This window comes from Streptomyces sp. PU-14G (assembly GCF_041028275.1).
Lineage (GTDB): Bacteria > Actinomycetota > Actinomycetes > Streptomycetales > Streptomycetaceae > Streptomyces.
On record NZ_JASKYT010000003.1, the window covers coordinates 1 to 57,671 of the forward strand.

38 protein-coding genes and 2 pseudogenes (1 of these 40 running past the window's edge) are annotated in these 57,671 nt (G+C 70.8%); 11 read left to right on the forward strand and 29 right to left on the reverse strand.

Features of this window, described 5'->3' with window-relative positions; translation table 11 throughout:
• Positions 1–100: 100 nt before the first annotated feature.
• Entirely contained in the window at positions 101–1,039 is a 939-nt protein-coding gene (locus tag AB8Z75_RS00735) for a sucrase ferredoxin (RefSeq protein ID WP_369199377.1), read from the forward strand.
• A 263-nt stretch (positions 1,040–1,302) separates the two neighbouring features.
• The gene (locus AB8Z75_RS00740; RefSeq protein WP_369199378.1) at positions 1,303–2,937 is read left to right on the forward strand and encodes an ATP-binding protein; all 1,635 of its coding nucleotides are present in this window, start codon (positions 1,303–1,305) and stop codon (positions 2,935–2,937) included.
• Here AB8Z75_RS00740 and AB8Z75_RS00745 read toward each other — a convergent pair.
• The 3 genes from AB8Z75_RS00745 to AB8Z75_RS00755 form a co-directional block, all read right to left on the reverse strand.
• Entirely contained in the window at positions 2,915–4,582 is a 1,668-nt protein-coding gene (locus AB8Z75_RS00745; RefSeq protein WP_369199344.1) for a cation acetate symporter, read from the reverse strand. The two genes, AB8Z75_RS00740 and AB8Z75_RS00745, sit on opposite strands and share 23 nt — an antisense overlap.
• Positions 4,579–5,043: a DUF485 domain-containing protein gene (locus AB8Z75_RS00750; RefSeq protein ID WP_369199345.1), complete on the reverse strand. Its 465-nt coding sequence runs from the start codon at positions 5,041–5,043 to the stop codon at positions 4,579–4,581. The genes AB8Z75_RS00745 and AB8Z75_RS00750 overlap by 4 nt, the downstream gene beginning before the upstream one ends.
• A 375-nt stretch (positions 5,044–5,418) precedes the next feature.
• Positions 5,419–7,542 (reverse strand): type IIA DNA topoisomerase subunit B, encoded by a 2,124-nt coding sequence (locus AB8Z75_RS00755; RefSeq protein ID WP_369199346.1) that lies wholly within the window; start codon positions 7,540–7,542, stop codon positions 5,419–5,421.
• Positions 7,543–8,052: 510 nt separating this feature from the next.
• On the opposite strand from AB8Z75_RS00755, the gene AB8Z75_RS00760 reads away from it, so the two are divergent.
• Positions 8,053–8,283: a hypothetical protein gene (locus AB8Z75_RS00760; protein ID WP_114019423.1), complete on the forward strand. Its 231-nt coding sequence runs from the start codon at positions 8,053–8,055 to the stop codon at positions 8,281–8,283.
• 461 nt (positions 8,284–8,744) lie between these two features.
• Here AB8Z75_RS00760 and AB8Z75_RS00765 read toward each other — a convergent pair whose 3' ends face one another.
• From AB8Z75_RS00765 to AB8Z75_RS00790, 6 genes and pseudogenes are all read right to left on the reverse strand, one after another.
• Positions 8,745–9,578 (reverse strand): serine protease, encoded by an 834-nt coding sequence (locus AB8Z75_RS00765; protein ID WP_369199379.1) that lies wholly within the window; start codon positions 9,576–9,578, stop codon positions 8,745–8,747.
• Positions 9,579–10,067: 489 nt separating this feature from the next.
• Positions 10,068–11,696, reverse strand: a complete 1,629-nt coding sequence (locus tag AB8Z75_RS00770; RefSeq protein ID WP_369199347.1) for an RNA polymerase sigma factor — start codon at positions 11,694–11,696, stop codon at positions 10,068–10,070.
• A gap of 1,498 nt (positions 11,697–13,194) precedes the next feature.
• Positions 13,195–14,301 (reverse strand): FadR/GntR family transcriptional regulator, encoded by a 1,107-nt coding sequence (locus AB8Z75_RS00775; RefSeq protein ID WP_369199348.1) that lies wholly within the window; start codon positions 14,299–14,301, stop codon positions 13,195–13,197.
• Positions 14,302–16,558: 2,257 nt separating this feature from the next.
• Positions 16,559–17,449: pseudogene (locus tag AB8Z75_RS00780) on the reverse strand (ATP-binding cassette domain-containing protein); the annotation flags it as partial.
• Positions 17,450–17,573: 124 nt separating this feature from the next.
• The gene (locus AB8Z75_RS00785) at positions 17,574–18,329 is read right to left on the reverse strand and encodes an NUDIX domain-containing protein (RefSeq protein WP_369199380.1); all 756 of its coding nucleotides are present in this window, start codon (positions 18,327–18,329) and stop codon (positions 17,574–17,576) included.
• Between the two features lie 105 nt (positions 18,330–18,434).
• Positions 18,435–19,640 carry a DUF4192 domain-containing protein gene (locus AB8Z75_RS00790; RefSeq protein ID WP_369199349.1) on the reverse strand — a complete coding sequence of 402 codons (1,206 nt, stop codon included), beginning with the start codon at positions 19,638–19,640 and terminating at the stop codon, positions 18,435–18,437.
• Positions 19,641–19,779: 139 nt separating this feature from the next.
• On the opposite strand from AB8Z75_RS00790, the gene AB8Z75_RS00795 reads away from it, so the two are divergent.
• Complete coding sequence (locus AB8Z75_RS00795) at positions 19,780–21,969, forward strand: DEAD/DEAH box helicase (protein ID WP_369199350.1); 2,190 nt, start codon at positions 19,780–19,782, stop codon at positions 21,967–21,969.
• A 256-nt stretch (positions 21,970–22,225) separates the two neighbouring features.
• Positions 22,226–22,747: pseudogene (locus AB8Z75_RS00800) on the forward strand (hypothetical protein); the annotation flags it as partial.
• 157 nt (positions 22,748–22,904) lie between these two features.
• Here AB8Z75_RS00800 and AB8Z75_RS00805 read toward each other — a convergent pair.
• The 7 genes from AB8Z75_RS00805 to nrdR form a co-directional block, all read right to left on the reverse strand.
• Positions 22,905–23,528, reverse strand: coding sequence for a hypothetical protein (locus AB8Z75_RS00805; RefSeq protein WP_369199351.1), 624 nt, complete (start codon positions 23,526–23,528; stop codon positions 22,905–22,907).
• A gap of 109 nt (positions 23,529–23,637) precedes the next feature.
• The gene (locus AB8Z75_RS00810; RefSeq protein WP_369199352.1) at positions 23,638–24,315 is read right to left on the reverse strand and encodes a ribonuclease HII; all 678 of its coding nucleotides are present in this window, start codon (positions 24,313–24,315) and stop codon (positions 23,638–23,640) included.
• Positions 24,316–24,482: 167 nt separating this feature from the next.
• On the reverse strand, positions 24,483–25,607 hold the full coding sequence (locus AB8Z75_RS00815) for an ADP-ribosylglycohydrolase family protein (protein WP_369199353.1): 1,125 nt from the start codon (positions 25,605–25,607) through the stop codon (positions 24,483–24,485).
• Positions 25,608–25,619: 12 nt separating this feature from the next.
• Positions 25,620–26,279 (reverse strand): histidine phosphatase family protein, encoded by a 660-nt coding sequence (locus AB8Z75_RS00820; RefSeq protein ID WP_369199354.1) that lies wholly within the window; start codon positions 26,277–26,279, stop codon positions 25,620–25,622.
• A gap of 54 nt (positions 26,280–26,333) precedes the next feature.
• Positions 26,334–26,942 (reverse strand): YdbC family protein, encoded by a 609-nt coding sequence (locus tag AB8Z75_RS00825; RefSeq protein WP_369199355.1) that lies wholly within the window; start codon positions 26,940–26,942, stop codon positions 26,334–26,336.
• 260 nt (positions 26,943–27,202) lie between these two features.
• Positions 27,203–30,109 (reverse strand): vitamin B12-dependent ribonucleotide reductase, encoded by a 2,907-nt coding sequence (locus tag AB8Z75_RS00830; protein WP_369199356.1) that lies wholly within the window; start codon positions 30,107–30,109, stop codon positions 27,203–27,205.
• 190 nt (positions 30,110–30,299) lie between these two features.
• Positions 30,300–30,932, reverse strand: a complete 633-nt coding sequence (gene nrdR, locus AB8Z75_RS00835; RefSeq protein WP_369199357.1) for a transcriptional regulator NrdR — start codon at positions 30,930–30,932, stop codon at positions 30,300–30,302.
• Positions 30,933–31,793: 861 nt separating this feature from the next.
• Between nrdR and lexA the strand changes: the two genes are divergently transcribed.
• On the forward strand, positions 31,794–32,591 hold the full coding sequence (gene lexA, locus AB8Z75_RS00840; protein WP_114019438.1) for a transcriptional repressor LexA: 798 nt from the start codon (positions 31,794–31,796) through the stop codon (positions 32,589–32,591).
• Between the two features lie 393 nt (positions 32,592–32,984).
• Here lexA and AB8Z75_RS00845 read toward each other — a convergent pair whose 3' ends face one another.
• The 4 genes from AB8Z75_RS00845 to AB8Z75_RS00860 all read right to left on the reverse strand — a co-directional run bounded on the left by AB8Z75_RS00845 (position 32,985) and on the right by AB8Z75_RS00860 (position 40,361).
• Positions 32,985–34,967, reverse strand: coding sequence for an ATP-dependent DNA helicase (locus AB8Z75_RS00845; RefSeq protein WP_369199358.1), 1,983 nt, complete (start codon positions 34,965–34,967; stop codon positions 32,985–32,987).
• A 202-nt stretch (positions 34,968–35,169) separates the two neighbouring features.
• Positions 35,170–36,936 (reverse strand): IucA/IucC family siderophore biosynthesis protein, encoded by a 1,767-nt coding sequence (locus tag AB8Z75_RS00850; protein ID WP_369199381.1) that lies wholly within the window; start codon positions 36,934–36,936, stop codon positions 35,170–35,172.
• 307 nt (positions 36,937–37,243) lie between these two features.
• Complete coding sequence (locus tag AB8Z75_RS00855) at positions 37,244–37,921, reverse strand: GNAT family N-acetyltransferase (protein WP_369199382.1); 678 nt, start codon at positions 37,919–37,921, stop codon at positions 37,244–37,246.
• Positions 37,922–38,291: 370 nt separating this feature from the next.
• The gene (locus AB8Z75_RS00860; RefSeq protein ID WP_369199383.1) at positions 38,292–40,361 is read right to left on the reverse strand and encodes an IucA/IucC family protein; all 2,070 of its coding nucleotides are present in this window, start codon (positions 40,359–40,361) and stop codon (positions 38,292–38,294) included.
• A 591-nt stretch (positions 40,362–40,952) separates the two neighbouring features.
• On the opposite strand from AB8Z75_RS00860, the gene AB8Z75_RS00865 reads away from it, so the two are divergent.
• Both AB8Z75_RS00865 and AB8Z75_RS00870 read left to right on the forward strand, forming a co-directional pair.
• The gene (locus tag AB8Z75_RS00865) at positions 40,953–42,176 is read left to right on the forward strand and encodes a serine protease (RefSeq protein WP_369199359.1); all 1,224 of its coding nucleotides are present in this window, start codon (positions 40,953–40,955) and stop codon (positions 42,174–42,176) included.
• Between the two features lie 155 nt (positions 42,177–42,331).
• Entirely contained in the window at positions 42,332–43,546 is a 1,215-nt protein-coding gene (locus tag AB8Z75_RS00870) for a serine protease (protein WP_369199360.1), read from the forward strand.
• Between the two features lie 163 nt (positions 43,547–43,709).
• Here AB8Z75_RS00870 and hflX read toward each other — a convergent pair whose 3' ends face one another.
• The 6 genes from hflX to miaA all read right to left on the reverse strand — a co-directional run bounded on the left by hflX (position 43,710) and on the right by miaA (position 53,062).
• The gene (hflX, locus tag AB8Z75_RS00875) at positions 43,710–45,209 is read right to left on the reverse strand and encodes a GTPase HflX (protein WP_369199361.1); all 1,500 of its coding nucleotides are present in this window, start codon (positions 45,207–45,209) and stop codon (positions 43,710–43,712) included.
• Between the two features lie 286 nt (positions 45,210–45,495).
• Positions 45,496–47,094 (reverse strand): M1 family metallopeptidase, encoded by a 1,599-nt coding sequence (locus AB8Z75_RS00880; RefSeq protein ID WP_369199362.1) that lies wholly within the window; start codon positions 47,092–47,094, stop codon positions 45,496–45,498.
• Between the two features lie 257 nt (positions 47,095–47,351).
• Positions 47,352–50,006, reverse strand: coding sequence for a bifunctional (p)ppGpp synthetase/guanosine-3',5'-bis(diphosphate) 3'-pyrophosphohydrolase (locus AB8Z75_RS00885; RefSeq protein WP_369199363.1), 2,655 nt, complete (start codon positions 50,004–50,006; stop codon positions 47,352–47,354).
• Between the two features lie 169 nt (positions 50,007–50,175).
• A complete protein-coding gene (dapF, locus tag AB8Z75_RS00890; RefSeq protein WP_369199364.1) occupies positions 50,176–51,084 on the reverse strand; it encodes a diaminopimelate epimerase in 909 nt (302 codons plus the stop codon).
• 304 nt (positions 51,085–51,388) lie between these two features.
• Entirely contained in the window at positions 51,389–52,006 is a 618-nt protein-coding gene (locus AB8Z75_RS00895) for a hypothetical protein (RefSeq protein ID WP_369199384.1), read from the reverse strand.
• Between the two features lie 108 nt (positions 52,007–52,114).
• Positions 52,115–53,062 carry a tRNA (adenosine(37)-N6)-dimethylallyltransferase MiaA gene (gene miaA / locus AB8Z75_RS00900; RefSeq protein WP_369199365.1) on the reverse strand — a complete coding sequence of 316 codons (948 nt, stop codon included), beginning with the start codon at positions 53,060–53,062 and terminating at the stop codon, positions 52,115–52,117.
• 232 nt (positions 53,063–53,294) lie between these two features.
• Between miaA and AB8Z75_RS00905 the strand changes: the two genes are divergently transcribed.
• Both AB8Z75_RS00905 and AB8Z75_RS00910 read left to right on the forward strand, forming a co-directional pair.
• Positions 53,295–53,702 (forward strand): hypothetical protein, encoded by a 408-nt coding sequence (locus AB8Z75_RS00905; protein ID WP_369199366.1) that lies wholly within the window; start codon positions 53,295–53,297, stop codon positions 53,700–53,702.
• 45 nt (positions 53,703–53,747) lie between these two features.
• Positions 53,748–54,095, forward strand: a complete 348-nt coding sequence (locus tag AB8Z75_RS00910) for an antitoxin (protein ID WP_369199367.1) — start codon at positions 53,748–53,750, stop codon at positions 54,093–54,095.
• Between the two features lie 188 nt (positions 54,096–54,283).
• Here AB8Z75_RS00910 and AB8Z75_RS00915 read toward each other — a convergent pair whose 3' ends face one another.
• The 3 genes from AB8Z75_RS00915 to AB8Z75_RS00925 form a co-directional block, all read right to left on the reverse strand.
• Positions 54,284–54,991, reverse strand: coding sequence for a class III extradiol dioxygenase subunit B-like domain-containing protein (locus AB8Z75_RS00915; protein WP_369199368.1), 708 nt, complete (start codon positions 54,989–54,991; stop codon positions 54,284–54,286).
• 217 nt (positions 54,992–55,208) lie between these two features.
• Entirely contained in the window at positions 55,209–56,771 is a 1,563-nt protein-coding gene (gene miaB, locus AB8Z75_RS00920) for a tRNA (N6-isopentenyl adenosine(37)-C2)-methylthiotransferase MiaB (protein ID WP_369199369.1), read from the reverse strand.
• Positions 56,772–56,866: 95 nt separating this feature from the next.
• Complete coding sequence (locus AB8Z75_RS00925) at positions 56,867–57,409, reverse strand: ATP-binding protein (protein ID WP_369199370.1); 543 nt, start codon at positions 57,407–57,409, stop codon at positions 56,867–56,869.
• 200 nt (positions 57,410–57,609) lie between these two features.
• Here AB8Z75_RS00925 and AB8Z75_RS00930 point away from each other — a divergent pair, with 200 nt between their 5' ends.
• Positions 57,610–57,671, forward strand: the start of a protein-coding gene (locus AB8Z75_RS00930) for a TAXI family TRAP transporter solute-binding subunit (RefSeq protein ID WP_369199371.1). It continues 973 nt past the right edge of the window; only the first 62 of its 1,035 coding nucleotides appear in the window; it begins with the start codon at positions 57,610–57,612; its stop codon lies beyond the right edge, outside the window.

Genomic DNA, 57,671 nt, shown 5'->3' on the forward strand with positions numbered 1-57,671 from the left:
CGGGGTGGGCGACGGCAGGATGGGCCGCGGCGGGATGGGCCGCGGCGGGATGGGCGGCGGTGCCGCGCGGGACGGGGAAGGGCAGGTTAGGGTCGCCTGTGTGAGCACGTGTGCGACGGCCTCCCGGGCCCTGGCCGAACCCCTGACGGGAACAGCGGCCACAGCCCGCACCTGGCTGCTGGTGGAACAACCGGGGCCCTGGGGCAGGAAGGCACTGACGCAGAGCCGCCTCGATCCGGGACTCGGCCAGGCGCTCGACGCCGCGGCGAGCGCCCATGGTGCCCGTGTCGCCCTGATCCGGCGCCCAGGACGGCACGCGGACCACTCCCCCCCGGCCGGCCACCGGGTCTTCCTGGCCCGCACCGTGCCCGGCGCGTCCTGGGTGCTCACGGCACGGCTGTCCGGCGACGGTGGCCTGGAGGCGCTGCGCGCTGTGGACTTCGCCGCCTTCGACGGTCCGGCACCCCCTGCGAGCGGCGCCGCTTCGGGGCCGTGTTGGGAGCCGTACGAAGGCAGCCCTCTCGCACTCGTGTGCACCAACGGCAAACGGGACCGCTGCTGCGCTCTGCTCGGCAGGCCTCTGGCAGCCGAGCTCGCGGCAACCGGCAGTGCGAACGTCTGGGAGATCACCCACCTCGGCGGCCACCGGTTCGCTCCGACACTCCTGGTGCTCCCGCACGGTTACGCGTACGGGCGTCTGGACGCCGCGGGCGTCAAGAGCGTGCTCGACGCGGTGCGTGACGGGCAGGTTTCCCTGGAGGGCTGCCGGGGCCGCTCGGCCTGGGACCGGCCGGGGCAGGCGGCCGATCTCGCCGTACGGGAGCTGACCGGCGAGCTGCGGGCGGACGCGGTGTCCGTCCTCGCGGTGCGGCCTGATCCGGACGGTCAGCGCCGGATCGTGACGGTAGCCCACGCGGATGGCCGGCGCTGGCGGGTGGTCCTCCGGGAGCGCGCCCAGGGCCCCGCCGTTCCGGCGAGCTGCGGGGCGGAGCCCGCCGACCCGGTGCGCCTGGACGTCGAGGCGCTCGAAGAGATGTGAAGACGCGTGTTCCGTCCCCTCTCCCGCCGCGAGGTCGCCCCGTGTCCCTCCCCGGCACGCCGCCCCACAGCCGTCCCGGCACGTCGTCCGGTAGTCCTCCCGGTACGTCGCCCGCGAGCCGTCCCGGCACGTCGTCCAGTCGTGGCATGCCCACCTCCCGGTCAGTCGGCCGCCGCTCGGCGCGGCGCCCGCCCGGCGGGCGACGGCGCCTCCGGGTCGGCCTGCCCGGGTGGCCGCGGCGCGTGTCGTCCCAGGTGCTGCTCATGCAACTGGCGGTCGTCACGGGGGTGACCGCCCTGGCGACGGGGCTGTTCCTCGCGCCGTTCAGCGCGCAGCTCGACGACCAGGCGTCCCGGCGCGCGCTGGCCATCGCCCAGGCGACCGCGGCCGAGCCGAAGCTGCCCGAACTGCTGACCGAGGGCCGCGGCCCCTCCCGCGACGGCCCCGTCCAGCGGCTGGCGGAGAGGGTGCGCCGCGCCACCGGAGCCAGTTACATCGTGGTGATGGACACCCGGGGCATCCGCTGGTCGCACGCGGAGCCGGCCCGGATCGGCGCACACGTGTCCACCGACCCCGGGCCGGCGCTCGCCGGCCGCGAGGTGCACCACATCGACGAGGGAACACTGGGCAGATCGGCCCGCGGGAAGGTGCCACTGCGCGACAGTGCGGGGCGGGTCGTCGGAGCGGTCTCGGTGGGGATCGCCTACGACAGCGTGCGCGACCGCTTCCTCCGCGCCGTACCCGGTCTGCTCGCCTACGCGGGCGGCGCGCTCGGGGTCGGCGCACTGGCCGCGCTCCTCCTGTTCCGACGGCTGCAAAAACGCACCCACGATCTCGCGTTCTCGGACATCAGCGCGCTGCTGGCCGAGCGGGAAGCGATCCTGCACGGCATTCGCGAGGGCGTCGTGGCCCTGGACGGCGCGGGCAGGATCCGGCTCGTCAACGACGAGGCACAGCGCCTGCTGGGCCTGGCGCCCCACCACATCGGTCTGTCCCCGCACCAGGCGCTGGGCGCCGGGCGTACGGCCAAGCTGCTGGCGGGCGAGGTGCCGGGAGCCGACCTGCTGACCGTCAGCGGTGGAAGGGTGCTGGTCGCCAACCGGATGCCCACGAACGACGGCGGCGCGGTGGCCACCCTGCGCGACCGGACGGAACTGGAGCTGCTCGGCCGGGAACTCGACGGCTCGCAGGGACTGATCGACGCCCTGCGCGCCCAAGACCACGAACACGCCAACCGCCTGCACATCCTGCTCGGGCTGCTCCAGCTGGACATGGTGGAGGACGCGGTCGCGTATCTGAGCGAAACCGTCGGGGTGCACCGGGCGACGGCCGAGGAGATATCCGGACACGTGCGCGATCCGATGCTCGCCGCGCTGCTGGTCGGCAAGGCCACGGTGGCGGCGGAACGCGGGGTCGCCCTGCGTATCGCGGCCGGCACGCTGCTGCCCGACCGCCTGGTGGATCCCCCGGAACTGGCGACGGTGCTGGGCAACCTGGTGGACAACGCCCTCGACGCGGTGGCCGGCACGCCCGACGGAGAGGTGGAGGTGGCCCTCGCCACGACCGCGGGGCCGCGCGGGACCGGGGTCGAACTGCGGGTGAGCGACAACGGTCCAGGCATCCCCGCCCGGCACCGCGAGAGAGTGTTCACCGAGGGCTGGTCCACCAAGGAGCCGCCCGCGCACGGCCGACGCGGGCTCGGTCTCGCCCTGGTGCGGCGGCTGGCGGAGCGGCACGGCGGCACCGCCCGGATCGGCGAGAGCACGGAAGGCGGCGCGGAGTTCACCGTGACCCTGCCGGAAGCGCTGCACCCAGCAGTCCCTCGGAGCGGGCCCCCGCACGGGGCAGGAGAGCCACCGGAGGGGCGCGAGGGCGTCAGACCGCGCCCGCGCCCGTGAGGAAACGGACCTCCGTCTCGGCGTACCGCCCCTCGTCGAGACGCTCGCGGGAACGCAGCGTGCCGAGCCAGCCGCACAGGAAGCCGAACGGAACCGAGATGATTCCGGGGTTCTCCAGCGGGAAGTACGCGAGGTCCAGACCGGGGAAGAGGGCGTGTGGGGCGCCGGAGACGACGGGCGAGAGCACCACGAGCACCATCGAGGACAGCAGGCCCCCGTACACCGCCCACACGGCCCCGCGGGTGGTGAAACGGCGCCAGAACACCGCGTACAGCAGTACCGGAAGGTGCGCCGAGGCAGCCACGGCGAAGGCGAGGCCCACCAGGAACGCCACGTTCAGCTCCCGCGCCGGCAGGCTCAGCCCGACGGCCAGCACTCCGATGGCAACCGCCGCGCGCCGGGCCACCGCCACCTCGCTCCGGCCACCCGCCGGCCCCTGGCCGCGGGCCCGCCGGTCTGCTGCCTCATGGAGTGCCTGTCGCGAGCCCGCCTTCCCCGGCCGTCTCCGCCTGGCCGACGACTCGTACAGGTCGTGGGCCACGGCCGCCGAAGCGGCGAGCGTGACTCCCGCGACCACCGCCAGGATGGTGGCGAAGGCGACGGCGGCGACCAGTGCGAACAGGACGGTTCCACCGGTGGAGCCCGCCCCGCCGCCCAGTTCGAGGGACAACAGGGGGACCGCCGTGTTCCCGGCGGGGCCGGAGTGGCGGACAGCCTCCGTGCCGACCAAAGCCGCCGCACCGGCGCCGAGGACGAGGGCCATCAGGTAGAAGCCGCCGATCAGAACGGTCGACCACACGACCGACCGGCGAGCGGCCCGCGCCGTGGGCACTGTGGAGAAGCGCGCCAGGATGTGCGGCAGTCCGGCCGTGCCCAAGACGAGCGCCAGCCCGAGGCTGACCACATCGAGCCTGGCGGCCCACCCGCTGCTCCCGTACTGCAGGCCGGGGGCCAGGAAGTCGGCGCCGTGGCCGCTGTGTTCGGCGGCACTCGTCAGCAGGTGCGACAGGTCACCGCCGAAGCGCAGCAGCACCAGCACGCTGAGGGCGAGCGCGCCTCCCACCAGCAGCACGGCTTTGAGGATCTGGATCCAGGTGGTCGCCCGCATCCCGCCCCACGTGACGTAGCAGACCATCAGGCCGCCGACCCCCAGCACCGTCCAGGTGTACGCCGCTCCGCCGGGGTCGTCGAGCAGCAGCGCGACCACACTGCCCGCACCGACCATCTGCGCCACGAGGTAGAGCACGGAGACCGTCACCGACGAAGCGCCCAGAGCGATGCGCACCGGCCGTTCCCGCAGGCGCGCGGCGAGAACGTCGGCGAGGGTGAAACGGCCGCAGTTGCGCACAGGTTCGGCGACGAAGAACAGCACGACGAGCCATGCCGCCAGGAAACCCACGCAGTACAGCATGCCGTCGTAGCCGTAGAGCGCGACTAGTCCGGAGATGCCGAGGAAGGAGGCCGCCGACATGTGGTCCCCGGCGATGGCGAAACCATTCTCCACCGGGGAGAAGAGCCGGCCCCCGGCGAAGAACTCCTCCGACGAGCCACGGCGCCCGCTGCCTGCCCGGCGCGTGATGACCAGCGTCGCCACGACGACGGCGCCGAACAGCGCCAGGATCAGCGACTGGCCCTCGCCGCTCACCTGGCACCCTCCCGTGCGACCGCGCGCACGCCTCGGACCATGTCCTGGGTTTTCCAGCGCAGTTCGAAGGCGAGCCGGTCTCTGCGCAGCCGGGCATGGCGCGCGTACAGCCAGGTGAGCAGAAACGTCGAGGCGAACTGCGCGAGCCCGGCGACCATCGCGACGTTGAGTACACCCGCCACCGGTCTGGCCATCAGACCGGGCGCGGAGACGGCGAGGACCACATAGGTCAGGTACCACACCAGGAACGCCGCACCGGCCGGCCACACGAAACGCCGGTATCGGCCGCGCACTTCGTGGAACGCCGCGCCGCGCTGGACCGTCAGGTACACCTCGCGCGTGCCCGGCCGCACCGGTCCACTGCGGTCCCTCGGGGGCGGGACAGCGCCCGGAGTGGGAGGACAACCGGGCCGGGGGCCGCCCGTGGAGAGGGAGTCGTACCAGGGATCGTCGATGCGCATGCCGTCAGAATGAGCGCACCACTGGGCTGCTGTTCGGCCCAAACCGGCTCGTTCACCTCTTCAGGTGAACGAGCCGCGGAGCCGGCCACGAGCCGCGGAGCCGGCCGGGAGACCCGCACGCGCACGGCGAGACCGGCCCACGAGCGGTACATGGACGACGAGGCCGTCCCCTGGCATCGGGCGCGAACGGCGAGAGCAGTCCGTGGCGTCGGACGCGAACGGGGAGACCGGCCCACGAGCGGTACGTGGACGACGAGGCCGCCCCCTGGCATCGGGCGCGAACGGGGAGACCGGCCCACGGAGCCCCACGCCAACGGCCAGGCCGGCCCCTGGCGTCGGACGCGCCCCCAGCCGTAGCAGGCCGGGCTCTCCGGCTCAGATGTCGATGCGGGAGCGGTCCAGCGTGGCGGCGGAGGAGCTGATGAACTCCCGGCGGGGAGCCACCTCGCTGCCCATCAGCAGGGAGAACGCCTCCTCGGCCGCCTCCAGGTCGCTGATGTTGATGCGGCGCAGCGTGCGGTGCCGCGGGTCCATCGTCGTCTCCGCCAGCTGGTCTGCGTCCATCTCGCCCAGCCCCTTGTAACGCTGGATGGACTCCTTGTAGCGGGTCCCCTTGCGTTCGAGCTCCAGCAGCGTCTGCCGCAACTCGTTGTCCGAGTAGGTGTACAGGAACTTGTCCTGGCCCTTCTTCGGGTTGATCAGCTCGATCCGGTGCAGCGGCGGCACCGCGGAGAAGACCCGGCCCTCCTCGACCATCGGCCGCATGTAGCGCTGGAAGAGCGTGAGCAGCAGACAGCGGATGTGGGCGCCGTCCACATCGGCGTCGGCGAGGAAGATGACCTTGCCGTACCGGGCCTGGTCGATGTCGAAGGACCGCCCTGACCCGGCTCCTATGACCTGGATGATCGCGCCGCACTCGGCGTTCTTGAGCATGTCGGAGACGGACGACTTCTGCACGTTGAGGATCTTGCCGCGGATCGGCAGCAACGCCTGGAACTCCGAGTTGCGGGCCACCTTCGCGGTGCCGAGCGCCGAGTCGCCTTCGACGATGAACAACTCGGTGCGGTCGATGTCGTCGGCACGGCAGTCGGCCAGCTTGGCGGGCAGCGTCGAGGACTCCAGCGCGGTCTTGCGACGCTGCGCCTCCTTGTGCTGCCGCGCGGCGATCCGCGTGCGGGCCGCGGCGACGACCTTCTCCAGCACGGAGCGGGCCTGCGCCTTCGCGTCGCGCTTGGAAGAGGTCAGGAAGGCCTTCAGCTCCTTGGCCACCACCTGCCCGACGATGCGTGAGGCCGCGGAGGTCCCCAGCACCTCCTTGGTCTGCCCTTCGAACTGCGGCTCGGACAGCCGGACGGTCACCACCGCGGTGAGCCCCTCGGTGGCGTCGTCCTTGACGACGTCGTCGTCGGCGACCTTCAGCAGCCTGTTCGTGCGCAGCGCCTCGTTGACCGTCTTGGTGACGGCGCGCTCGAAGCCGGCGACGTGGGTGCCGCCCTTGGGCGTCGCGATGATGTTCACGAACGACCTGACGGTCGTGTCGTACCCGGCCCCCCAGCGCAGCGCGACATCCACGCCGAGCTCCCGCTGAACCTCCGTGGGGATCATGTGCCCGCGGTCGTCGAGAACCGGCACGGTCTCCTTGAACGTTCCCTGCCCCTGCAACCTCAGCACGTCACAGACCGGCTTGTCGGGGGCGAGGTACTCGCAGAACTCGCTGATGCCGCCGTCGTAGTGGAACGTCTCCTCCGAGGCGTCCTCACCGTCCAGGCCCCGCTCGTCCCGTACGACAAGTGTCAGCCCCGGCACCAGGAACGCGGTCTGGCGGGCACGCGCGTACAGCGTGTCCAGGGAGAGCCTGGCGTCCTTGAGGAAGATCTGCCGGTCGGACCAGTAGCGGACCCGGGTCCCCGTACGCGTCTTGGGGATCTTCTTGCCCTTGAGTACCCCGCTGGAGGGATCGAAGGGCGCCTCGGGGCCTGACTCGGTGAAGATGCCGGGCACACCACGGCGGAAACTGATGGTGTTGGTCCGGCCGTGCAGGTCGACCTCGACGTCCAGGCGCGAGGAGAGCGCGTTCACCACCGAAGCGCCGACGCCGTGCAGACCACCGGAGGCCGCATAGGAGCCGCCACCGAACTTGCCGCCGGCGTGCAGCTTGGTCATCACGACCTCGACACCGGAGAGCCCCGTCTTCGGCTCGATGTCGACTGGGATGCCCCGCCCGTTGTCGGTGACCTCGACCGAACCGTCCTCGTGGAGCGTGACCTCGATCCGGTCGCAGTAGCCCCCCAGGGCTTCGTCAACGGAGTTGTCGATGATTTCCCACAGGCAGTGCATCAGGCCGCGACTGTCGGTCGAGCCGATGTACATGCCAGGCCGCTTGCGGACGGCCTCCAAGCCCTCCAGGACGAGCAGATGCCGCGCGGTGTAATTGGAACCGCCCTCACGGTCTGCCCCGGTCAGCAGTGCGGTGGACGGCACGGACATGTCGGCGGTCACGCGGTTCGCTCCTCGCTGAATTCTGCTTGAGACGGCTGGGTTGCCGCGTCAGAGGGTACCGAGGCCCAGGACGGCGCGTGATGCACGACCCAGGACAGGGATAAGGAGAACCGCCATGCTAGCTCACATTCGATATCCTGTTCGATAACCCGCCTGGGTGACTCACACATCACGTTCCCATCCAGGCATGAACCGTTTAGGCTCCGGGCACGTCCTCCACAACGGAGGAGGGAACAGCCCGGAGTCGGACGACAACCCAACGGCACGACGGAAGCCTGCCGGCGCCACTGGCAGGAGCCAGCCACCACCCACCGTCACAAACTCCACGACAGACCGAACACAACAGACGGAAACCCCAACCCCTGCAATACGGCCCATTCGCCGCCACCCGGCAACAATCCGGCCTCCCGGCCAAAAAAGTCCGGGAATGAAGGCCAGAGCGGGAACGTTTTCGGCCTGGTTGGATGTTGACCCTGGTACGACAGCTCGTCGAGCTAGAGAAGAGGCGACGTGACTACAGTTCTGACCCCCGCGACCCCGCTGACTGCAGCCGACCGCTGTGACCGCTGCAACGCCCAGGCCTACCTGCGCGTTGTCCTGGTGAGTGGCGGAGAGCTGCTGTTCTGCGCCCACCACGGCCGTAAGTACGAGCCGGAGCTCAAGAAGATCGCCGCGGAGATACAGGACGAGACGGAGAAGCTCACCGCGACTCCTGCCACTGCGGGTGAAGACGAACGGTGACCTGCTGAGCTGACGCCTTCGCGTCCGCATCCGACGAGCTACCCCGGCACAGGCCGGTATCGGCGGACGGCCCTCCCACCAGCGGGAGGACCGTCCGCCCTCGTCGTTTCTCACCCAGCGCACGCCCGCCCACCCCTGCCCGGCGCGCACCTGGCTGAGCTAGCCCACGCTCATGGCCGAATCCACTCCGTGGCCAGCCACTGACCGGGGCGTACCCGCGCGCCCGGCACGGCTCCCCCGTCGATGCGGTTCGCCGGTCGGCATGGTCCCTCGGGCGGCACGGTTCGCCAGTCGATGCGGTTCGCCGACCGGCACGGTGCGCCGGTCGGCGCGGTTCCCCGACCGACACGGAGCGTCGGCAATTCGATGCGCCGGGGCTCGCTGCGGTCGATGTGTGCTGAGCCGTACGGTCCCCGCCCGCATGCCGCCTGCGTGCCGCCTCCATGGCGCCTGCGTGCCGCTCAGGATCCCGTCGGCGTGGTCGCGCCGTCTTGGGCCCCGATGACGGACTGCACCGCTGAGATCCGCGTATACACCCCTGGACGCCCCTGCTGCCCGCACCCGATCCCCCACGAAACCAACCCCACGAGCTTGCCCTGAGCGACCAGAGGGCCACCACTGTCACCCTGGCAGGCGTCCTTGCCCCCCTGCTTGACGCCTGCGCACAACATCGTGACCGGGTCGTACGTGCCCTCGGCCGACCCCGGATACGCGCGCTCACAGTCCGCGTCCGGCAGCACGTTGACCGCCGCCGCGTGCAGGGTGTTCGCGTAGTCCCCACGCCCCGTGGTGTCGCCCCAGCCGTAGACCGTCGCCGCCGTGCCCGCCTTGTACGCGGAATCACCCTTCTGAGCCATCGGGAGGACGGCGTTCTGCGGCAGTGCGGAAGCCAGCCGCAGAACCGCGATGTCCCCCTTGTTGGTCTTGGGGTCGTACTCCGGATTGACCTTCCAGGACTCGACGGCGATCTCCTTGCCCGTCGTCTGCCTGAGATCGCCCCGGCCGGTGATGACACGCAGATCGTCGACCTGGGACGGGTCGGTGCCCAGCACCTCGCGGCTGACGCAGTGCGCCGCCGTGACGGCCGTACGGGGGCCCACGACGGCACTGCCGCAGAACTGCCCCGAGCGCTCCGGGCCGAACCGCGAGCGGCTGGAGAGCGCCGCCACCCACGGATGGCTCTCGGCACTCACGGGTCTTCCGCCGATCACGGCACGGTCGCCCGGGTCCTGACCGTGCGCCGCGGCAGGCGAGGCCGCAGGGGCGAGGAGCACCGCTATGAGCGCCACCCCCAGGACGAAAAGACGATTTCCCGGGCTCCCGGAAGTGCCGACAGCGCGTGTTCGCTTACAGCGCATCCCTCGCATGAACCGACCTCCTGACCGTGCGGAACTACCTGACTACCCAGGGTGTTCCTCCTGCACGCCACGCGCATCCCGGGACGACCGTGACGAGCGCCTGACACCCGTATGCACGTACGGCTATCGGAGAACGGCGCGACACACGAAGGAGACCGGCTCACCACGCGACGACAGCCGGCGGCACAGATCGAAGGTCTGTGCCACGCGGCTCGAAGGCCCGTGCGGCCCGGGTCGAAGACCAGTGACACACACCGGCGGCCGGTGGGCCGGTGCCGCACGTCAAAGGCCGATGACACACGCCAAAGGCCGGTGGGCCCCGCCGTCAGCGGGGCCCACCGGCCTTCGCGTCACCTCTTGGGCGCTCCTCCCGTGCACTTCCCCCGTCGGGGAACCGCTCGGCTGGAGACTCAGCCGGCTCAGCCCTCAGTCGAGGTAGTCGCGCAGCACCTGAGAACGCGAGGGGTGCCGCAGCTTGGACATCGTCTTCGACTCGATCTGCCGGATGCGCTCACGCGTCACGCCGTAGACCTTGCCGATCTCGTCGAGCGTCTTGGGCTGGCCATCGGTCAGACCGAAGCGCATGGAGACGACGCCTGCCTCACGCTCGCTGAGAGTGTCGAGCACCGAGTGCAGCTGCTCCTGCAGAAGCGTGAAGCTGACCGCGTCAGCCGGAACGACCGCCTCGGAGTCCTCGATCAGGTCACCGAACTCGCTGTCTCCGTCCTCGCCCAGCGGAGTGTGCAGCGAGATCGGCTCCCGGCCGTACTTCTGGACCTCGACGACCTTCTCCGGCGTCATGTCCAGCTCCTTGGCCAGCTCCTCCGGCGTGGGCTCACGGCCCAGGTCCTGGAGCATCTGGCGCTGCACACGGGCCAGCTTGTTGATGACCTCCACCATGTGCACCGGAATGCGGATGGTGCGGGCCTGGTCGGCCATGGCGCGGGTGATGGCCTGCCTGATCCACCACGTCGCATAGGTCGAGAACTTGTAACCCTTCGTGTAGTCGAACTTCTCGACCGCACGGATCAGACCCAGGTTGCCCTCCTGGATCAGATCCAGGAAGAGCATGCCGCGGCCCGTGTAGCGCTTGGCCAGAGACACCACGAGACGGAGGTTGGCCTCCAGCAGGTGGTTCTTGGCCCGGCGGCCGTCCTCGGCGATGATCTCCAGCTCCCGCTGGAGCTTGGGGGCCAGCTTCTCCTCGGTGGCCAGCTTGTCTTCGGCGAACAGACCCGCCTCGATCCGCTTGGCCAGCTCGACCTCCTGCTCCGCGTTCAGGAGCGGGACCTTGCCGATCTGCTTGAGGTAGTCCTTCACCGGGTCGGCCGTCGCCCCCGCGGCGGCGACCTGCTGAGCCGGGGCGTCATCCTCGTCCTCGTCGGACAGAACGAAGCCCTCGTTCTCGTTCTTGCCCTCGGCGGACGGACCGTCCTCGGCACCGGGCTTGCCCGACGGCTTGGCCGGGAGGTCCTCGACCATCTCGTCGTCACCTTCGAGGAGTTCGTCGACGACGGACTTCTTGGCCGCGGTCTTCTTCGGCGCGGCCGCCTTCTTGGCGGTCGCCTTCTTCGCCGCCGTCTTCTTGGCGGCGACCTTCTTCGCGGGCTTCTCCTCGGAGTCCATGACAGGCTCCTGCCCGGCTACCGCTCCGGCGCCGACGCCCGGAGAGCCCGGGGCGATGGGCGCGGAGGCAGCCGGGGCCGCCGCGGGAGCCGTCCGCGTGGGGGCGGCCTTCTTGGCCGACGTGGTCTTGGCAGCGACCGGCTTGGTAGCGGTGCGCTTGGTCTGGGTCTTCGCTGCGACGCTCTTGCGGGTGCGTTTCGGCGCCTCGGCTGCACTCACCATCAGCGTCACACCCTCCTCATCGAGGATCTGATTGAGGCTGCGCAGAACGTTCTTCCACTGGGTCGGCGGAATCTGGTCAGCCTCGAAGGCCCGGCGCACGTCGTCGCCGGCGATCTGCCCCTCAGCCTTCCCCCGCTCGATGAGCGCCATCACGGACTCGGACTCGGCGATCTCCGCAGGGAGAGTACGGGATGTGCTGGCCGACACGAACAACCTCTCGGAACGATGGAAACGGCGGACCGCCGGCGGGGATGAACCGACGGCGCGGGCGGAGCAGTGGAGAAATAACGGTGCAGACACAAGCTCCGAATGGAGCGCCCGTATTCCCTCCTCGGCTGTCACCTCTTGAGTCATCGCGTTGGGACGGGAAGCGTTACGCCCAATTCACGTGGCCCGAGTCACATCTAGTACCCACTTATACAGGCACAGAATCGGGCAAACTCGCCACTCACGGCGAAGCCGCGACGGATCCGTGCGAGCCCTCTCGTCCCACTGGACGGTGCGGTACGGGCAGGCAGCCGCGCAACCGGGCGGGCGCCCCGGCCCTGCAGCGTGCGGCGCCGGACACTCCGCTGTGCGCTGCCCGCGGTCTCGCGCACGAAGCGCACAGCGGAGCGAAGCCTCCCGCCCCCGCTCGCGAGCTGCTGCCGCGCCACGGGAGTGGTGCCGTACGGCCGACAGCACGGGGACGGACACCCCCTGCGGCAGGCATCCGGTCGTAGGCCCCCGGCGGTGCCGCCAGCCGCGGACCGTAGATCGTCACGGGGTGGGCTCCGCAGGGCCCGACCACCGATGCCGGAACCCGCCGACCGCGTACGAGGGCGAGCGCCGCGTGGCCTGCCTCGCCACCGAGGTGGCAACACCACTGAGACGGAGAGCGCGCGGCCCCTCCACTGCGGACGAGTCGGCACGTCCGCGGTGGACGTACGACCAGCCGGTCGTCACACGAAACCACCGCCACGCCGCCGCACGACCGCGCCACCACGCACCGCACCGGAGCCGGGGGCCGCGCCATCGCGCCACCACGCACCGCATCGGAGCCGGGGGGCGCGCCATCGCGCCACCACGCCGGAGCTGGGGGCCGCGCCAAAAGCGGAAGCACAGCCAGGAGCCCCAGCACCGTCGCCGCGACCGAGCCGGATGCACCGCCCCGCAAAGCCCCGGAGACACCGACCGTCATAGGGGCAGGGCACACGGCCGCACGCATCGCCGCCCCCGGCGAGACCGCCCCGACGGCAATCGGGGAGACCCCACCGGGCGGCCCCTCTCGACGCCTTACGGCTCCGCCGAGCACAACCTGCCGGACCCACCGCCTGTCGGACCCGCCGGTCGGGCACCGGCTCTCGCGTGCCTTCGAAAAACGCGTGCCTTCGAAAAAAGTGACCGACACCGACCGACACCGATCCCGACCAGTCCAGACCAGTTCAGCAGCGCCGCCCAGCCCGGCGTCGCCGGCCCGACGCCGTCCTGCCCGCCACCGCACCGGGCTGGAGAAGCCGACCGGCGAGGGCGGGCCGGGCACATGCAGGGGGCGCAGCGGTCCGTCCGCCGCCGGAGCAGGTCGGCACCGCGGGGAAGGTCCACGGCGCGCCCGCGCCCACACGCAATACCCGTCCGGGGCCCAGGGCCCTGGCACGGTCGCGTCCGGGTCCCGGCACGGTCGCGGGCGCTCCCGGAGGGGCGCCGACGGACACCCCCCCCGGCGTCAGTGCTCGCGGGGCGCCGGCACCACATGGTCGGCACCACCGGGTGCAGCCGCGCCACCCGACTGCGCCGGCTGCCCCGCTCCCGTGGGCACACTGTGTGCTCCCGGCTGCGCGGCCTGACCCGCCTGGGCGGCCTGCGCGGGTGCGGCGGCCCCTTGCGCGCTCTGCCCCGCAGGCACCGACTCGCTGGGGGCACCCAGCACCTGGCGCATGGCGGTCTCGGCCACCGCGGCCTCTCCCGCGGCGAGCGCCTCGACGACTCGACGGTGGTGGGCGACCACGTTCTCGGTGGGGTGCTCGCAGCACGCCGAGGGACCGCCGGATACCTGCAGTGCCGAGGAGACGATGCCGGAAAGGTGCTCCAGCATCCGGTTGCCCGCGGCCTGCAGGATCAGCCCGTGGAACTCGGCGTCCGCCCGCGAGAAGGTGAGGCTGTCCCCCTGAGCGTGCGCGTGGTTCATGATCTCGACCATGTCGCCCAGGCGCTGCTGTACGTCGTCGTGGCTCTGCCCGGCGGCGAGGCGGGCGGCGAGGGGCTCGATCGTCCACCTCAGCTCGCACAGCTCGCGCCGCTGGCCCTCCCGCTGCGGCCCGAACGCCCGCCACTCGATGATGTCGGGATCGAGTAGGTTCCAGTCGCTGACCGGCCGGACCCGGGTGCCGACGTTCGGCCGGGCACTCACGAGCCCCTTGGCCTCTAGAACGCGCAGCGACTCGCGTACGACCGTGCGCGAGACCTCGAAACGCTGGCCGATCTCCTCGGGGACGAGTGGGCGGTCTGCCCCCAGGTCACCCGAGACGATCATCTGCCCCAGCTGCTGCACGAGTTGCCCGTGCAGACCCCTGCCGCGGCTGCCGGATGTACGTCGGTTCACACGGTTCATGTCGGCCTCGGAACCCTCCCACGCCGAGGCGTTCGTTGTGGTACGCGCCGTCCCCGTGGACTCGGCGTATGCGTAGCGGTCCAGCTCGCCCGGGCCGACGAGGCCTGTGTCGACGGGACGAGCCGCGGTCATCATGGAGTGCGCAAGGGTAGTCACGCATCTTGTGTCGGCCTCGCTCCGGCCGGTCTTGAGGGCTTTCTTGAGGGCTTTGGTGAAAAGCACACGAAAGGGTGATCGCTGACCCCCTTACAATTGACGCCTTATCGGAAAGAACCGACCACATCACCGGTGGTCAGAGTCATCTCCCCCTCCTGATTCACGGGTTGGTGCCGACGCGGCGTGAACACCCGTCGGAACCGGGACCATCGGGAAGAGAGGCCCCAACTGGGTCCGCCTCGGCGGTAGTCCGCGTGCCCGCCCGGAGCGTTCACTGCCGTCTGGGTCGTCCCCGCAACGACGTGACGCCGTACGCCCCGAACAGCACGGTCAGCGACAGAGCAAGCGCACGGCCCACTGGTTGCGTCGCGATCTCCCCGGCCACCGACCCCCACTGCTCGGCGGCCGACGGCCAAGGAAAGAGCAGAACTGATCTCAGACGTTCCGGCATCCCCTCCACCGACTGGCCGTGAGGCCCCACCGTGACCTCCGCCACGAGAGGCGCCACCAGCGACGGAACAGCCACAACCGCGAGCAGACCCGACATCGTTGACCGGCAGACCCCCGCGGCCAGCAACCCCGCCCATGCGCACCCCACACACAGCGCCAGGACCGCGAGTACCTGCACCCCCAACGAAGGCACCACGTAGCCAGCCCCTCCCCCGCCGGGCACGGAAAGACGAGTCAGCCCGTCCAGTTCGAGGACCCTGTCGGGGAAAGCCAGTACGCCGCTGTCGGCGCCGAAGAGCAGGGTGAGTACAGCCCCGTTGCACAGAGCCGTCGCCACACACAGCCCCACGGCCGCACCTGCGGTCACACCCAGCTTCGCCACCAGCAGTCCCAGTCTCCGCGGTACGGGCACCTGTGCGGGGACGAGCGCCGGGTACCGGAATTCCTGACCGAAGGCGGTTGCACCCAAGAATCCGGCCGCCACGGCGGCGGGTGGTACCAGAAACGGTGACCCGGGCAGCCACCCCATCAACAGTTTCAGCCCAGGAGCGATACCTGTCTCCGCGTCGAGCGTGCTTCCTGCACCGGCGCGAGCCACCGCGACCGAAAGGGCCAATCCCGACAACAATGTCAGCGCGACCACCACCCAGGGAGTCCGCACACCGAACAACCGCCGCAGCTCGTACTGGAGCGGCGCGACGGGGCCGGGTCGTCGGACCACGGGAGAGGCGGGTGGTGCCACTGCCGTGGGCTCTCCTCCCTTGGCGGTGTGCCCGCCACGCCCGACGGTTTCCGGCACACGATCGCCCGCACCGTCCTTCCGGTTCCGCCCCGCCCGCAGCCGGTCACGTGTAGAGGTCACGACCTTGGCCGCCCACGATGCGCCGCCAAAAGGCCGGCCCACCCTCGTCGCATGGCCACCCCTCTTCGCTCCGAGGGACGTCACGTCGGCGGCAGCGTTGCGCACGGAGGTGGTTGACGGGGAGGTGGTGTACAGGGCAGTGGCGCGGGAAGAGGTGGCGCTGTCCGGGTGTGTCGGAGGCGCGTCTTCACCCGCGCCGTGAGCAGGGGACGATGTCGAGCGCGCGGCAGGTCGCTTCTCATCCGTCCGCGTCCCCCTGCTGTCCAGGACCCGGTCGTTCGGTGCCGCGCATACCGGCGACACCTCTTGCGTGCCCGCGTTTCCCGACTCAGCCGGTCGCCCCCTGAGCGGCCCCTCTCCTTCCGGGTTCGCACCCTGCGGCTTGTCCTCCGCCAGCCGCGCGTGACTCCCGCGGGATGTGGCAGTCTGGGCCCGGCCTACTGGGTGCCGCTGTGACCCGTGCCTCGCGTCGGACGTATCCGCGTGCTGCGCACCGGATTCCTCCGACGCCGCCGGCACCAGCGCCCCTTCCCCGGGCGCTCGGTTCGGGTCCGCCGACTCCTGCGCCGCCTCGGCCCGCTCCTCGCGGGAAACAGGGCCCTCGGGCCCTCCCCGACAGGCAGTGAGGTCCAACTCGCCCTCTGCCCCGGCGTCCATGCCGGAAGAGGCTTCGCCTGTTCCGGCGCCCGCACCAGAGCCGTCCTGGTCCGCCGAGTCCGCAGTCGCGCTTGGTGTCGCCGCGCCACCACGTCCCGGCACGTACGCGTGAGGGGCGGGAACGGCGGCGTGCCCGGCTGCGGCGGACTGGTCCCCAGCTGCCCTCGCGCCTTCGCCACAGAGCGTTTCACGCGGTCCGTCCCCCCAACCGGACTCCGCGCTCTGCCCTTTTCGGTCATCATTCGCCCCCTCTTCCGCTCGCTCCCCCGTAGCCCCTACTCCTGGGTCGGCCGGCCGAAGCGCGTCGGACACTCGGCCGTCCGCCCTTTCCAACACACCCGGCCGTGAGCCGTCCCCAGCATCACCGATCTCATTCTTCAGTTGATGCACGAGAATTCCGTGCCGGTATGCCGACTCCCCCACCGCCGCGCAGTCGCTTCCGTAGACCGACACTCGGCTCCCCCCTTCACACACCACTTCAACAGCCGCCCGTCCTCTGCTGATTCGCTCCGCACTCCTGGCCTCCTGGGAGAGGACCGCCGCGAACCGTTCCGCGTGCGGCGTCCGCACTGCCACCCGTGGGCGGAGTCTGGTGCGGGAGAAGTCGGCGGCCTCCTGATCGGCCACCAACCTCCCGTCGTCGATGGACACCACCCGGTCGGCGATCCGTGCGGCTTCCTTCGGATCCCGCGCGGTGACGAGCACCAACCCGCCATGCTCCGCGTAACTCCTCAGCAGGCCCTGCAACCAGCTCGCCTCCCGGAGTGACAACCCCTGCGTCGGTTGGTCCAGAACCAGCGTGTGCGGGTCCCCCAGCAGCGCCGCCGCCATCCCCAGCCGCCGGTCCATCCCGAGCGAGAAGTCACCCAGCCGCTGGTCGGCAAGGCCGCTGAGACCGACCACTTCCAACACCTCGTCCGCCCGCTCGATCGGTACCCCGGCGACGGCCGTAAGCATCCGCAGATGCCGTCGCGCGGTCCGTGCAGGGTGCCCCGGCACGTCCCCGAGCAGCACGCCGATCTCCCGAGCCGGATGCGGAATCCGCTGCACCGGCCGGCCTCTGAAGAGCGCGACCCCGCGCCCGGGAAGGAGTTGCAGCATCAGCCGCAGCGCCTCGCTCTTGCCCGAACCCGTCGGCCCCAGCAATACAGTGACCTCGCCCGAGCGAGCCTCGAACGTGAGGTCGTCAACCTGCGGCTGGCGCTTGCGCCGGGCCGTGCTGGTGAGTCCGATGGCCTGAATCATCGCTTCTCCCACAGAACGCGTGGCGGACGCATCTCTGCAAGATAACGCGATATTTCCGACTTTCCAGGCAACCCCGCTCGGACGAGCCCCGCCCGGTCAAGCAGTTCGCCGCCGAGAACCGCCGTTACGCCTCCGGCCGCAGCATGGGCGGATTGAGAACAGTGGCCTCTCCGGTACGGAAGCGCTGCGCAGGCCGCCCTCCCTGGCGGGTCGTCGTCCCGCCGGTCGGCACCAGGAAGCCAGGCGTCCCCGTCACTTTCCTGTGGAAGTTCCGCGGGTCGAGCGCCACGCCCCACACAGCTTCATACACCCGGCGCAGCTCCCCCACGGTGAACTCGGGCGGGCAGAAAGCGGTGGCGAGCGAGGAATATTCGATCTTGGATCGCGCCCTCTCCACGCCGTCCTGCAGGATCTGTCCGTGATCGAAGGCCAGTGACGCCTGCTGTTCGGCATCGCGTCCCAGCCCTTCCGGCGCATCGAGAAGGGTGTCCGACGGCGACCATCGGGCGCTGCGCGCGTCCCCACCCGCGACGGGCGAGGGCAGATCGGGTGCGAGCACGAGATACGCCACGCTGACCACCCGCATCCGGGGGTCCCGCTGCGGCGCACCGTACGTGGCCAGCTGTTCGAGGTGAGCTCCGCCTCGATGCCCCTCGCACGCCTGGGAGCGCAGCCCGGTTTCCTCGGCGAGTTCTCGCGAGGCTGCGGCCTCCAAGCCCTCATCGTCCCGCACGAACCCGCCGGGCAGCGCCCACCTGCCCTGATACGGAGGCTCCCCGCGGCGCACGACCAGGGACCACAGCGCGTCCTTGCGCACAGTGAGCACCACGAGGTCGACGGTGACGGCAAAGGGCGGGAAGGCCGATGGATCATAGGGCATGGCGCGATCATAGTCGTCTTCCTGACGATAAACAGGCTGTTCAACAGCACCCGCCTCGCCCGCCACCTGTTGGTCCGAGACCGGCGAGCGCGACGAGAGCGACGGTCAGGAGGTGGCGTCCGTGGAGGCATCCGGCTCTCCCCCTTCCCCACCCTCCTGTAGGCCTGGGCGCTCCCCTCGCAGGCAACGGCGCACCTGGCCGGGATCGAGGCCTTCGTTGCACGCCTGGTGCAAGAGCTGCGCGAACAGATAATCGGGGTCGGTTCGAAGAGCGAGCCCCAGAGCGACACGGGCTGTCGGCACATCGCCGTCCGCCCAAGCGACCCAGCCCGCCAGTGTGAGCAGGGACGCCGAATAAATCCTGTAGGGCCCTGTGCAGCGGCGGGCCAACGCCCGCCACAGACGGAGAGCGGGAGCAGAGTCCACCCCCTCCATCCACTCCGCCGCCTGGTCCCGCGTATCACGGTCCTGCATGCCGAGGATCGCCGTCGCACATTCTTCGTGACCGAGCAAGCCGTCGTCGTGCGCATCCTCGCTCGTCCACGTCGCCACAGGCGGCGTGCAACGCTGGAAGCGCTCCATCAGATGCCCGAGCAGCGCCAAGGTCTCGGCGCGCACCCGCTCCCGGTCGTCGTCCTTGAGCATGCGAGGGGTCAGCCGCAGACTCGCGGTGTCCAGCGTCCGCTTCTGCTCATCGGCGAACGGAGGCCCGAGAGGGATCAGCCGCTGCTCCATCTCGCGAAGCGAGCCGTGCATAGGCATACCGGCGTAGGCGGCAGCGGCGGCCATGACCGAAGTGCCCGTACGCGCCAGCGGGACGCCTTCCGGTGGGCAGCAGCGCTGATCGGGGCAGCAGTAGGAGTAGTACCTCCCCTCCGAGAGGCAGAGAGCCTCGTAGACGGGCATGTCACGCTCTCCGCAGGCGAGACGCAGATCCTTGACGAGCGGGCGCAGCCGTTCCATGACCTCCCTGCCGCTGTGGCCCTCACCCGGCTCCTGACAAAGGAAGACCAAAGCGCCGTCGGGTCGGGCTCCTCGCGCCTGCGAGCTGGCGTCGAGGCACTCCGCTACCTGCGGGGCGAGAGCTGCCCGGCCGCCCTCAGTGTCCGGAATGCCGATCCGGAGCCGGCCGCCGAAGCGGCCCCGCTCGCCGTGCAACGCGACGACGACGAGAGAGTCGTCGGGATAGAAGCCGAGAAGGTACGGCAGGGCCTCGGCCAGCTCGGCCGGCTCGCGAAGAGAGACGCTGAGCCGTCCGGCCCCGGAGGCGGTGGGCTCCTCGCCTCGTGCTGCGTGGTCGTGATGTGTCATGCGTCGACCGTGACGGAGGACCGGGATCCGAGGTCGGGAGTTATCCACAGATGTAAGAAGTCATCGTCTTTTCATACTAATCGTGAGTTATCCACAGGCCGGTTCCTCGGACACCTTGCGCATCGGGTTGCATGGACGCATGAGCGACACACAGCTGCGACGAGACGCCGACGCGGTGCTGGCCCATCTCGTCGGCGACCGAGAAGGCACGGCCAAACTCCGACCGGACCAGTGGCGGGCCATCGAGGCGCTGGTGGCGGAGCACAAACGAGCACTGGTGGTACAGCGCACGGGTTGGGGCAAATCAGCCGTGTACTTCGTGGCGACGGCTCTCCTGCGCAAGAGGGGATCGGGGCCGACGGTGATCGTTTCCCCACTGCTGGCCCTGATGCGCAACCAGGTGGAGGCAGCCGCGCGAGCCGGAATCCACGCGCGCACGATCAACTCTGCGAACCCCGAGGAGTGGCGTGCGATCGAGTCGGAGGTGGGCCTCGGAGAGGTCGACGTGCTGCTGGTCAGCCCCGAGCGCCTCAACAATCCGGATTTCCGGGACAACGTGCTTCCGAGCCTGACCGCTTCCACCGGCCTCCTGGTCGTGGACGAAGCACACTGCATCTCCGACTGGGGCCACGACTTCCGCCCCGACTACCGCAGGCTGCGCACCATGCTCGCCGAGTTGCCGCCCGGCGTTCCCGTGCTCGCGACAACCGCCACGGCCAACGCACGTGTCACAGCCGATGTGGCCGAACAGCTCGGCACGGGAGGTGCCGGCCAAGACGGGGGCACACCGGCCGGCTCGGCACCCGCGCTGGTGCTTCGCGGTCCGCTCGACAGGGAGAGCCTGAGCCTCAGTGTGCTGCGCTTGCCGGACGCTGCGCACCGGCTCGCCTGGCTGGGAGAACACCTCTCCTCTCTGCCGGGCTCGGGCATCATCTACACCCTGACGGTGGCCGCCGCGGAGGAGGTCACGGCCTTCCTCCGCCAGTGCGGACACGAGGTGTCCTCCTACACCGGCAGAACGGAGAACGCGGACCGGGAAGCCGCCGAGGCCGACCTCCTCGCCAACCGCGTGAAGGCTTTGGTCGCGACGTCAGCCCTGGGCATGGGCTTCGACAAACCCGACCTGGGCTTCGTCGTCCATCTCGGTTCCCCCTCCTCCCCTATCGCCTACTACCAGCAGGTGGGCCGCGCCGGCCGCGGCGTGGAACACGCGGAGGTGCTCCTGCTGCCCGGTCAGGAGGACGAAGCGATCTGGCGGTACTTCGCCTCGCTCGCCTTTCCTGCCGAGGAGCAGGTGCGACGAACGCTCGACGTGCTCGCTGCCTCGGACGGCCCGATGTCCCTGCCCGCTCTGGAGCCCCGCGTCGAGCTGCGCAGGTCACGGCTGGAGATGATGCTGAAGGTTCTCGATGTGGACGGTGCGGTGCGGCGGGTCAAAGGTGGCTGGGTAGCCACTGGGGCGCCGTGGCGGTACGAGACCGACCGGTACGAGTGGGTGGAGCGCCAGCGGCTGGCCGAGCAGCGCGCGATGCGCGACTACGCCCAGACGACCGACTGCCGGATGGAGTTCCTGCGCCGAGAGCTCGACGACGACAAGGCAGCTCCCTGCGGCAGGTGTGACAACTGTGCCGGCGCCCGGTTCAGCACGGCGGTCGATGAGGCCTCGGTCGTAGCTGCCAAGGGTGAACTGCGGAGGCCAGGGGTTCGAGTCGAACCCCGTCGGATGTGGCCGACCGGTATGCCGTCGGTTGGCATGGATCTCAAGGGCCGCATCCCAGCCCAGCAGCAAGCGGCACCCGGGCGGGCGCTCGGGCGGCTCTCCGACATCGGCTGGGGGAACAGACTGCGGCCGCTGCTGTCCGAGCAAGCAGGGGACGGCCCCGTACCCGACGACGTGCTGCAGGGTGCGGTGACCGTGCTCGCGGACTGGGCGAAGGCACCAGGTGGCTGGGCAACGGAGGGGGCGGAAGCATTGGAGCGTCCCGCGGGGATCGTGGCCATCGAGTCCCGCACCCGGCCACAACTTGTGCGGTCGTTCGCGGAGCGGATCGCCGACATCGGCCGCATGCCGCTCTTGGGGGCGGTGGCCTGCGCCGACGAGTTCGGGCTGCTCAACGGCCCGCGGAGCAACGGAGCCCAGCGCCTGCGTGCGGTGCATGACGCGCTCACGGTGCCACCTGAGCTGGCCGCGTCCCTGGCCGCCGTAGACGGGCCGGTGCTTCTGATCGACGACTACACCGACACGGGCTGGACCCTCACCGTGGCAGCCCGGATGCTCCGGGAGGCCGGGGCCAAGGAGGTGCTGCCGCTGGTTTTGGCAGCGCAGTGAAAGGGGCTTTCGCCCTCTCCTCCGGTCGGGTATCCGCGAGGGGAGAAGCCGAGCAGGCAGGCGGACGCGCCCTGCCGACTCGTCGAAGACAGCACCGTCCCTCACTCGTTCGAGGAAAGGAGGCACAGGAGGGGAGACAGGAGGCTCAGCGGGAATAAGGGGAGAGACAGCCGCAGGAGGCCCGGTGGTGCGCTCCGTGTTCGTCGCCGCCCCGCCCAGCGCTACAGAGGGGAACAGCACGAGCGGAGGAGAAAGGGTGACCTTCGGTTCTGCTTCAGCGTCCGGTGCGGGTCCTGGTTGCGGCTCTGCGCCGCGTGCCCGCCGCGTGGTGCGGCTCGCGGAGTGGGTGGCTGCCATCACCCCGCTGCCGGAAGATCCGCAGGCTTTGGTGGACGGGTTGTACACACGTCACCTTCCACACCCGCCGACCACCGTACTGGGGGTGCTGGGGCATGACGAACGGCTTGTCGCCAGCGCGTCGTTCAGCCTGGAGCCCTCCCAGCCGGACGGGTGGGAATACCGCAATGCGCTGCTGGATCGGCTTCGCCGGATCACCCCGCACGACTTGCGCCGCCGGGTCCCCGCCCGCACCGCGGTGCTGCTGTGCACTCGGTTCGGGGAGTCCGGTTGGACCGCGGTGGACGGTGCCTGGATGTGGGGGCTGCGCGACGCCTGCACGCTCCATGGCTTGCGCTGCGGGGCGTACATCACGCTGACGTCGTCCGGGTGGCGGATACTCGGGGCGCACCGCAGCGGCCGGTTGCCCAGTGCCGCGTCAGCGTTGGGGCTTTTCGGCGACTGTTCCGGCGCGGCGTGAAGCCGGCGGAGCCCGCGGTCCGCCGCTCCGCTTCGCAGTCCCGGCGACCCCGTGGCCGTGAGCACTCCCGCAGGCGAAGGCCGGAGGCCCGTGGCCAGGAGCGGCGGGGCGAGCGGGGTCAGAGCAAGGCGCGCAGTCGCTCGGGATCGCCGCAGACGATGAGCTTGTCGGTGGCCTTTTCCAGGGCGGCGGGCAGTGCGGCGGCGGCCTCCGTGTCGGTGCCTCCGTTCACGGCCAGCAGCACGACGGGACGCTGACTGGTGCGGGAGACAGAGGAGGCGTGAGCACAGAAGACGTCTTCGGCGACGGCGAGTTGGCGCCAGTAGGCGTCTTCTCCGAAGGAGAGCTCATGCTCTGCCCAGGGATGTAGAGCACCGGTGGTCAGCAACAGGATCTCTCCGGGTGCGCGGCCCTCGTCGAGGAGCTTGTCGACGGTTTCGTCGGCGATCTCTACGGCGGTGGCGTCGCTCGCGGCGACCAGTTGGATCTGAGCCGTGCCGGGACTGGACGGTGTCTTCGCTCCGGGCTGACCGGACGGGGCGCCCGGACGGGGCCCACCGGGACGGCCGGGGGTGCTGGGGCCCTTGCTGTCCGTGCGCGGCGGTGCGGGGCGCGGGGCAGGACGCGGACCCGGGAGGGGGTTCGCGGTGCGTGGTGCCTGTGGTGTTCGGGACGCTCCCGCGGAAGTGCGGGTGTCCGGGACGCTCTCGTAAATCTGTGACTCCTCGGGAGTGAGAGGCATGGGATGTTGTCTATCAAATGCAAGAAACAGCAGTGTCAGCGGGTTCGGCATGCCGGGCTATTCCCGGATCGGGACCGCGCTTCGTGACGGAGCCGCCCTGCGGCGGGATTCAGAAGAGACCGATCTGTTCCGCTGGCTCGCTCCGGTTGCGCTTGAGGTGCTTCCAACGGGTCAGGGCGTCCATGTAGGCCCAGGACAGCCGATGGTGTGGGGTGGGGCCGATCTTCTCCAGGGCCGCCTTGTGGACAGGCGACGGATAGCCCGCGTTGTCCTGGAAGGCGAACTCCTCGTGTTCAGGGGCGAGTTCGGCCATGAGCGCGTCCCGGCGCACCTTGGCGATGACCGAGGCGGCGGCGACAGCGACACACGACTGATCGCCCTTGATGACGGTGCGGACTTGCCAGGGCGCTCCGAGATAGTCGTGCTTGCCGTCGAGGATCACGGCGTGGGGGCGCTCGGGCAGGCCGTCCAGTGCGCGGACGGCGGCGAGCCGGAGGGCGGCGGTCATGCCGTGGTCGTCGATCTCCTCCGGGGTGGAGTGACCGAGGGAGTAGGCGGTGACCCAGTTGACCAGTTCCTCGGCCAGCTCGCTGCGGCGTGGCTCGGGGATGAGTTTGGAGTCGGTCAGGCCGACTGGAGCGCGGCGAAGGCCTGTGATCGCGGCGCAGACCGTGACGGGACCGGCCCATGCTCCGCGACCGACCTCGTCCACTCCAGCAACGATCTTGGCACCCGTGGTGGCGCGGATCGAGCGCTCGACGCGATGGGTTGGGGACTCGTACGGCATGGCAATACCAAGCGTATCCGCTGGGGGCGCGGCCAGTTCACGGGACTCCCGTTTTGACGCCGCGAGTAAAGCGGAAAGGAAGTGTCGCTCGCAGAAAGGGACGTATTGGTGACGGAGAGTCCGCGAAATGGGGCGGCGGGGTTCGCCGGCGCGCGTTACCGGGGGTCTCACTCCAGACTTTCCATGAGCCAGTGCGGAAAGCCCTCGGTCCGCTCGTCCCACTCCTCGGGAGGGGCGGCGGCGGGACCAGCAGCCGCCACGATGCCGCCGACGATGGCGCAGGTGGTGTCCACATCCCCTCCGGCGCCGGCGGTGGTCCACACGGCAGTGCGGAAGTCGCCCAGGTGCCGGGCGGCGGCCCACAGAGTGAAGGGCACGGTGTCCTGCGTGCTGGTGCGTCGGCCGCAGCCGAGGACGGCTGCCACCGTGCCGACGTCGGAGTAGTCGAGCAGGTCGATGGCGCGGCGCAGTCCCGCCTGCACGGCGCTCCGGGGAACACGCTCCAGAACTTGGAGCAGGAGGGTTTCGGCGTTGACGGGTGTCGCCGGGCCTCCACCAGTTGTCCGCGGCCCGTGGGTGGGAGGCGCGCCGGCGCGAGCCGTCGACCTCTCGGGCATATGCCCCTCGCAGGCCGGTCCCGCGGCTGCGACCTGGCTCTCGGATCCGGTGCCGGGGCCAGTGCCGTGGGCCGGGCGCGAGGCGGAGGCGGAGGCGGAAGGGGTGGCCGAGGCCGGGCGGTCGTGGCCGTCGGCAGCGACGAGCGCCGCGGCGGCGGCGACGGCTCGGGTGCCCGCGACGGCCTCCGGGTGCCGGTGGGTGACCTCGGCGGAGCGTGCGGCTTCGTCGGCCGCCCGGTCGGGGTCGTCGGCGAACCAAGCACCCAGCGGGGCCACGCGCATGGCGCCGCCGTTGCCCCAGGAACCCTGTCCGTCGAAGAGGGAGGAGGCCAGCTCGCGCCAGTCACCGCCCTCCTGGCGGATGAGGCGCAGCATCCTGTTCACCGCGGGGCCGTAGCCGCGGTCGAAGTCGTGGTTGGTCGCGAAGGAGGTGGCCAACGCATTCTGGTCTGCGCTTCCGTGCCTGGCGAGCACAGCCACCAGGGAGGCCGCCATCTCGGTGTCGTCGGTCCACTGCCACCGCCCCGGTGGCAGCTCGCGGCGCCGGAGGAAGGGGAGATTGCCGGGTACGAAGAACTGGGAACCCAGGGCGTCGCCGACGGCCAGGCCCCGCAGGCTGGCGAGGGAGCGGGAGACCCGCTCGACGGCTGCGGGATCGGGAATTCGATCGCTCATGTCCCGTTGATGCTAGCCGAAACTCCCGTAGGGGCGAGGTGTTTGCCAGCGCTCGAAGGGCCGGTCGAGGTGGTAGCGGCCCTCCGGCCCGAGGAGGAGGGTGCGCATCTCACCGTTGCGGGGGTTGGAGAGGCACTCGAACTCCTCCACGGTCCAGTGGAACCAGCGCATGCAGAACAGCCGCATGGTGAGCCCATGGGTGACCAGCAGAACGTTGGGAGGATTGTCGTGGGCTTCGAAGCTGCGCCACAGGCTTTCGAGGAAGGCGCCGACGCGGTCATAGACGTCGGCACCGGATTCACCCTGGGCGAAGCGGTAGAAGAAGTGCCCGTAGGCGTCGCGGTACTTCTTCTGCTGCCGCACGTCCTGACGGTCCTGCCAGTTGCCCCAGTCCTGCTCGCGCAGCCGGGGCTCTTCGCGGACCCGCATCTGGGTAGGACCCATGCCGAGCGCGGCGAGGGTTTCGCGAGTGCGACGGTAGGGCGACACGTAGGCGGAGACGCGTTCGCCGTCGAACAGCTCGCGCAGTTGCTTGCCGGCCTCATCGGCCTGCTGCGTGCCGCGTTCGGTCAGTGGCAGTGCGTGATCGGGCACGCGTTCGTAAATGCTGTCGTCGGAGTTTCCTTCCGACTCTCCGTGGCGGAGGAGGACGATACGACGTGGACGCGCCATGGGCACCACCCTAGGCCAGTCGGTTCCAGGTCAGACGGCCGGACGACAGTACGTTCAGACAGTCCAGGCGGGCTCGAGGTCGATGACGTCACCGGCGACGTGCGTGACGTCGGCGCCGGTCTGGGCCCGCAGCGCCAAGCGCTCGACCCGCTCGACCCGGTATTTTCCGTACTCGGCGTTGGAGTCCCACATGGAAAGCACGAGGAACTCGTCCTCTGCGTTCGCTTGCGCGAATACTCCGCGCAACATGCCGGGAGAGCCCGCCATGGCCGGGTTCCACACCTTTTCCTGCATCAGCGTGTAGTGCTCGATCCGGTCGGGTCGCACCCGGCAGTGGGCCACGCGCAGCAGGTCGGCGTCGGTGAACACCGGACGGAAGCCGGTTTTGACGTCGAACCGGTACTCGAAGAGCCTGACCTGCATTTCTCTGTAGGTGCCGACCTGCGAGGCGTGCAAACGGTCGTGGGAGCGGGCCATGAAGGAGTCGTAGAAGGCGCGGCTCTCCCAGAATCCGAAGAGGTGGACGACACCGCTCCTGGCTCGGCTCCACCCGCCGCCCTGGCCACGGAAACCCGGCTCTCCGAGCAGCCCGGCCCATTTCCGCTGTGCCCGTGCGAAGCCCGGGCGGTCGACGACGGTGCAGCGCATCCACTTGACCAGCACCGCGCCATCGTACGGCCATCTCAGCGACCCCCGTTCCCGACAGCGGCGTCCCGGCATCCGTCTCGCACACCGGCCATGTGGCACCGGTCACCGGCCACGGGCACCGGGCACCGGGCACCGGCTTGTGACCCCTGCCCGGCTCGTGGCGCGCCAGACGGTCCCGCCTCGTCACGCGCGGAGGCGGGGGACGGCGCCGTGGCCGTCCCCCGCCTCGCTCTCGCGTGGTCCTCCCCGCTCGCGAGCGGGGTTTTCCTCAGGGCTTAGCTGCAGCCGCTGGTCGAGCCGCAGCCCTCGCACAGGTAGCAGCTGCCCGCACGGCGCATCTTGGTGCCGCAGGAGAAGCACAGCGGAGCGTCCGCGTTCAGGCCGAGCTGCATCTCCAGCAGCTCTGTGGAGTTGTGGGCCTCCCTCGGCGCCGGGGCGGGGGCCTCCGACTCGGCCACCGTGCGCGGCGCGTCCTTGCTGTCGGTGGCCTCCTCGTGCGAGGAGGCCGGCGCCCCCTGTTCGGCCTTCGGGGCCGACTGGGCCAAGGCGTCAGCGTCGAACTCTTCCTCGTTCGCCTCGTAGGAGCCCGTCTCCAGGTGCCGCTGGCGCTCGGCGGCCGAGTGGATGCCGAGTGCCGACCGCGTCTCGAACGGCAGGAAGTCCAGCGCCAGGCGGCGGAAGATGTAGTCGACGATCGACTGCGCCATCCGCACATCGGTGTCGTCCGTCATACCGGCCGGCTCGAAGCGCATGTTGGTGAACTTCGAGACGTAGGTCTCCAGCGGCACGCCGTACTGGAGGCCGACGGAGACGGCGATGGAGAAGGCGTCCATCATGCCCGCGAGGGTCGAGCCCTGCTTGGACATCTTGAGGAAGACCTCACCCAGGCCGTCGTCCGGGTAGGAGTTGGCCGTCATGTAGCCCTCGGCGCCGCCCACCGTGAAGGAGGTGGTGATGCCGGGACGCCCCTTGGGCAGCCGGCGGCGGACCGGACGGTACTCGACGACCTTCTCCGGCTCGGGGGCCTCGGCCTTCGTCTCCTCCTTGGCCTTGGCCGACAGCGGCTGGCCGACCTTGCTGTTCTCGACGTAGACGGCCAGCGCCTTGGTGCCGAGCTTCCAGCCCTGGAGGTAGATCTCCTCGACGTCCTCGACCGTGCTGCTCGCGGGCATGTTCACGGTCTTGGAGATGGCGCCCGAGAGGAACGGCTGGGCAGCCGCCATCATGCGGACGTGGCCCATCGGCGAGATGGAGCGCTCGCCCATGGCGCAGTCGAAGACCTCGTAGTGTTCGGGGCGCAGGCTCGGCGCGTCCACGACGTTGCCGTGCTCGGCGATGTGCTCGACGATCGCCTCGATCTGCTCGGGCTGGTAGCCGAGGCGCTTGAGGGCCTTGGGGACCGTGTTGTTCACGATCTGCATCGAGCCGCCGCCGACGAGCTTCTTGAACTTGACCAGGGCCAGGTCGGGCTCGACTCCGGTGGTGTCGCAGTCCATCATCAGGCCGATGGTGCCGGTGGGGGCCAGCACGGAGGCCTGGGCATTGCGGAAACCGTTCTTCTTGCCGAGCCGCAGCACGTCCTGCCACGCCTCGGTGGCCGCCGCCCACACCGGGGTGTCCAGATCGTCCATGCGCGTGGCGACATCGTTGGCGTCGCTGTGCTGCTTCATCACGCGGTTGTGCGCGTCGGCGTTGCGGGCGTAGCCCTCGTACGGGCCGACGACCGCCGCGATCTCGGCGGAGCGCTTGTAGGAGGTGCCGGTCATCAGCGAGGTGATGGCACCGGCCAGCGCGCGGCCACCGTCGCTGTCGTAGGCGTGTCCTGTGGCCATCAGCAGGGCACCGAGGTTGGCGTAGCCGATGCCGAGCTGGCGGAAGGCGCGGGTGGTCTCGCCGATCTTCTCGGTCGGGAAGTCGGCGAAGCAGATGGAGATGTCCATCGCCGTGATGACCAGCTCGGTGACCTTGGCGAAGCGCTCCGCGTCGAACGACTGGTTGCCCTTGTCGTCGTCGCGCAGGAACTTCATGAGGTTGAGCGAGGCGAGGTTGCACGAGGAGTTGTCCAGGTGCATGTACTCGCTGCACGGGTTGGAGGCGGTGATGCGACCGGTCTCCGGCGAGGTGTGCCAGTGGTTGATGGTGTCGTCGTACTGGATGCCGGGGTCGGCGCAGACGTGGGCGGCTTCGGCCATCTTGCGGAAGAGCTGCTTGGCGTCCACCTCCTCGACGGGCTCGCCGGTCATCCGGCCGCGCAGCTCGAACTTCGAGCCGGACTCGACGGCCTTCATGAACGCGTCGTTGACACGCACCGAGTTGTTGGCGTTCTGGTACTGGACGGAGGTGATGTCGTCTCCGCCCAGGTCCATGTCGAAGCCCGCGTCGCGCAGGGCGCGGATCTTCTCCTCCTCCTTCACCTTGGTGTCGATGAAGGCCTCGACGTCGGGGTGGTCGACGTCGAGGACGACCATCTTGGCGGCCCGGCGGGTGGCGCCGCCCGACTTGATGGTGCCGGCGGAGGCGTCGGCGCCGCGCATGAAGGAGACGGGGCCCGAAGCGTTGCCGCCGGAGGAGAGGAGCTCCTTGGAGGAGCGGATGCGGGAGAGGTTCAGGCCGGCGCCGGAGCCTCCCTTGAAGATCATCCCCTCTTCCTTGTACCAGTCCAGGATCGACTCCATGGAGTCGTCGACGGACAGGATGAAGCAGGCGCTGACCTGCTGCGGCTGCTTGGTGCCGACGTTGAACCACACCGGGGAGTTGAAGGCGAAGATCTGGTGCAGCACGGCGTAGGCCAGCTCGTGCTCGAAGATCTCCGCGTCCGCGGGAGAGGCGAAGTACCCGTTGTCCTCGCCGGCGGCCCGGTAGGTCTTCACCACCCGGTCGATCAGCTGCCTGAGGCTGTTCTCCCGCTGGGGCGTGCCCACAGCGCCCCGGAAGTACTTGCTGGTGACGATGTTGACCGCGTTCACCGACCAGAAGTCGGGGAACTCGACGCCACGCTGCTCGAAGTTGATCGAGCCGTCGCGCCAGTTGGTCATGACGACGTCGCGGCGCTCCCAGGTGACCTCGTCATAGGGGTGCACGCCGGGGGTCGTGTGGACGCGCTCGATGCGCAGCCCCTTGTTCGCCTTGCTGCTGCCCTTCGCGCGGGAGCCGCGTGCCGGGCCGCTCGTCGTCTCTGTCATTCCGCCTCCCTGTATGGGGCATAACGCCCCAACATGCCCCGGTTCTTCCCCGAGAACTGTGCCTGTCTGGTGACCCGGACACGGTGCGTGCCCAGGCCAGGTCTCTGTGATGTGCCGGGTTCCCCCGGCCTGTCGCCGGCCTCGCTCCGGCTCCGCCGACCCCGCACACGGGCGGTGCCGGGGGCGCCGCTCAGTCGGCGGCGGCTGACGCGGGGGTGCCGTCGGCCCCGCGGGCCCCAGCTCCGTCCCCGCCGGGCTGCTCGCCTGTCACCTCGCCGGCACCACCGGCCCCACCGGCACCATCGGCCCCCTCGGCCTGCTCGCCGTGGTCGGCCGGGGGCCCGTCGTTCGACCGGGACCCGGGGACGGGAGCGGATGGGTGCGCCTCACGCAGGTCGACTATGGCCGCCTCGAAGTCCTCCAGCGACTCGAAGGCCTTGTAGACGGAGGCGAAGCGCAGGTAGGCGACCAAGTCGAGGTCCTGGAGGGGACCGAGTATGGCCAGTCCGACGTCGTGCGTGGACAGCTCCGCGCTCCCGGTGGCCCGGACGGCCTCCTCGACCTTCTGCCCCAACTGGGCGAGGGCGTCCTCGGTGACAGGGCGGCCTTGGCAGGCCTTACGGACGCCGGCGATCACCTTGTCCCTGCTGAACGGCTCGGTGACACCGCTCCGCTTGATTACCGTGAGTGATGCGTTCTCCACGGTGGTGAAGCGCCGGGAGCAGTGGGGACACTGGCGACGCCGCCTGATGGCCGCACCGTCGTCGGCCGTACGACTGTCGACCACGCGACTGTCGGGATGCCGGCAGAAGGGACAGCGCATCGTTTCCACCCTCCCAGGGCCCTGGCGAACCCCTTACCGTGCATGACAGAACACGCCTGGGCACCCCCGTCACAGGGGCCCCTCGACGGGCCACCAGCATAGGCCAAGCCTCCCGGCGTGAGCACCCGGGGACCACAACTTGTGGTGGCGTGCGCTCATCAAACCACTAGATCTGGTAGCCGCTGGCGGAAGGTGACTCACACGCGTGTCGCCCTCGGCGCGGGCCACGAGCCTACGTGAGGCAGGGCGGCGGGCAGGCCCCGGGGCACGCCTGCGAGACTGTGGGGAACGTCGGCGGCACCTCGGCGGCACGGCTGCGGATCGCGCCGTGCGGCGTCGGCCTGTGACAGGGCGGCGTCGACCGATCAAGGGCGCAACCCAGCGCCCGGACGGCGCCTCGGACGGTCACATCGACAGCAAATAGTTACAGAGAGCGACTAGCGGCGACAGGGCACAGCGCTGCCCCTGCGCCGTCCGGCGTCCCGACATACGGCCGCCATACGCGAAGCCGTCGTCCAGTCGGGCGCCGTAGAGTCGGCCGTCGGACAGTCGGACGCCGGGCAGCCGGAGGAACCGGACAGCCGGCAGGCGGGCAGCGGCGGGGAGCCGGGGACTCACGCGGTTCCGTGAGCCACCGCCTCGCACGGAAGTCCGGAGCACGGAAAGACGGGAGAGAAAGGCGCGCACGGATTCCGGAAGGGTCTGCGAAACCCGACGGTACGAGCGACGCGCGACTTATACACCTCTGGCGCCGAAGGAGTCCGGAGAACTGCGGAATTTCACTCGAACGTGTGTTTGGCGCAACCTTTCGAAACCAACTACCGTTGTCCGGCTAGGGAGAACTTCTCGAGAGGGGCCGACGTGACCACGACCGCTGACAGCGCCACCATCACCTCCCAGAACCGCTCAGCTCAAGCAATGGACGAAATGCAGCCGGTGAACGAGTCCGCGAACGCGGAGGGCCAGGAAGAACAACCTGCCAAGCGCTCGCTTCCCGGTCGACCTCCAGGCATTCGAGCCGACAGTTCGGGACTCACCGACCGGCAGCGCCGGGTGATCGAGGTGATCCGTGACTCGGTCCAGCGACGCGGTTATCCGCCGTCCATGCGGGAGATCGGCCAGGCAGTCGGGCTCTCCAGCACCTCCTCGGTGGCACACCAGCTGATGGCTCTGGAGCGCAAGGGCTTCCTGCGCCGCGACCCGCACCGGCCCCGCGCCTACGAGGTGCGCGGCTCGGACACGCCCAGCGCGGCGCAGGCCGCGACCGACACCGCGGGCAAGCCGTCGGCCTCATACGTCCCGCTCGTCGGCCGCATCGCCGCGGGCGGGCCGATTCTCGCGGAGGAGTCGGTCGAGGACGTCTTCCCGCTGCCGCGTCAACTCGTCGGTGACGGTGAGCTGTTCGTCCTGAAGGTCATCGGGGACTCGATGATCGAGGCCGCCATCTGCGACGGCGACTGGGTCACCGTCCGCCGCCAGCCGGTCGCCGAGAACGGCGACATCGTCGCGGCGATGCTCGACGGGGAGGCGACCGTCAAACGCTTCAAGCGCGAGGACGGGCACGTGTGGCTGCTGCCGCACAACTCCTCGTACCAGCCGATCCCGGGTGACGACGCGACCATCCTCGGCAAGGTCGTCGCCGTACTCCGGAGGGTCTGAGCCCGCTGGCAGGCCTTGGGCGCTGTCGGGCACGCGGCATCGCGCTCGCGGCGTCGCTGCACGGAAACATCTCGATACGGGACGGCCTGCGGGCCGCAGGCTCACGGGCCGCTGGTCTCCTCCGCACGGACCGGCGGCCCGCCGTCGTGCATCGTCGGCCCCACGCGGCCGGCTCCGGCCGCGCTCCTGCGATACCGGAGCCGACCGCTCCGCGCTGCCGACCGCATTCGACCGGTGCCGCCCGCCCCCGCTGTCACGGTCGGTCGGACCTGTCACGCCTCGTCAGTCGCGGTCACCCGCGGCTTCGTCGGCCGCGGTCTTCCTCGGTCGCAGTCGGCCTTCCTCGATCCCAGCCGGCCTTCCTCGATCCCAGCCGGCCTTCGTCGGTCGCGGTCACCCGCGTTTCGCTGCCTCGTCGATGGCGGCGAGGGAGCGGCGGGCCTGGTTGCGGTCCGTCGTGTACCAGAAGTCAGGCATGGAGGCGCGCAGGAACCCCCCGTAACGGGCGCGCTCCAGTCGCGGGTCGAGGACCGCGACGACGCCCCGGTCCCCCGTCGCCCGCACGAGCCGGCCCGCGCCCTGCGCCATGAGCAGCGCAGCGTGCGTGGCGGCGACCGCCATGAAGCCGTTGCCCCCCGCCTCCTCGACCGCCTTCTGGCGGGCGCTCATCAGCGGGTCGTCGGGGCGCGGGAACGGCACCCGGTCCATGACCACCAACTGGCAGTTCGGACCCGGAACGTCGACGCCCTGCCACAGCGACAAAGTGCCGAACAGACAGGTCTCGGCGTCCTCCGCGAACCGCCGGATGAGCTCTCCCAGCGTCTCCTCGCCCTGGAGAAGGATCGGCAGACCCAGGCGTCCGCGCAGCTCCTCGGCGGCTGTTCTGGCGGCGCGCATGGAGGAGAACAGCCCGAGGGTGCGGCCGCCCGCCGCCTCGACCAGCTCCGTCAGCTCGTCCAGCATGTCGGTGCGCTGGGGCTCGCGGCCGGGGTTGGCCAGGTGCTTGGCGACGTAGAGGATGCCCTGCTTGCGGTAGTCGAACGGGGAGCCGACGTCCAGGCCCTTCCACGGGGGCGTCTCGGCGGCAGCGTCGCCCTCCTCGTCCCCGAGTCCTTCCGGGGCCAGGCCGAGGGAGGCACCGACGCCGTTGAAGTCCCCACCCAGCTTGAGCGTCGCGGAGGTGAGGATGACGGACCGGTCGGCGAACAGCTTCTCGCGCAGTAGGCCGGACACCGACAGCGGCGCCACCCGTAGCGACGCTCCGTAGCGCTCATGACGCTCGTACCAGATGACGTCGTACTCCGACCCCTCCAGAATGCGTTCAGCGACGTCGTGGACGTTCTCGACGGAGGCCTTGGCCTGTTTGCGGACCGCGTCCTCGTCCTGCACCGACTTGTCCCGCGTGTTGCCCAGTGCGCTCAGGCACGTCCGACCGGCGTCACGCAGCGCCATCAGCGCGTACTGGAGATCCTCGGGGACCGTCTCCAGCCGCCCGGGAAGCGCCAGCTCCATGAGCCGCTCGAAGGTCTCGGCCGCCGTCTGGAGCTGGTCGGCCGCCTTCTCGTCCACCAGCTTGGCGACGCGGCGCATCGCACGGTTGACCGCGCCGGGCGTGAGCTCGCCGGTGGCCACACCTGTGACCCGGGAAACCAGCTCGTGCGCCTCGTCGACGATCAGCACCTCGTGGCCAGGCAGCACAGGGGCGCCCTCGATGGCGTCGATGGCCAGCAGCGCGTGGTTGGTGACGATCACCTCGGCGAGCTTGGCACGCTCGCGAGCCGCCTCCGCGAAGCACTCGGCGCCGTAGGCGCACTTGCTCGCCCCCAGGCACTCCCGCGAGGACACCGACACCTGGGCCCACGCACGATCGGAGACGCCCGGCTTGAGGTCGTCCCGGTCACCCGTCTCCGTCTCGTCCGACCAGTCGCGCAGCCGCAGCAGATCCTTGCCCAGCTTGGAGGTGGGGGTCGCGCTCTCGAACGGGTCGAAGAGCCCGTCCTCCTCTTCCTGCGGGACACCCTCGTGCATGCGGTGCAGGCACAGATAGTTCGAGCGGCCCTTGAGCATGGCGAACTCGGGCCGGCGGCGCAGCTGCGGGTGCAGCGCCTCGACAGTGCGCGGCAGATCCCGCTCGACGAGCTGGCGCTGGAGTGCGAGCGTCGCGGTGGCGACCACGACGCGTTCTCCGTGCGCGAGCGCGGGCACCAGATAGCCGAGGGACTTGCCGGTGCCGGTGCCCGCCTGCACGAGGAGGTGGCGACCGGCGTCGACAGCCTCGGCGACGGCCTCGGCCATAGCGGCCTGACCTGGGCGTTCGGTGCCCTTCACGGCATCGACGGCGGCCTGGAGGAGTTCGGTGACGGCGGGCTTGCTCATAGACCCGACACCTTACGCGGCGCCACCGACACTCCGCTCGGCGCCAACCGCGCACACACCATGTCCCCGCGATCGCTTCGGCACCGCCAGAGCGCGTCACGGCACCGTCCACCTCCACCTCCACCTCCACCTCCACCTGCATCACGGTCCGGGACCGCCGGCCTCGGGCGGGGCCGGAGCGCCGCCCTGGGGCCGGCCGCGCTCAGTGCAGGGGGTTGCGCACCGTCCCGTACACCGCGGCGTGCGGTCGCTCGGAGCGGTCGCGGTAGCCGTCCGTGTGCAGTCGGTTGCGGTTGAGGCAGAGCCGCTCGATACGCGGGGTCAGCAGGTCGAAGGTTTCGAAGCGGGACTTCAGCTTGGGAAAGCGCTCCTGGTAGCGATCGATTTCCGCCCGGACGAGTGACCAGAACGCCCCTTCGGTCACGCCGAGTTGGGCTTCGCACAAGGGGGCGAGGTAACGGAAGACGCCGACGAAGAGCGCGGAGTGGATGAACTGGGTGAGGAATGTGGGCGGCTCGCTCAGCAGGACCTCGCGCACCTCCGTCGGCATGGAGTCGAACTCCGGTACCGGCTCGGCGCTCACATTGACGTCGTCGACGAAATCCTTGATCGCCAGTCGCACGGGGACGTCCCGTTCGTCGAAGACGACGATCGCGTTCTCCCCATGCGGCGAGAAGACGGTGCCGTAGCGGTAGAGGAAGTGCAGCAGCGGGGGCAGCAGCGCGGCGAACAGATGCGTGAGCCACACGCGGGGTTCCAGACCGGAACGGCTGACCAGTTCCGCGGTGAGGGAGCGGCCGTGCATGTCGGCATGGATCAAGGAGGCCAGCGTTCTGGCGCGCTCTCCCGGGGCGAGGCTGGGAATGAGGGGCTCGCGCCAGATGCAGCCCAGCAGTTCGCGGTATTGGTACGGCGCCTGGGCCAGCGCGTCGTACACCGGATGCGCGACCGCCACGGAGGCGACCTCTCCCAGCAGGATCACCCGGCATTCCTCGGCGAGGAAGGCGTCCCTTTCGCACAGCCCCTGCACCCAGCCCGTGACGGACGGCGCGGCGAGCGTGCGCTCGGTGGGCAGGCCCCGCCACACCAGTGTGTTGAGGATGGCGAGCGGCAGTTTCACGGTGTGCCGGTCCGGTCTGCTCGTGTTGAGGAAGGTGCGGATCGACTGCTGGGGCAGCCGCAGGTCGCCGTCGGTGGGGAGCGGGACGATCTGCTGGGCGGCCAGCTGCGGAGCGAACAGCGGAGCAATGGTTTCGTCCCACTGCCACGGGTGGACGGGCATGCACAGGTAGTCCTCCGGTGCCAGATCGCGGGAGCGCAGGCGCTGATGGAAGGCGGCGATCGTCTCGCCGCTCAGTTCGCGTGCGTACAGCCGGTGCGCGTCGGCCAGCCGGGGGACGCCCCGGTACGCGGCCAGGCTCCGGTGCACCGCGATCCACGGGAGGAGCCGGGCGGTGCGGGCCTCCGGTGCCCAGCGGCCGGTGTCGGGAGCGGAGAACCCGATCCGGCCCTTGTTGGCGACCAGCCAGGGGTGCCCGGTCATGTGGCCTTCCAGCTCGGCGTAGCCGAGGTCGGCCAGTTCCGCGGCGGGCAGTTCGGAGGCCAGCAGCCCGGCGTCGGCGGTGAGTGTGGCGGTCAGTTCGCGGATGTAGTGGCTGGTGGTCTCGCCGGTCAGTCCAAGCAGGTCCCGGGCGCGGGAGACGAAGCCCAGGGGGCTCACCTCGGGCTCCAGTGAGGCGGGGTCGACACTCCAGTGACCGTAGGCGCCCCTGCGGGCACGGAAGCGGACGGTCAGGTCGTCGTCCACCGCGAGGGTGTAGGAACCGGGCGGCGCGTCGGTCGCGGGCCGTGGCTGGAGGATCTCCTCGTAGGAGAACTCGGCGAGCATCTTGGCGAGAAGCCGTCGACAGGCACGGTGCCAGTGTTCGGGCCCAGCGTCGAGACCCGCGGGGACGGCTAGCGGGGTCACATCCGAGGAAGAGGGGACAGAGGATTGTCGGGACACGGGAGTTGCTCCTTGAGGGAAGCGAGGACGAGTAGAGCGGGAACGGATGAGCGAGGGTGGTGTGGGGGGTGGGAGGGAGACGAGATGCGCGGATACGCGGATACGGCCGGGCCGCTCGCGGCGGCTGCCAACGGATGCCGGAGGCGGGTGCGAAGGGGTTCGCGCCGCTCGGTCCGGCTCGGAGGGGTCAGCGCCGCGGAAGGGCTCTGTGGAGGACACACAGCGCCGTCGCCGTGCACTGGAGGGAGGTCCAGGAGCCGGACGCGTCCTCTCAGAGCACGTGACGCAGCGCGCGGTCCCGCACCATCAGGGCCGCGCGCTTGGTGGGGAGCTGCACCTCGTCGCTGTACCGGAAGCCCGCGCCGAGAAAGGCGGCGATGGAGGGGACGTTGCGTACGTCGGGTTCCGCGAGCACGCGTGCGCAGCGGGGACGCTGCGCCAGGACGAGATCGGCCACCGTGCGCAGCAGCACCGTGCCAAGTCCCCTCCCCCGGTGCGCCACTCCCCCGATGAGCAGGTGCAGCCCGGTGTCGTGCGGGCGAGTGCGGCAGTGGCGGGCGAGCGGGTCGAGGTCCGCGCGGTAGAGCTCCCAGTAGCTCATGGGGGTACCGTCGAGTACGCCCAGACACGGAACGCTGCGGCCGTCACCCTCCAGCTGGGGGCGCAGGTGCGCCTCGGTGACGTGTTCGGGCCCCGCCAGCTCCCAGAAGGCCGCCACTGTCGGGTCATTCATCCACGCGGACACTAGGGGCAGGTCCCGCGGGAGTCGGACGGGAACGAGCTGGAACCGCCCTGCCCCGGTGACGGCCGCGGGCCAGCCGGCGGGCGTGTCGAGCAGGTCGTCCCCCGGCGAGGTGCCGGAAGCGCGCCGCGTCCTCGCGGCGCGTGGCACGGCCGGAGCGTGGTCGTGCACGTGACCGCGGTCCTGCACGTGGCCGCGGTCGTGCATGTGGCCGCGGTCCTGCACGAGGCCGCGGTCCTGCACGAGGCCGCGGTCCTGCACGTGGCCGCGGTCCTGCACGTGGCCGCCCTCACGGACGGATGCGCGGAACGGGGCGTGCGTCCGGTCGTAGGCCTCGCGCTGGGCGATCAGTTCGGGCCACTCCTGGGGGAGTTCGAGGTCGAGAGTGTCCTCGGCATCATGGTCGCTCAGGACGACTGAGTCCTCGTCGCTGCTGGGAGAGCCGGTCTCCGCCGCGCCGACGGTGTCGGCGCCCGGGTCACCGCCGGCACAGGTGGTGCCGGCGAGAGGTGCGGAGCCCGGCTGGGGGTGCGGCATGGCAACGTCTCCTCTTCTGCGAGGGCCATAGGCCAGGGGGTCACGGGACGAGAGGGTTGTCGAGGGTGACGTACACGGACTGCGAGTCGACGGGACCGACCAGTTCGTCGAGGCCGTGCAGCCGGGTGAGCAGGTTGGCCTTGCAGCGCAGCACCGGAGACTCCAGCAGCAGCGTCGGCAGCCCTGAGGCGGGCTCGTCCCGTGCGGCGCGCCCCAGAAAGCGGCGGAAGGCCGCGAGCAGCAACCGCTCGTCGGCCAGTTGCTGGGATCCGAACGCTCCGATGAGACCGAAGACGTTGTTGATGCCCACGTAGTAGGCGAAGCGTTCGTCGGTGACGTCGTCGGCCACGAACGTGTCACTGGCCACCCCCAGTTCCGCACCTGGCAGACGGCGGGTGAGGGCGTCGCGGTGGGAGACACGGAAGTAGTAGCCCTGGTTGTCCCGGTAGCGTCCGCCTCGCGGCCAGCCGTGTGCGTCCAACAGGACCAGCGTGTTCTGCTGGTGTGCCTCCAGGGCGATCCCCGCGTGTGCGTCCAGCCAGAGGACGGGTCGTACGACGACGTCGAGATACCGCAGGAACCACTCGGTGGCCACCGCGCCCGGAGACCTTCCGGTGCGCTGTGCGAGCGAGGTCACCAGTGCGGCGAGCCGCGAACGCGGGCAGCCCGGCTCACCGTGCGGCCGGGGAACGGGCGCGGTCAGCCCCGCGAGGCAGACGGCTTCCTCCCCCGCGCCGAAGGGGTTGTGCCGGATGACGGTGTCGAAACCGTGCACCCGTCCGTCACCCGGAACGTCCACCCCGAGCCAGGCGGGGTCCCGCACGACGTCGAAACCCGGGTGGGCCGCACGCCAGGCCGCACCGAGTTCGCCGCGGAGAAGCCGGTGCACCTCGATGCCGCGCAGCAGTTCCTTGCGGAGGTTGTCGCGGCGCGAGTTGGTGATGCGCACTCCGAGCGACAGTTTGAGCATCGCCGGGCTGTCCTGTCGGAAGACGGTGCGCACGGAGGAGGTGGGGAACCAGTGTGCGCCGCTCTGTCCGAGGTCGTGCAGCAGGCCTGCGTCCAACAGTGCCCGGACAGCGGCGTCACGCCGCACCTCGCCGGCCTGCCAGGGGTGCAACGGCAGCGGAACGCAGTCCTCCGGGAGTCGTTCGGCCAGCGCCTGCCCGCTCAGACGCCGCGCGAGGTCGGGGGCCGGGACGGGCTTGCCCCGGTCCGTCCAGGCGGAGTCACAGGAGAGCACGGAGCGGTGGGCCGCCATCCAGTGCAGCGGGAAGCTGCCACGTAGCTCGGGTGAGTACATCCGCTCCTCGGTCTCGGACAGACCCTCGCGGCTCTTGGGTGTGGGGTGCAGCGGATGTCCGAAGAGAAGGGCCTGTTCGCCGTCGAGGAACGGGCAGATTCCGGGCGGCGGCGCGGGACGCGCCCTGCGGTCGGCGAGGAACCGCGCGGTGCGCTGGACGGAGTCGGCGACCCGGCCGACGAGCGCTGCCCCCTCCAGCACAGGTGCGCCACTCGACGCGAACGCGCCCTCCGGCGCGGAATCGCCCTCCGGCACGGGCTCATTCCGCGGTGCGGACTGATCCTTCGGCGCGGACTCACCCTCCGGTGCGGACTCATCCTCCGGTGCGCGGGTACCTCCCGACGCAGGCGTATCTCCCGACGGAAGGGCACAGGCACGTCCCTGTTGCCCCGGGACGTGCTCCTCCACAGGGACGTTTCTGTGCCCCTGTGCGGCCTGAGCGCCGTTCCGCTGTGCGGCCTGAGCGCCGTTCCGCCCGGGCGCTCCTTTCTGGCCGGACTCGTCCAGGCCCCCGGCCTCCGTTCGGTTCGCCCCATGAGCCGCCTCTCGTCCCAGGAGCGCGGCGAGAGTGACGGCGTCCAGCGGGGCGGCGTCGGGGGCGCCGTCGAGGTGCGGTGGGTCGAACCGGTGCCAGCCCGCCGGTGACCAGTGCCGTACCGGTACCAGGAGCGCGGTGCCGCTGGCCGGCAGCGGGAGGCGCAGGACCCCGTTCCCGGGGCGGGACAGGCCCGTCTCGCGCACCCAGCAGCGCAGCAGGTTCTCCGACGCTGCCGCGTCGGCGGCCCCGCCCGGGTCACGGCGGTGCAGCGGATCGGGGGCGGCGGGACCGGGCGCGCCAGCACCGGCCGAGCCCGCATCGGCCGAGCCCGCATCGGACAAGTGAGCACCGGGCGAGAGAGCACCGGGCGCGACGGCGTCTGGCGAGGCGGCGTCGGGCGAGGCGGTCGTCGTCGGTTGTCGCCCGGAGGGATCGGCGTTGCTCCGGGGGGCCAGGCCCTCGTGGCGACCGGTACGACGCTCCTGTGGGGGCACCATGGGCTCGATCAGGCGGGTCGGCCTCTTACCGGCCGCGTCCTTCGGGCCGTCGGCTCCGGAGCGCGCGTTCACGGGATCTCCTCAGCTGGTGTCGACTGGGCGCGCTGGGCAGCGAGCCACTGTCCCCCGTACGGGACAACGAAGCGAACGGCGCCCGATCACGGGCGGGTTGAAGATCTCTTTCCGGATGGGCGCGCGACGTGAAGCAGCGGCGGGGCGCAGCGCGGTGCAGCACGCGCCGGGGAACCGCGCACCCTGGTGTGCCCGTCCCGAACAGCACCGGGCATAGTGGGGGCGCCCCACCCGGCTAGGTTCATGACAAGTCAACAGGCACGACGATCCACTTCAGGGGGAGTTTCAGCCATGCCATCGATAGCCAGGCCCGCACGGCGCCGCCCGGCGCTGGCCGCGGCAGCGGTCGCCGCCGTGCTGGCGGTCACCGCGACGGCTTGCGGCCCGGAGGAGGACAAGGCGGACGACAAGCCGAGTGCCGCCGCTTCCGAGACGAAGCCCAGCGGGGACCTCAAGAAGGATCTCGGGCTTCCGGACGACCTCCCCAAGGACCTGCCGACCTCCCTGGACGACCTGAAGAAGTGGAAGAACGGTGCCTGGAAGAACTGGGACAGGGACCGCTGGCTGAAGGAGGCCCAGGACTTCTTCAACCCGATCATCGATGACCTGTGGGACCCGGACCGCATGAAGGACGCGGACGGGAACGACCGCAAGGTCGACGACTCCGACATCGACAACGGTGAGAGCGGCGGCAAGGACGGCACCGGCGAGGACGAGGGGGTCACCGACCCGACGCCTGACCCGGTCAAGGCGGCCGCGGTCAAGACGCCCTACACGCAGGACGACCTGCCCGTCGGCAAGGTCTTCATGGACACCCCCAAGGGCGCCATGGTCTGCTCCGGCGCCGTCGTCAAGGACCCGCGGAACCCGGGCAAGTCCAACCTCGTGGCGACCGCCGGGCACTGCGTCCACGGCGGCGCGGGCAAGGGCTGGTACCGCAACGTCGTCTTCGTGCCGGACTACAACCCGGGTGGCCTGTCGAACGAGCAGCTTTCGAGCGCGTCCAAGAGCGACGTCGCGCCGAAGGGCATCTGGTGGGCCAAGCGCGCCCGCACGACCGACCACTGGATCAAGAACGGTGCGGAGCGCGGCGGCAAGGGCGCCCAGCAGGACTTCGCCGTCTTGCAGGTCCAGCCGGAGGACAAGACGGACAGCACCTCGCTGGAGGAGAAGGCGGGCGGCGCGCTCAAGGCGTCGTTCAGCACCCCGCGCGTGAAGTCCCTCAAGAGCCTGACGGCCGTGGGCTACCCGGCGGCTCCGCCGTTCGACGGCGCGAAGATGTACCGCTGCGCCGACAAGCCCAGCCGCCTCACCATCGACCCGGCGCAGCCGACGATGTACCGCATCGGCTGCACCATGACGGCCGGCTCGTCCGGCGGCCCGTGGCTGGACGCCTCGGGCACCCGGCTGCTGTCGGTGACGTCGATCGGCCCGATCACCGCTGACTGGCTGGCGGGCGCACGTCTGGGCAAGGAAGCCAAGGGCGTCTTCGACGCGATCAGCCGGGAAGGCTGACGGACGCGTGGGCCGGTGCGGTGCACCGGCCCACCCGTTGTGGGAACACCAACGCGGAGTGCGCGGAACCCGCCGAGTCCACGCGATCTGCGGACTCGGCGGGTTCCGCGCATCCCGCGCACTCCTCGCACGACTCTTCAGGGGGACCTTGAAACATGTCACGCATACGCAGAACAGGACACGGGCGTCCGGTCCTGGCCGCCGCGGCGCTCGCCGCGACGCTGGCCCTGACCGCCACGGCCTGCGGCTCGGGCGACGACGACTCCGGCAAGAAGACGGACGCCAAGCCCGCCGCCTCCGACACGGCACAGGACCCGGGTGGCTCCGGCGGCGGGAAGGAGAAGATCGGCATCCCGGACAAGCTGCCGAAGGACCTTCCCACGTCTCTCAAGGATCTCGACTCGTGGCGCGACGGGGCCTGGAAGAACTGGGACAAGGACCAGTGGGTGCGTGACGCCAAGGACTTCATCAACCCCTACCTCAAGGGGCACTGGGACCTGGGCCGCATGAAGAAGGCCGAGGACAACGAGAAGAAGGTCCCCGAGAACATCGAGAGCACGTCCGGGGCTGCCAACACCGCGGAGCCGCGTCCGGTCAAGGCGGAGGCCGTCAAGACTCCGTACACCCGCAACGCCGCTCCGGCGGGCAAGGTCTTCATGGACACCCCGGAGGGACCGATGGTCTGTTCCGGCACGGTCGTGAAGGACCCGCGCCATCCGGGCAAGTCCAACCTCGTGGCGACCGCCGGGCACTGCGTCCACTCGGGCCGCAGCGGTGGCTGGCTGCGCAACATCACCTTCATTCCGGCCTTCAACGACCGGGGCCGGGACATGCCGTCGGTCAACAACGCCCCGCCGCAGGAGGTCGCGCCGTACGGCGAGTGGTGGGTCAAGTGGGCGCAGACCACCAACTACTGGATCCAGAAGGGCGCCAAGTCCGGTGGCGGCGGCTCACAGCAGGACTTCGCCGTGCTGAGCGTCCAGCCGGTGAACAAGAGCGGCAAGTCGCTGGAGGAGACCGTCGGCAATGCCGTGAAGGCCAACTTCGACGCGCCCTCCTCCTCCCGTATCCGGGGCGTCAGCAACTACGGCTACCCGGCCGCACCGCCGTTCGACGGCGCGAAGATGTACTCCTGCACCGACAAGCCGGGCGCGCTGACGATCGACCCGTCCCAGCCCGCGCTCTACCGCATCGGCTGCACGATGACGGGCGGCTCCTCGGGCGGCGCCTGGCTGATCGAGGGGGCGGGTGGCAAGCCCGAGCTGATCTCGGTCAACTCCATCGGCCCGCACCCGGCCACCTGGCTCGCAGGTCCGCGCCTGGGGAAGACGGCCAAGGCCGTCTTCGACGCAGCCAGCCAGAAGGGCTGAGCGGCACACCGCTTCCCGCACACATGAGGCTGCCCCTCCCGTTCCGGGAGGGGCAGCCTCATGTGCGTGTCGGTCCCGAGCTGTCAGCCCGTGCTGTCGTTCTGGCTCGCCGCGGCGAGCGGATCAGCAGACTGGCCGGCGAGCGGGCGTGGCCGGTCGCTCCTCACGATCCCGCCGCCGTCATCTGGAAGGCGCGCAGCTCGGCTGCGAGCTCCTCGTGCACCCGGGCCTTGAGCAGCGTGCCGTGCTCGGTGTGCTCCTCCGAGAGGACCTCACCCTGACTGTGCACGCGGGAGACCAGCTTGCCCTCGGTGTAGGGCAGCAGCACCTCCAGCTCCACGGAGGGACGCGGCAGCTCCTCGTCGATCAGCTCCCGCAGTTCGTCGACACCCTGCCCGGTGCGGGCCGAGACGACGAGAGCGTGCTTCTCGGCGCGAAGGAGCCGCTGCAGGACGAGCGGGTCGGCGGCGTCGGCCTTGTTGATCACCACGATCTCGGGCACGTCCGCCGCACCGACGTCCCTGACCACCTCGCGCACGGCCGAAAGCTGCTCCTCCGGCACCGGATGGGAGCCGTCCACCACGTGCAGGATCAGGTCCGAGTCACCGACCTCCTCCATGGTGGAACGGAAGGCCTCCACCAGGTGGTGCGGAAGGTGACGCACGAAGCCGACCGTGTCAGCCAGCGTGTAGGCCCGCCCGCTGGGGGTCTCGGCCTTGCGGATGGTCGGGTCGAGAGTGGCGAACAGCGCGTTCTCCACCAGGACGCCGGCGCCCGTCAGCCGGTTGAGGAGGGAGGACTTGCCCGCGTTGGTGTAGCCGGCGATGGCGACCGACGGGACCTTGTTGCGCCTGCGGTCCTGCCGCTGCACGTCGCGGCCGGTCTTCATGTCCGCGATCTCCCGGCGCATCTTGGCCATCTTCTCGCGGATGCGGCGCCGGTCCGTCTCGATCTTGGTTTCACCCGGGCCACGTGTGGCCATACCGCCACCCGCCGAGCCGGAGCCACCGCCACCCATCTGCCGGGAGAGCGACTGGCCCCAGCCGCGCAGCCTGGGAAGCATGTACTGCATCTGGGCCAGCGAGACCTGTGCCTTGCCCTCACGGGACTTGGCGTGTTGGGCGAAGATGTCGAGGATCAGGGCCGTCCGGTCGACGACCTTGACCTTGACGACGTCTTCGAGGTGGATGAGCTGGCCCGGAGTCAGCTCACCGTCGCACACCACCGTGTCGGCGCCGGTCTCCAGGACGATGTCCCGCAGCTCCTCGGCCTTGCCGGAACCGATGTACGTGGCCGCGTCGGGCTTGTCCCGCCGCTGGATCACACCGTCCAGCACCAGGGCGCCTGCGGTCTCGGCCAGCGCCGCCAGCTCCGCGAGGGAGTTGTCCGCGTCCTGCGCCGTGCCGGAGGTCCAGACGCCGATCAGCACCACGCGCTCCAGGCGGAGCTGCCGGTACTCGACCTCCGTGACGTCCTCCAGCTCGGTGGAGAGACCGGCCACTCGCCGCAGCGCCGCCCGCTCGGAGCGGTCGAACTGATCACCGTCACGGTTTTCGTCGAGCGTGTGACTCAGAGCGACGTCCTCTTCCATCAGGGCGTCGGCTCGGCGGTTCGTCCTGGCGATGCGCTGGCCGTTCTGTGGAAGGGAAGAGGAGAGGGTCAAGTGGATCCTTAGGGTCGAGAGACATTTCCGTACCCGTCACAACGCCCTGGCGCCGGGGAAGATTCCCCGGGCGGCCCCGCTCTTTGTGCCGTGGCCGTGCCGTGCCGCCGCGCCGTGCGGTCACCAGATGGTCGCACGGCGCAGCGACGACGTCATCCGTATTTGACGTCCCCGGCGAACGGCGTCCCCCGTGTCCCTCCGTGGGCACCCCTTCGGACGGGCGGACGGTGTCCTCGGCGCTCTCCCGCGGGCGGCGAGGTGGCGTGTGTTTCCGCGTCCTTCCGCGTCACCCCTGACCCGCGGGACGCTCGACCGCCCGGGCGCCCTTGTCGACGGGGGCGACAGGGGCGACGGGACCGTTGCTCTCCCCCGGCGTCTTCTTGAGAGATTTCTGCTGCTCCTCGGGGGACTTCTGCTTCCAGTCCGGATGGCCCGGCATGGGCGGGGTGGTCTTCCCGTACAGCCACTTCTTCAGGAACGCGCTCTGGTCCTCGCCCGTGACCTCGCCGGCCAGCGCGATGAAGTCGCCCGTGTCGGCGTTGTCGTCGCGGTACCGGCGCGTCCACTCGCGCTCCAGACGGGCGAAGGCGTCCTTTCCGATCCGCTCTCGGAGCGCGTAGAGGACGACAGCCGAACCGTTGTAGACGATCGGGCTGAACAGGTCGATCTTGCCGTCCCCCTGGGCGGGCAGCAGTGCCGCGGGCGGCCCGTAGCGCTTGCGCCAGGAGTCGGACAGCTCGTACGAGGCCCGGGCCCGCTCCTCGACCGTGAAGCCGCCCCGTTCGGCCGCGTAGGCCCACTCGTACCAGGTGGCATGGCCCTCGTTCAGCCACAGGTCGGTCCACCTGCGGGGACTGACGCTGTCACCGAACCACTGGTGCGCCAGCTCGTGCACCATGAGGGACTCCTTGTACCAGGACGGGTACGCGGGGTTGGCGAGCAGCTCGCTCTCGAACAGGGAGAGCGTCTGGGTCTCCAGCTCGAACCCGGTCTGCGCCTCGGCGGCCAGCACGCCGTAGTTCTCGAACGGGTACCGGCCCGCTCTCCGCTCCATCCAGGCGATCTGGTCGGAGGTCCGCTTCAGCCACGGGGTGAGCGCCTTGCGCTGCTTGACGGGCACGACGTGGCGCAGCGGCAGTCCGTGCGGGCCTGTGGCGTGCACGACGGTGGACCGGCCGATCGACACCTGGGCGAGTTCGGTGGCCATGGGGTGCCCCATCCGGTAGGTCCAGACGGTGTCCTCGTTCTCGTCGCCCACGCGCTTCCGCCCTGCGGGCAGCCCACCCGCCACCACGGTCAGTTCCTTCGGGGCGCGCACGTGGAAGGTGAACATCGCCTTGTCGGCGGGGTGGTCGTTGGAGGGGAAGACGCGGTGCGCGGCGTCGGCCTGGTTGGCCATGGCCAGCCCGTCCTTGGTACGGACCCAGCCGCCGTTCTTGGTTTTCGGATCGCTGGTGTGCCTCACTTCGACGTGCAGCCAGGAGCCGCGTCGCAACGGCGCTCTGGGGGTGATGACCAGGTCCTCCCCCGCACGCGCGTGCTCGGCGGGGCGGCCGTTGACCTCGACAGAGCTCACTTCTCCGCCCGCGAAGTCCAGATTGAACCGCTCCATGCTCCCGGTGGTGACCTGCGCGTCGATGCGGGTGCGGGCCTTGAGCGGCTTGCTGTGGTCGCCGCTGTAGTCGAAGGAGATGTCGTAGGCGCGAACGTCGTAGCCGGGGTTGCCCAGGTGGGGGAAGAGGTGGTCTCCGATCCCGGCGGGCCGGGGCGCGGGCAGGGTCGCGCCGACGAGGGCGAGTGCGGCGGCGGTGACCGTACCGGCCACCGCGCAGCGGCGTGGCAGAGCGCGGGAACGGGCGCGGACTGTGAGGGCTGTACTGGCCATGCGACATCGCTACCAGCGACCGCCCCCCGTAATGATCTTCCTCGCCCGCGTCCACCCGAAAGGGGACGCAGGTAAGCCCGGGCGAGCGTGGCCGGCGGCACCGTTCCACCACGGAGTGCCGCTCGTTCCACCACGGAGTGCCGCTCGTTCCGTCACGAGTGCCGCTCGGCCCGCCACCGTCACGCCGGTCGGTTGGTGGCCGACGCGCCCGTCGGTTGAGGGCCGACGCGCCGGACGGTCCGCACGGGCGGCGCCCGTCAGTTCGAGACGGCTCTGCGGGCGGAGCGGCTCACGTCGTAGACGCCAGGCACACTCCGCATCGCGCGCATCAGCGCCGGCAGCCCGGCGGCGTCAGGGAGTTGGAGGGTGTAGGTGTGCCGTACCCGTTGCTCGCGCGGAGGTTCGACGTCGGCCGCGACGACGGCCGCCCCGTGCACCGCGATGGTCTCCGTGAGGTCGGCGAGCAGCCGGGGGCGACCGAACGCCTCGGCGCGCAGCGTCACCCGGCACCCGGCGGTGCCCTGCTCCCAGCGCACCGGCAGAGGCAGACGGCCGTCCGAGGCCATCCGCGCCACCGATTGGCAGCTGTCCCGGTGGACGGTGACCGCGCCGCCGCGCACCGGGAACCCGGTGACCGCATCGGTCGGCACCGGAGTGCAGCAGCGGGCCAGCCGTACCGGGGTGTCCGGACGTCCCGGCACCACGGGAACGTTCTCCGCGTACCGCTCGCCCCGGCGCCCCGCACGCCTGCCGGATCGCTCCCCGCGCGCGCCCCGCAGGGTGTGGTGTGGCGCAGAGGCGTCCCGGCGGGTCTCTCCGCCGCCTGTGGCGGGCCCCGCCCAACGCGTCGCCGCGGCGGACGTGGGGCCGGCGCCCGTGCGGGAGGCCGCGCCCGCCTCGGTGCCAGCGCCTCGGTCCGTGGCCGCTGTGGCTGCCGGGTCGGAGCTGGAGCGGGAGTCCGGTGTCGGAGCGGGGCCGGCACCGGTATCCGGGCCATCGGTGGCGCCCGCGTACGGTGACGGCTCCCCGGCCGCCCGCGCACGCGCCCCCGCACTCGCGTCCGCACCGGCACCACCACCAGCACCACTGGGACCCGTTCCCACAGGCCCGTCCGGCCCCGCGGCCGTGTCCGCATCCGGACCCGCCTTCGGGTCCGGGTCCGGGCCCAGGTCCGGGGCCGGGGCCACATCCGGAGCCGCGTGCGCGTCCCCCTCGGCAGCCGTACGGAGGCGGGAAGGGTGCGTCACGCCACCGGGGGCGGTGGCATGGCCGGGGGCGGCGGTACGGGGCGCGGCGGCCGTCTCGTCCGCGGCGTCCTCCGCGTCCTCGTCGTGGGCCGCCAGCCACTTGCGGATGGCAAGCCGGGCGGACGGCGTCCGTACGTGGTCGAGCCATTGCGGAGACGGCCCCGACGGGCTGCCCTGGCTGGGCTCCAGGAAGAGCTGGAGCGCGTCCCCGTCCCGCAGCACCGTGGTGAGCGCGGTCAGCCGTCCGTTGACGCGCGCCCCGATACAGCGGTGACCGGCCTGTCCGAGCCGGGCGTACGCCGCGTCGACGCAGGTGGCGCCCGCGGGCAGCGGCAGCGCGCCGGACCCGAAGCCCTCGGTGCCAGGGACGGCGCAGTAGACGGTGATCTCCAGGTCCTGCGCCAGTTCGTCGCGCAGTTCCTGCCAGAAGGTGTTGGGGTCGGGGGCGTCGCTCTGCCACTCCAGGAGGCGTGAGAGCCAGCCAGGCCGCGTCGGATCGACGCGCTCCCCCGTAGCGTCCCCCTCGGCTGCGAAGCCCGTCCCTTCGGCTCCCTCGTGGGCCGCCTCCGCCGTGGCGACCGCGTGGGGGTCGCCCAGGGCGATGACTCCGGTCTCGGCCACCTGGTGCATGCGCCGTGTACGCACCAGCACCTCGGCGACCCGGCCCTCCTCATCGGCGATCGCGGTGTGCAGCGACTGGTAGAGGTTGAACTTGGGGACGGCGATGAAGTCCTTGAACTCGGACACCAGCGGGGCGAAACAGGTGTGCAGCTCGCCGAGGGTGGCGTAGCAGTCCGCGTCCTCGTCGACGAGGACGAGCAGGCGCGCGAAGTCGCACTCTCCGAGCTGGCCGCGTTTGCGGCGCAGCCGGTGGACCGAGACGGTGTGGCGGGGGCGGATGAGCACCTGTGCGACGACCCCTGCGTCACGCAGCGTACGGCGCACCTGGGCGGCGAGTCCGGTCAGCGGGTCGGGGCGGGCGTTGTGCTCGCGGATCAACTCGCGGGTGCTGCTGTGCTCTTCCGGGCGCAGCACGGCGAAGACCAGATCTTCCAGCTCGCTCTTGAGTGCCTGGATGCCGAGCCGTTCGGCGAGCGGGATGAGGACGTCCCTGGTGACCTTGGCGATGCGGATCTGTTTCTCGCGCCGCATGACACCGAGCGTGCGCATGTTGTGCAGCCGGTCGGCCAGTTTGATCGACATGACGCGCACGTCGTTGCCCGTCGCCAGCAGCATCTTGCGGAACGTCTCGGGCTCCGCGGCCGAGCCGTAGTCGACCTTCTCCAGCTTGGTGACGCCGTCCACCAGGTAGCACACCTGATCGCCGAACTCGCGGCGCACCTGGTCGAGCGTGACCGCGGTGTCCTCGACGGTGTCGTGCAGCAGCGACGCGGTCAGAGTGGTGGTCTCCGCACCGAGCTGCGCGAGCAGGAGGGTGACCGCGAGCGGGTGGGTGATGTAGGGCTCGCCGCTCTTGCGGGTCTGCCCGCGGTGGGAGGACTCGGCCAGTACGTACGCCCTGCGCAGGGGCCGCAGATCGGCGCGCGGATGGTGAGCCCTGTGGACCTTGGCGACGTGCTCGATGGCATCCGGCAGGGAGTCCCTCGGCGTGGCGCCCAGCAGTGCCACTCTGCTCAGCTTCCGCAGACCGCGCACCGCGCTCATGGGCACCTCCCGCTCCTGCCGCGCCTCCGGGCCGGGGCTGTGATGCTACCGACCCCATCACGCGCCCCTGACCGACTCCGGCCCAGGGTGAGCCGTATCACCCCATCGTGCGACGCCGCGCCGGCGGCGTCGCACGGGTGCCGCCGCCCCTGCCTCGCGGCAGCCACCCTTACGACAGCAGGGCGGGGTCGATCCGGCCCTCGGCGACGATCACGGCGGGGCCGGTCATCTCGATCTCTCCGTCGGCCCGCTCGGTGATCTCCAGCCGCCCGCCGGGCACCTCGACCGCGTACGTCACCGGTGCGCCGTCCTCGCGCGGGTCGAGGCCGTCCCTGCGCGCGGCGGCCACCATCACGGCACAGGCACCGGTGCCGCAGGAGCGCGTCTCCCCCGCGCCTCGCTCGTGCACTCGGAGCGCGACGTGGCGCGGGCCCTTGGCCACGACGAACTCGACGTTGACGCCGTCCGGGTAGGCGGTCGCCGGCGACACCTCGGGGGCGTCCAGCAGTCGGCCCGCGTCCGTCAGGTCCGCCACGAAGGCGACCGCGTGCGGGTTGCCCATGCCGACCTTGCGCGCCGGCCAGGTGTGCCCGGCGGCGTGCACGGTGATCTCGCCGTCCGCTCCGTACTGGGCGTCGGCGTCCGCTCCGTTCCGGGCGTCGGGCAGCTCGGCGGTGCCCATGCCGATCGTGATGTCGCCGCCGTTCTTGGCGATGTGGACCCGGCGCACACCGGCGCGGGTCGCGATGGCGACGTCACCGGGCTCGGCCAGCCCCGCACGTTCCAGGTAGCGGGCGAAGACCCTGGCGCCGTTGCCGCACATCTCGGCCACGGAACCGTCGCTGTTGCGGTAGTCCATGAACCACTCGGCGTCCTCGGCCATGGACCTGGCCTCCGGGTGCGCCGCCGCGCGGACGACGCGCAGCACGCCGTCGGCACCGATGCCCGCCCTGCGGTCGCACAGCCGTGCCACCGCTTGCGGGGACAGGTCGAGCACGCCGTCCGGGTCCGGAATGATCACGAAGTCGTTCTCGGTGCCGTGGCCCTTGAGGAACGGCACGCCTGGTGCGCTGGTCACACCGCCGATCGTACGGGAGGCGGGGCCGGAACGCGGAACGGGCCGAGCCGCCGGGCCGAGGCCGAGCCGGCGAGCTGAGGCCGAGCCGCCGGGCTGAGGCCGAGTCGCCGGGCTGAGGCCGAGCCGGCGAGCTGAGCAGGTCAGGCGGCCTGACGGCCTGGTCGGAACGGGCCGTCTGCCAGGCTGGTCGGACCAGGCAGCGGGCTGGGCCGGAGGCAGCGACGGACCGGCGGTCTGGGCCGGAGGCAAGAGCGGGCAGGCGGGCTATGCCGGAGGCAGCGACGGACCGGCCGGCTGTGCCCGGTCAGTGGCGGAGGCGGTCGATCCGCCAGACGGCGAGTACCACGAGGGTGCACAGCACCACCGCGTAGCACAGGACCACCCGCCAGTCGGGACGTCTGCCCGAGCCGCGCGCCGGGAGTCCAGGCCAGGTGTGCCCCACCCTGCGGGCCGCCATCACGCCCCAGCCCGCCGCACAGCCGCACAGCAAGAACCCCAGCATGGAGACCACGGCGCCCGAGTTGCCGCCCGGCTCGAAAGCCAGCGGGAACGCGAACATCAGCGAGCCGAGAGCGCCGAGGACCACGATGGGGGCGAGCTGCCACAGGCGCAGCTTGCGCTGCGGCCGCAGTTCGTGTGGCTCGACCGGCGGGCCGGCGGGGTCCTCCCCGGGCACCTCACGCGCCGGGTCGGCAACACTGTCCGCAACGGCGGTGTCGTCCTGATCGGCGTCGGGGCCGGCGTCCCGGTCGGGGCCGGCGCCGCCCCCCTGGAGAGGACCGGCCGGTGTGCCGGGTCCGGACGACTGCTCGGGGGCTGCCTGCGGTTCTCTCCCGGGCTGCGGGGTGTCAGCGAACGGCTCGCTGTCGGCGGAAGGCCCGGCGTCCGCCGCTGAGGAGTTGTCGCGAGGGCCGGCCTCCATTGCCACACGCCCTCCCAACTCCGGTTTTATGGTTCCCAACGATGGACGATGATGGCACGCCTGCGGTAACGGGACGGTTGCGCAGGGCTTCCCGATGCCATCACGTGATCAGGCTGTAACCGCGCGCGTCAGCAACGCCAGCGCCGCACCCGCCAGTTCCCGCCTGTCGGCCGCCGCACCACTGAGCCAGTTCACCCGTGGATCGCGGCGAAACCAGGAATCCTGGCGGCGCGCGAAGCGCTTGGTGGCGCGAACCGTGACCTCGCGCGCCTCCTCGAGGGAGTACTCGCCCGCGAGGGCCGCGAGCACCTGCTGGTACCCGAGGGCGCGGGGGGCCGTGCGCCCCTCCCGCAGCCCCCGCTTCTCCAGCTCCCGCACCTCGTCGACCAGCCCGGCCTCCCACATCAGGTCCACGCGGCGGGCGATCCTCTCGTCCAGCTCCGGCCTGGCGACGTCGACGCCTATCTGAACGGTCTCGTAGACGGACTCATGGCTCGGCAGATTCGCCGTGAACGGTCGCCCGGTGATCTCGATGACCTCCAGGGCGCGGACGATGCGACGGCCGTTGCCGGGCAGGATCACCCGGGCCGCCTCCGGGTCGGCCGCGGCCAGGCGGGCATGGAGCTCGCCGGAGCCCCGCTCGGCCAGTTCCGCTTCCAGCCTGGCACGCACCCCGGGGTCGGTGCCGGGGAACTCCATCGCGTCGAGCGCACCGCGGACGTACAGGCCCGAACCGCCGACCAGCACGGGCACCCGCCCCCGGGCGTGCAGCCGATCGATCTCGGCGCGGGCCAGCCGCTGGTACTCGGCGACGCTCGCTGCCTCGGTGACCTCCCAGATGTCGAGCAGGTGGTGCGGTACGCCCTTCCGTTCCGGCAGGGTCAGCTTCGCGGTGCCGATGTCCATCCCTCGGTACAGCTGCATCGAGTCGGCGTTGATGACCTCGCCACCCAGCTCCTGGGCGAGGAAGACCCCCAGGTCGGACTTACCGGCTGCGGTGGGCCCCACGACGGCGACGACGGGCGGGGTGTCCTGCGGGGGAACCGGCGAGGTCATCAACGCGGGGGAACCGGCGAGGTGGGCGGGGTGGCGGCTTGGGCGTTCACCCGTCAAGTCTCGCAAACCCGGTCGCGGCTTCTCGAACGAGCGACGTGACGCGGCACCTTCGGGGTCGTTGCCCGTTGCGAGGTTCCGACAGCCGGTTTCCGCACCGGTGCCCTGGGGCGACGCAATGGGACGCTCCGCGAGGCGCGGGATTTCGCCCACACGAGTATGGTCTGGAGTAGATATGGGCGTGTTTGCGAAGATTCTCCGTCGTTCGTCCACCAAGTCAACACAGGACACTCCCGAGGCCACCCCCGCGGAGGAAACCGGGGCGGTCTCCTTCGCTCAGCGTGGAGCGCAGGAGACCGGGCAGAGCGGGACCGAGCCGACGGGACAGGACGCGGTGGCCGCCGAAACCCGGCAGGCTGCGGAGGGCGAGGCCTCCCGTGAGAGCCCGCCCGAGGAGAGCGCGGCTCACGCCGCTTCTCCGGCCCCCGAGAGCTCCGAGGCGAGTGGTGACGGTTCCGCGGACGCCCGGGAGGGCCGGACGGCGGCTAGGGTCGAGAAGAGCGAGGGGGCCGTCGGCATCCCCAAGCAGCAGTCCGCCGACGAGGCCGCCGACAGCGAGACCGGGGACAACGCCCGCAAGTAGACCGTGCGGCCCCCGCCCGCACGGCATGGCAGGAAGGTGACCGCGATGGGCTTCATGGACAAGGTCAAGGGCATGCTGGGCCAGCATGGCGACAAGGTCCAGCAGGGCCTGGACAAGGCGGCGAAGGCCGCCGACTCCAGGACCAAGGGCAAGTACAGCAGCCAGATCAGCAGCGGCACCAAGAAGGCCAAGGACGCCGCACAGCGGCTGGCCGACGAAGGGCGCGGCCAGGGCGGTCAGGGCGGCCAGGGCAGCTCGGGAGGCGGTCCGACGGGCGGCGGCAGCGGATCCGGCCCGACCGGCGGCGGCAGCGGATCCGGCCCGACCGGCGGCGGCAGTGGGTCCGGCCCGACGGGCGGCGGCGGCAGCGGCTCCGGCGGCACAGGCCGCTGAACCCGCCTTCCGACGTCCCGGGAGATGCCGGCCCGTCGGCACCTCGCAGCGGCCTCACGGACTTCCGCAGCGTGACGACAGCAGCGCGGCCGGGGGTGTGAACAGCACCCCCGGCCGCGCTGTGTAGCGGCCGTTTCCGGGCGTCGCGGCGGGTATGGGGTGTCCGGCCGCGCAGGGTATGCGGTCGATCACGACCAGCTGGCGACGAGATACCCCACCCCGTAGGGCGCCTCGTCGTACAGGAGCCGTCCGGCCAGCCCGGCTCCCTGTGCGGCACCGGCGAGTGTCTGCCAGGAGGAGCGTCCGGCTGCTCCGAGGTCGTAGGCCAGCTCCTCGTCCAGGGCGAGCAGCGCCGTGGTGTCGGCGGCGCCCAGGGCCCGTGCGGCCTCGGCGTCGAATGCGGCGGCGCGCTCGTCGAAGTAGCCGGGGGCCTTCAGCGTGCGGCAGTTGCTGCCGTCGCCCATGACGAGGAGAGCGACACGGTCCGCGCTCGCCGCCAGTTCCCGGCCCGTCTCCTGGCAGCGGGCGCGCGCCAGGGGTTCACCGACGCCGAGCCCTTCGACGGGACAGCTCGTCCAGTCCGTACGGTCCAGCAGCCAGGCGCCGACCGCGAGGGAGGGGGGAAGGTCACGCCGGGCGGGCTCCCCCTTGCCCAGGCTCACTTCGAGGGGGACGCCGAACCCGGCGAACGAGCCGCGGGCACCCTGGGGGTGCGGGCCCCGGCCGGGCTGTTCGGCGGGGCCGATCACGTGGAGCTGGTCGGGGCGGGCAGCCGCCAGGACACCGATGGCGTCGTAGCAGGCGGCGCGGGCGGCGTCCATCTCGGCGGCGGCACCGCCCGCGATCTCGGGTACGAGAAGCGGGGGGCAGGGGCATACTGCTGCGGCGACAAGCATGGCGCGCAGCTTAAGTGCCCCGCACACCACTTCCCACCCAGCCCGGGCCGTAACTCACCCGCACGTGCGGGAACCCCGTGAGCGGGTGACGGCCCGGCAGCGCGCCACGCGGACCATCTCGCCTGCCAGGGCCCACGGTTCAGGCCAAGAGGCCCACGGTTCAGCCCAGGCCCCACGGTTCAGCCCAAGCTCCACGGTTCAGGCCAGGGTCCGCGCTTCAGGCCGGGCAGCAACCGCCGGTGGCCGCGGGCAGCGGGTCGGGAACACCAACTGTGGGCAGGCCGAGCAGCACGCCGCCGCCCTGCTGCCCGGGGGCGGCCTCGGCTGCGGTACGGCGCTCCCAGGCGTCGCCCGCACGCGTGCGGCGCACCGCCTTGGCGGGGCCCTCGGCCAGCAGGTGGTGGGGGGCCGCGTAGGTGATCTCGACCGTCACCATGTCGCCGGGCCGCACCGGTTCCTGCGGCCGGGAGAAGTGCACGAGCCGGTTGTCGGGCGCGCGGCCCGACAGCCGCTGGGTGGCGTCGTCCTTGCGCCCCTCGCCCTCGGCGACCATCAACTCCAGTGTGCGGCCGACCTGCTTCTTGTTCTCCGCCCAGGAGATCTCCTCTTGGAGCTCCACCAGGCGTTCGTAACGCTCCTGGAGGACCTCCTTGGGGATCTGCCCTTCCATGTCGGCGGCAGGCGTGCCGGGACGCTTGCTGTACTGGAAGGTGAACGCCTGGGCGAACCGGGCCTCGCGCACGACGTGCAGCGTCTCGGCGAAGTCCTCCTCCGTCTCGCCGGGGAAGCCGACGATGATGTCGGTGGAGATCGCGGCCTCGGGGATGGCGGCGCGGACCTTCTCGATGATGCCGAGGAAGCGCTCCTGCCGGTAGGAGCGGCGCATCGCCTTCAGGACGCGCGAGGAGCCGGACTGCAGCGGCATGTGGAGCTGCGGCATCACGTTGGGCGTCTCGGCCATGGCCGCGATGACGTCGTCGGTGAAGTCGCGGGGGTGCGGCGAGGTGAAGCGGACGCGTTCCAGCCCGTCGATACGGCCGCAGGCGCGCAGCAGCTTGCTGAAGGCCTCGCGGTCACCGATGTCGGAGCCGTAGGCGTTGACGTTCTGGCCGAGCAGGGTGATCTCGGTGACGCCCTCGTCGACCAGTGCCTCGATCTCGGCGAGGATGTCGCCGGGGCGGCGGTCCTTCTCCTTGCCGCGCAGCTGCGGGACGATGCAGAAGGTGCAGGTGTTGTTGCAGCCCACCGAGATGGAGACCCAGGCCGCGTAGGCGCTTTCGCGGCGGGTGGGCAGCGTGGAGGGGAACGCCTCCAGGGATTCGGCGATCTCCACCTGCGCTTCGCTGCGCATCCTGGCCCGCTCCAGCAGCACGGGGAGCTTGCCGACGTTGTGGGTGCCGAAGACGACGTCGACCCAGGGGGCCTTCTTGACGATGGTGTCGCGGTCCTTCTGGGCAAGGCAGCCGCCGACTGCGATCTGCATGCCGGGGCGCGCGGCCTTCTTCGGAGCGAGTTGGCCGAGGTTGCCGTAGAGCCTGTTGTCGGCGTTCTCGCGGACGGCGCAGGTGTTGAAGACGACGACGTCGGCGGCGTCCGCGTCCTGGGGCGCGCGTACGTATCCGGCGCCCTCCAGCAGTCCCGCCATCCGCTCGGAGTCATGGACGTTCATCTGGCACCCGAAGGTGCGCACCTCGTACGTCCCCTTGACGTCCTGGACGCCCTGGACGCCCTGGACGGCCGTCTGGACGTCCGCTGTCTGACTCCGGTCGCTACTGCTCATGCCACAAGGGTAGGCGTTCCCACCGACGCCCTCGGCCGGGTGGGACAGGCACTCCCGACGACCGCCGGGACTTTGTGAGGCAGATCACTGCGCGGTCACTCCGGGGTGCGTTCGCCCGACAGCCGCAGGGTCGCCCAGACGGCGTTGCCCGCGGTCAGGGAGGAGGACCGCACCCCCCAGTCGCTGGCCAGGGCGGCCACGATGCACAGTCCGCGACCGCTCTCGTCGGCGGTCTCGCTCTGTTTGAGCTGCGGCTCCTCGCCGCCCCGGGCGGGGTCGTGGACCTCGAGGCGGAGCAGCGTGGCGGTCGGTGTGCCGCGCGGTGCCAGGGCCGCACAGCAGACCAGTTCGGCCTCGGGGACGCAGCGGGTGTGGACGACGGCGTTGGTGGCCAGTTCGGAGAGCAGCAGCACCGCGTCGTCCGCCGTCGCGGCGGGTATCGGCGGTTCGTGCCGCTCCTCCAGCCACCGGGTGAACGCGGCGCGCGCCCGTGCGATGTTCTGCTCCCGAGCGGGGAAGCGCAGCTGCCAGCCCGGGTCCGCGGAGTTTGAGGGTGGCACGGCCGGGTTGCCGGAGCCGCCGGTGAGTGCGGTGGAGGAGGCTGCTGCGGGGTCCCTGCGAGCGGGGGCGGCGTACACCTGGGGGCGCCTTCCGTCGGGCTGGTCCCGGCCCGCGGCGGGGCCGTGACACGTCGTCTGTCCGTCACTATGGCCTCTGCCGTTCCACTCAGCAAGCGACAGTGTGAAATTTGCACTTCGCGACAGGCGACCGTCCGCGTGTGGAGCGTGTGAGCCCGGCCACTCCCCTGGCCCGCGTCTTACTGGCAGTATCGCCTTCCATGCCCAGCCTGCGTCCGCGAACCGCCTCCCGTCCGGTGTTCGGTCCGGACGGGCTCGCCGC

Bases quoted from the DNA above. Each gene is read 5' to 3' on its own strand.
- miaA (WP_369199365.1), bottom strand. From the start codon at position 53,062: ATGACCTCGCCGGTTCCCCCGCAGGACACCCCGCCCGTCGTCGCCGTC.
- AB8Z75_RS00785 (WP_369199380.1), bottom strand. From the start codon at position 18,329: ATGCCCTATGATCCATCGGCCTTCCCGCCCTTTGCCGTCACCGTCGAC.
- AB8Z75_RS00880 (WP_369199362.1), bottom strand. From the start codon at position 47,094: ATGGCCAGTACAGCCCTCACAGTCCGCGCCCGTTCCCGCGCTCTGCCA.
- AB8Z75_RS00750 (WP_369199345.1), bottom strand. From the start codon at position 5,043: ATGCGCATCGACGATCCCTGGTACGACTCCCTCTCCACGGGCGGCCCC.
- AB8Z75_RS00790 (WP_369199349.1), bottom strand. From the start codon at position 19,640: ATGACACATCACGACCACGCAGCACGAGGCGAGGAGCCCACCGCCTCC.
- AB8Z75_RS00805 (WP_369199351.1), bottom strand. From the start codon at position 23,528: ATGCCTCTCACTCCCGAGGAGTCACAGATTTACGAGAGCGTCCCGGAC.
- AB8Z75_RS00820 (WP_369199354.1), bottom strand. From the start codon at position 26,279: ATGGCGCGTCCACGTCGTATCGTCCTCCTCCGCCACGGAGAGTCGGAA.
- miaB (WP_369199369.1), bottom strand. From the start codon at position 56,771: ATGAGCAGTAGCGACCGGAGTCAGACAGCGGACGTCCAGACGGCCGTC.
- AB8Z75_RS00830 (WP_369199356.1), bottom strand. From the start codon at position 30,109: ATGACAGAGACGACGAGCGGCCCGGCACGCGGCTCCCGCGCGAAGGGC.
- AB8Z75_RS00910 (WP_369199367.1), top strand. From the start codon at position 53,748: ATGGGCTTCATGGACAAGGTCAAGGGCATGCTGGGCCAGCATGGCGAC.
- nrdR (WP_369199357.1), bottom strand. From the start codon at position 30,932: ATGCGCTGTCCCTTCTGCCGGCATCCCGACAGTCGCGTGGTCGACAGT.
- AB8Z75_RS00895 (WP_369199384.1), bottom strand. From the start codon at position 52,006: ATGGAGGCCGGCCCTCGCGACAACTCCTCAGCGGCGGACGCCGGGCCT.
- AB8Z75_RS00815 (WP_369199353.1), bottom strand. From the start codon at position 25,607: ATGAGCGATCGAATTCCCGATCCCGCAGCCGTCGAGCGGGTCTCCCGC.
- AB8Z75_RS00740 (WP_369199378.1), top strand. From the start codon at position 1,303: ATGCAACTGGCGGTCGTCACGGGGGTGACCGCCCTGGCGACGGGGCTG.
- AB8Z75_RS00855 (WP_369199382.1), bottom strand. From the start codon at position 37,921: ATGCACGACCGCGGCCACGTGCAGGACCGCGGTCACGTGCACGACCAC.
- AB8Z75_RS00905 (WP_369199366.1), top strand. From the start codon at position 53,295: ATGGGCGTGTTTGCGAAGATTCTCCGTCGTTCGTCCACCAAGTCAACA.
- AB8Z75_RS00915 (WP_369199368.1), bottom strand. From the start codon at position 54,991: ATGCTTGTCGCCGCAGCAGTATGCCCCTGCCCCCCGCTTCTCGTACCC.
- AB8Z75_RS00845 (WP_369199358.1), bottom strand. From the start codon at position 34,967: ATGAGCAAGCCCGCCGTCACCGAACTCCTCCAGGCCGCCGTCGATGCC.
- AB8Z75_RS00810 (WP_369199352.1), bottom strand. From the start codon at position 24,315: ATGCCGTACGAGTCCCCAACCCATCGCGTCGAGCGCTCGATCCGCGCC.
- AB8Z75_RS00885 (WP_369199363.1), bottom strand. From the start codon at position 50,006: ATGAGCGCGGTGCGCGGTCTGCGGAAGCTGAGCAGAGTGGCACTGCTG.
- AB8Z75_RS00795 (WP_369199350.1), top strand. From the start codon at position 19,780: ATGAGCGACACACAGCTGCGACGAGACGCCGACGCGGTGCTGGCCCAT.
- AB8Z75_RS00865 (WP_369199359.1), top strand. From the start codon at position 40,953: ATGCCATCGATAGCCAGGCCCGCACGGCGCCGCCCGGCGCTGGCCGCG.
- AB8Z75_RS00870 (WP_369199360.1), top strand. From the start codon at position 42,332: ATGTCACGCATACGCAGAACAGGACACGGGCGTCCGGTCCTGGCCGCC.